Annotated in this window: 53 protein-coding genes and 1 tRNA gene (1 of these 54 cut by a window edge); 33 read left to right on the forward strand and 21 right to left on the reverse strand. The window is 61.9% G+C overall.

The annotated features are described in order from the left end of the window. Together I6E73_RS05655 and I6E73_RS05660 are read left to right on the forward strand one after the other, a co-directional pair. Window positions 1-116: the final stretch of a MarR family winged helix-turn-helix transcriptional regulator gene (locus I6E73_RS05655; RefSeq protein ID WP_197123756.1), read on the forward strand. Its footprint begins 361 nt before the window's first position; only the last 116 of its 477 coding nucleotides appear in the window; its start codon lies off the left edge, out of view; the stop codon is at window positions 114-116. Then, on the forward strand, window positions 113-1,417 hold the full coding sequence (locus tag I6E73_RS05660; RefSeq protein ID WP_231600569.1) for an MFS transporter: 1,305 nt from the start codon (window positions 113-115) through the stop codon (window positions 1,415-1,417). Before I6E73_RS05655 ends, I6E73_RS05660 begins: the two co-directional genes overlap by 4 nt. 143 nt (window positions 1,418-1,560) lie before the next feature. Here the strand turns inward: I6E73_RS05660 and I6E73_RS05665 are convergent, their stop codons facing one another. The 3 genes from I6E73_RS05665 to I6E73_RS05675 are packed head-to-tail and all read right to left on the reverse strand — an operon-like array spanning window position 1,561 to window position 4,652. After that, window positions 1,561-3,069 (reverse strand): tripartite tricarboxylate transporter permease, encoded by a 1,509-nt coding sequence (locus I6E73_RS05665; RefSeq protein ID WP_197123758.1) that lies wholly within the window; start codon window positions 3,067-3,069, stop codon window positions 1,561-1,563. A gap of 3 nt (window positions 3,070-3,072) precedes the next feature. After that, window positions 3,073-3,582 carry a tripartite tricarboxylate transporter TctB family protein gene (locus I6E73_RS05670; RefSeq protein WP_197106125.1) on the reverse strand — a complete coding sequence of 170 codons (510 nt, stop codon included), beginning with the start codon at window positions 3,580-3,582 and terminating at the stop codon, window positions 3,073-3,075. After that, window positions 3,579-4,652, reverse strand: coding sequence for a tripartite tricarboxylate transporter substrate binding protein (locus I6E73_RS05675; protein WP_197123760.1), 1,074 nt, complete (start codon window positions 4,650-4,652; stop codon window positions 3,579-3,581). The genes I6E73_RS05670 and I6E73_RS05675 overlap by 4 nt, the downstream gene beginning before the upstream one ends. A 147-nt stretch (window positions 4,653-4,799) precedes the next feature. Here I6E73_RS05675 and I6E73_RS05680 point away from each other — a divergent pair, with 147 nt between their 5' ends. Together I6E73_RS05680 and I6E73_RS05685 are read left to right on the forward strand one after the other, a co-directional pair. Continuing rightward, entirely contained in the window at window positions 4,800-5,612 is an 813-nt protein-coding gene (locus I6E73_RS05680) for an IclR family transcriptional regulator (protein WP_197123762.1), read from the forward strand. A gap of 89 nt (window positions 5,613-5,701) precedes the next feature. Continuing rightward, window positions 5,702-6,463, forward strand: a complete 762-nt coding sequence (locus tag I6E73_RS05685) for a ribonuclease activity regulator RraA (RefSeq protein ID WP_197106122.1) — start codon at window positions 5,702-5,704, stop codon at window positions 6,461-6,463. A gap of 11 nt (window positions 6,464-6,474) precedes the next feature. Here I6E73_RS05685 and I6E73_RS05690 read toward each other — a convergent pair whose 3' ends face one another. After that, window positions 6,475-7,161: a GntR family transcriptional regulator gene (locus tag I6E73_RS05690; RefSeq protein WP_197123764.1), complete on the reverse strand. Its 687-nt coding sequence runs from the start codon at window positions 7,159-7,161 to the stop codon at window positions 6,475-6,477. Between the two features lie 98 nt (window positions 7,162-7,259). Between I6E73_RS05690 and I6E73_RS05695 the strand changes: the two genes are divergently transcribed. Further along, a complete protein-coding gene (locus tag I6E73_RS05695) occupies window positions 7,260-8,795 on the forward strand; it encodes an aldehyde dehydrogenase (NADP(+)) (RefSeq protein WP_197123766.1) in 1,536 nt (511 codons plus the stop codon). Between the two features lie 81 nt (window positions 8,796-8,876). Beyond that, window positions 8,877-9,641, forward strand: coding sequence for an SDR family NAD(P)-dependent oxidoreductase (locus I6E73_RS05700; protein ID WP_197123769.1), 765 nt, complete (start codon window positions 8,877-8,879; stop codon window positions 9,639-9,641). Between the two features lie 30 nt (window positions 9,642-9,671). Here the strand turns inward: I6E73_RS05700 and I6E73_RS05705 are convergent, their stop codons facing one another. The 3 genes from I6E73_RS05705 to I6E73_RS05715 form a co-directional block, all read right to left on the reverse strand. After that, on the reverse strand, window positions 9,672-11,333 hold the full coding sequence (locus I6E73_RS05705) for a DUF5671 domain-containing protein (protein WP_197123771.1): 1,662 nt from the start codon (window positions 11,331-11,333) through the stop codon (window positions 9,672-9,674). Next, complete coding sequence (locus I6E73_RS05710; protein WP_231600570.1) at window positions 11,330-11,806, reverse strand: hypothetical protein; 477 nt, start codon at window positions 11,804-11,806, stop codon at window positions 11,330-11,332. The genes I6E73_RS05705 and I6E73_RS05710 overlap by 4 nt, the downstream gene beginning before the upstream one ends. Window positions 11,807-11,896: 90 nt before the next feature. Then, a complete protein-coding gene (locus I6E73_RS05715; protein ID WP_197123773.1) occupies window positions 11,897-13,591 on the reverse strand; it encodes a sodium:proton antiporter in 1,695 nt (564 codons plus the stop codon). Between the two features lie 150 nt (window positions 13,592-13,741). Between I6E73_RS05715 and I6E73_RS05720 the strand changes: the two genes are divergently transcribed. The 4 genes from I6E73_RS05720 to I6E73_RS05735 all read left to right on the forward strand — a co-directional run bounded on the left by I6E73_RS05720 (window position 13,742) and on the right by I6E73_RS05735 (window position 18,396). Beyond that, window positions 13,742-14,917, forward strand: coding sequence for an ABC transporter substrate-binding protein (locus tag I6E73_RS05720; protein ID WP_197123775.1), 1,176 nt, complete (start codon window positions 13,742-13,744; stop codon window positions 14,915-14,917). An 82-nt stretch (window positions 14,918-14,999) separates the two neighbouring features. Further along, window positions 15,000-15,875 carry a branched-chain amino acid ABC transporter permease gene (locus tag I6E73_RS05725; protein ID WP_197106114.1) on the forward strand — a complete coding sequence of 292 codons (876 nt, stop codon included), beginning with the start codon at window positions 15,000-15,002 and terminating at the stop codon, window positions 15,873-15,875. Between the two features lie 2 nt (window positions 15,876-15,877). Then, on the forward strand, window positions 15,878-17,683 hold the full coding sequence (locus I6E73_RS05730; protein WP_307784234.1) for a branched-chain amino acid ABC transporter ATP-binding protein/permease: 1,806 nt from the start codon (window positions 15,878-15,880) through the stop codon (window positions 17,681-17,683). Continuing rightward, window positions 17,680-18,396, forward strand: coding sequence for an ABC transporter ATP-binding protein (locus tag I6E73_RS05735; RefSeq protein ID WP_197123777.1), 717 nt, complete (start codon window positions 17,680-17,682; stop codon window positions 18,394-18,396). Before I6E73_RS05730 ends, I6E73_RS05735 begins: the two co-directional genes overlap by 4 nt. A 104-nt stretch (window positions 18,397-18,500) precedes the next feature. On the opposite strand, the gene I6E73_RS05740 is transcribed toward I6E73_RS05735, so the two are convergent. The 3 genes from I6E73_RS05740 to I6E73_RS05750 form a co-directional block, all read right to left on the reverse strand. Continuing rightward, window positions 18,501-20,195 carry an MDR family MFS transporter gene (locus I6E73_RS05740; RefSeq protein WP_197123779.1) on the reverse strand — a complete coding sequence of 565 codons (1,695 nt, stop codon included), beginning with the start codon at window positions 20,193-20,195 and terminating at the stop codon, window positions 18,501-18,503. Beyond that, window positions 20,192-20,818 carry a TetR/AcrR family transcriptional regulator gene (locus tag I6E73_RS05745; protein WP_197123781.1) on the reverse strand — a complete coding sequence of 209 codons (627 nt, stop codon included), beginning with the start codon at window positions 20,816-20,818 and terminating at the stop codon, window positions 20,192-20,194. The genes I6E73_RS05740 and I6E73_RS05745 overlap by 4 nt, the downstream gene beginning before the upstream one ends. Before the next feature lie 74 nt (window positions 20,819-20,892). Continuing rightward, window positions 20,893-21,528 carry an MBL fold metallo-hydrolase gene (locus I6E73_RS05750; RefSeq protein ID WP_197123783.1) on the reverse strand — a complete coding sequence of 212 codons (636 nt, stop codon included), beginning with the start codon at window positions 21,526-21,528 and terminating at the stop codon, window positions 20,893-20,895. A gap of 56 nt (window positions 21,529-21,584) precedes the next feature. Between I6E73_RS05750 and I6E73_RS05755 the strand changes: the two genes are divergently transcribed. Beyond that, window positions 21,585-22,517, forward strand: a complete 933-nt coding sequence (locus I6E73_RS05755) for a diacylglycerol kinase family protein (RefSeq protein ID WP_197106109.1) — start codon at window positions 21,585-21,587, stop codon at window positions 22,515-22,517. A 21-nt stretch (window positions 22,518-22,538) separates the two neighbouring features. Here I6E73_RS05755 and I6E73_RS05760 read toward each other — a convergent pair whose 3' ends face one another. Next, a complete protein-coding gene (locus tag I6E73_RS05760) occupies window positions 22,539-23,006 on the reverse strand; it encodes a hypothetical protein (RefSeq protein WP_197106108.1) in 468 nt (155 codons plus the stop codon). Window positions 23,007-23,085: 79 nt separating this feature from the next. Here I6E73_RS05760 and I6E73_RS05765 point away from each other — a divergent pair. Then, a tRNA-Glu gene (locus I6E73_RS05765) sits at window positions 23,086-23,158 on the forward strand. A gap of 466 nt (window positions 23,159-23,624) precedes the next feature. Here I6E73_RS05765 and I6E73_RS05770 read toward each other — a convergent pair. Continuing rightward, on the reverse strand, window positions 23,625-24,446 hold the full coding sequence (locus I6E73_RS05770) for an alpha/beta fold hydrolase (RefSeq protein ID WP_197123784.1): 822 nt from the start codon (window positions 24,444-24,446) through the stop codon (window positions 23,625-23,627). A gap of 150 nt (window positions 24,447-24,596) precedes the next feature. Between I6E73_RS05770 and I6E73_RS05775 the strand changes: the two genes are divergently transcribed. Then, on the forward strand, window positions 24,597-25,457 hold the full coding sequence (locus I6E73_RS05775; RefSeq protein ID WP_197123786.1) for a helix-turn-helix domain-containing protein: 861 nt from the start codon (window positions 24,597-24,599) through the stop codon (window positions 25,455-25,457). 65 nt (window positions 25,458-25,522) lie between these two features. Continuing rightward, on the forward strand, window positions 25,523-26,086 hold the full coding sequence (locus I6E73_RS05780; RefSeq protein ID WP_197123789.1) for a hypothetical protein: 564 nt from the start codon (window positions 25,523-25,525) through the stop codon (window positions 26,084-26,086). A gap of 22 nt (window positions 26,087-26,108) precedes the next feature. Here I6E73_RS05780 and I6E73_RS05785 read toward each other — a convergent pair whose 3' ends face one another. Beyond that, a complete protein-coding gene (locus tag I6E73_RS05785) occupies window positions 26,109-26,978 on the reverse strand; it encodes a helix-turn-helix transcriptional regulator (protein ID WP_197123791.1) in 870 nt (289 codons plus the stop codon). 160 nt (window positions 26,979-27,138) lie between these two features. On the opposite strand from I6E73_RS05785, the gene I6E73_RS05790 reads away from it, so the two are divergent. Then, window positions 27,139-28,383, forward strand: a complete 1,245-nt coding sequence (locus I6E73_RS05790) for an acyl-CoA dehydrogenase family protein (protein ID WP_231600571.1) — start codon at window positions 27,139-27,141, stop codon at window positions 28,381-28,383. Between the two features lie 23 nt (window positions 28,384-28,406). Here I6E73_RS05790 and I6E73_RS05795 read toward each other — a convergent pair whose 3' ends face one another. Genes I6E73_RS05795 through I6E73_RS05805 form a run of 3 tightly spaced genes read right to left on the reverse strand, consistent with a single transcriptional unit; the run spans window position 28,407 to window position 31,491 of the window. Then, window positions 28,407-29,072 carry a thioredoxin domain-containing protein gene (locus I6E73_RS05795; RefSeq protein ID WP_197123793.1) on the reverse strand — a complete coding sequence of 222 codons (666 nt, stop codon included), beginning with the start codon at window positions 29,070-29,072 and terminating at the stop codon, window positions 28,407-28,409. Next, window positions 29,069-31,105: a cation-translocating P-type ATPase gene (locus I6E73_RS05800; RefSeq protein WP_197125167.1), complete on the reverse strand. Its 2,037-nt coding sequence runs from the start codon at window positions 31,103-31,105 to the stop codon at window positions 29,069-29,071. The genes I6E73_RS05795 and I6E73_RS05800 overlap by 4 nt, the downstream gene beginning before the upstream one ends. Continuing rightward, window positions 31,102-31,491 (reverse strand): helix-turn-helix transcriptional regulator, encoded by a 390-nt coding sequence (locus I6E73_RS05805; protein WP_197123795.1) that lies wholly within the window; start codon window positions 31,489-31,491, stop codon window positions 31,102-31,104. Before I6E73_RS05805 ends, I6E73_RS05800 begins: the two co-directional genes overlap by 4 nt. A 237-nt stretch (window positions 31,492-31,728) precedes the next feature. On the opposite strand from I6E73_RS05805, the gene I6E73_RS05810 reads away from it, so the two are divergent. Next, on the forward strand, window positions 31,729-32,730 hold the full coding sequence (locus tag I6E73_RS05810; protein ID WP_255528447.1) for a TerC family protein: 1,002 nt from the start codon (window positions 31,729-31,731) through the stop codon (window positions 32,728-32,730). A 91-nt stretch (window positions 32,731-32,821) separates the two neighbouring features. Here the strand turns inward: I6E73_RS05810 and I6E73_RS05815 are convergent, their stop codons facing one another. Then, on the reverse strand, window positions 32,822-33,910 hold the full coding sequence (locus tag I6E73_RS05815) for a Glu/Leu/Phe/Val dehydrogenase family protein (RefSeq protein ID WP_197123797.1): 1,089 nt from the start codon (window positions 33,908-33,910) through the stop codon (window positions 32,822-32,824). Between the two features lie 210 nt (window positions 33,911-34,120). Here I6E73_RS05815 and I6E73_RS05820 point away from each other — a divergent pair, with 210 nt between their 5' ends. From I6E73_RS05820 to I6E73_RS05850, 7 genes are all read left to right on the forward strand, one after another. Further along, on the forward strand, window positions 34,121-34,549 hold the full coding sequence (locus I6E73_RS05820) for a DUF3592 domain-containing protein (protein ID WP_197123799.1): 429 nt from the start codon (window positions 34,121-34,123) through the stop codon (window positions 34,547-34,549). A gap of 101 nt (window positions 34,550-34,650) precedes the next feature. Beyond that, entirely contained in the window at window positions 34,651-36,111 is a 1,461-nt protein-coding gene (leuC, locus tag I6E73_RS05825) for a 3-isopropylmalate dehydratase large subunit (protein ID WP_197123801.1), read from the forward strand. Continuing rightward, window positions 36,111-36,707, forward strand: a complete 597-nt coding sequence (leuD, locus tag I6E73_RS05830) for a 3-isopropylmalate dehydratase small subunit (protein ID WP_197123803.1) — start codon at window positions 36,111-36,113, stop codon at window positions 36,705-36,707. Before leuC ends, leuD begins: the two co-directional genes overlap by 1 nt. An 8-nt stretch (window positions 36,708-36,715) precedes the next feature. After that, a complete protein-coding gene (murA, locus tag I6E73_RS05835) occupies window positions 36,716-38,083 on the forward strand; it encodes a UDP-N-acetylglucosamine 1-carboxyvinyltransferase (protein WP_197125171.1) in 1,368 nt (455 codons plus the stop codon). A 7-nt stretch (window positions 38,084-38,090) separates the two neighbouring features. Further along, a complete protein-coding gene (locus I6E73_RS05840) occupies window positions 38,091-38,861 on the forward strand; it encodes a lysophospholipid acyltransferase family protein (protein WP_307784235.1) in 771 nt (256 codons plus the stop codon). Window position 38,862: 1 nt separating this feature from the next. After that, window positions 38,863-39,894, forward strand: a complete 1,032-nt coding sequence (locus tag I6E73_RS05845; protein WP_197123807.1) for an NAD(P)H-dependent glycerol-3-phosphate dehydrogenase — start codon at window positions 38,863-38,865, stop codon at window positions 39,892-39,894. A 3-nt stretch (window positions 39,895-39,897) separates the two neighbouring features. Next, window positions 39,898-40,998 carry a D-alanine--D-alanine ligase family protein gene (locus I6E73_RS05850; RefSeq protein ID WP_197123809.1) on the forward strand — a complete coding sequence of 367 codons (1,101 nt, stop codon included), beginning with the start codon at window positions 39,898-39,900 and terminating at the stop codon, window positions 40,996-40,998. A 6-nt stretch (window positions 40,999-41,004) separates the two neighbouring features. On the opposite strand, the gene I6E73_RS05855 is transcribed toward I6E73_RS05850, so the two are convergent. After that, window positions 41,005-41,556 carry a DUF3515 family protein gene (locus tag I6E73_RS05855; protein ID WP_197106092.1) on the reverse strand — a complete coding sequence of 184 codons (552 nt, stop codon included), beginning with the start codon at window positions 41,554-41,556 and terminating at the stop codon, window positions 41,005-41,007. A 23-nt stretch (window positions 41,557-41,579) separates the two neighbouring features. Here I6E73_RS05855 and thiL point away from each other — a divergent pair, with 23 nt between their 5' ends. Beyond that, window positions 41,580-42,572: a thiamine-phosphate kinase gene (gene thiL, locus I6E73_RS05860; RefSeq protein ID WP_197123811.1), complete on the forward strand. Its 993-nt coding sequence runs from the start codon at window positions 41,580-41,582 to the stop codon at window positions 42,570-42,572. Window positions 42,573-42,591: 19 nt separating this feature from the next. Here thiL and rsmD read toward each other — a convergent pair whose 3' ends face one another. Beyond that, window positions 42,592-43,164, reverse strand: a complete 573-nt coding sequence (rsmD, locus tag I6E73_RS05865) for a 16S rRNA (guanine(966)-N(2))-methyltransferase RsmD (RefSeq protein ID WP_197123813.1) — start codon at window positions 43,162-43,164, stop codon at window positions 42,592-42,594. 172 nt (window positions 43,165-43,336) lie between these two features. Between rsmD and I6E73_RS05870 the strand changes: the two genes are divergently transcribed. The 3 genes from I6E73_RS05870 to fgd all read left to right on the forward strand — a co-directional run bounded on the left by I6E73_RS05870 (window position 43,337) and on the right by fgd (window position 47,124). Continuing rightward, window positions 43,337-45,451: an ATP-dependent DNA helicase RecG gene (locus tag I6E73_RS05870; protein WP_231600812.1), complete on the forward strand. Its 2,115-nt coding sequence runs from the start codon at window positions 43,337-43,339 to the stop codon at window positions 45,449-45,451. A gap of 149 nt (window positions 45,452-45,600) precedes the next feature. Beyond that, entirely contained in the window at window positions 45,601-46,089 is a 489-nt protein-coding gene (coaD, locus tag I6E73_RS05875; protein WP_197123817.1) for a pantetheine-phosphate adenylyltransferase, read from the forward strand. Between the two features lie 18 nt (window positions 46,090-46,107). Continuing rightward, complete coding sequence (gene fgd, locus I6E73_RS05880) at window positions 46,108-47,124, forward strand: glucose-6-phosphate dehydrogenase (coenzyme-F420) (RefSeq protein WP_197123819.1); 1,017 nt, start codon at window positions 46,108-46,110, stop codon at window positions 47,122-47,124. 79 nt (window positions 47,125-47,203) lie between these two features. Here fgd and I6E73_RS05885 read toward each other — a convergent pair whose 3' ends face one another. Together I6E73_RS05885 and I6E73_RS05890 are read right to left on the reverse strand one after the other, a co-directional pair. Next, window positions 47,204-47,482: a hypothetical protein gene (locus I6E73_RS05885; RefSeq protein ID WP_197109673.1), complete on the reverse strand. Its 279-nt coding sequence runs from the start codon at window positions 47,480-47,482 to the stop codon at window positions 47,204-47,206. Between the two features lie 385 nt (window positions 47,483-47,867). Then, a complete protein-coding gene (locus tag I6E73_RS05890; RefSeq protein ID WP_231600572.1) occupies window positions 47,868-48,656 on the reverse strand; it encodes an alpha/beta fold hydrolase in 789 nt (262 codons plus the stop codon). Window positions 48,657-48,765: 109 nt separating this feature from the next. On the opposite strand from I6E73_RS05890, the gene I6E73_RS05895 reads away from it, so the two are divergent. Genes I6E73_RS05895 through I6E73_RS05920 form a run of 6 tightly spaced genes read left to right on the forward strand, consistent with a single transcriptional unit; the run spans window position 48,766 to window position 55,654 of the window. Then, window positions 48,766-49,779, forward strand: coding sequence for a TIGR03557 family F420-dependent LLM class oxidoreductase (locus I6E73_RS05895; RefSeq protein ID WP_197123821.1), 1,014 nt, complete (start codon window positions 48,766-48,768; stop codon window positions 49,777-49,779). Between the two features lie 38 nt (window positions 49,780-49,817). Next, window positions 49,818-50,606 (forward strand): coenzyme F420-0:L-glutamate ligase, encoded by a 789-nt coding sequence (gene cofE, locus I6E73_RS05900; RefSeq protein WP_197123823.1) that lies wholly within the window; start codon window positions 49,818-49,820, stop codon window positions 50,604-50,606. 38 nt (window positions 50,607-50,644) lie between these two features. After that, window positions 50,645-51,004 carry a PLD nuclease N-terminal domain-containing protein gene (locus I6E73_RS05905; protein ID WP_197123825.1) on the forward strand — a complete coding sequence of 120 codons (360 nt, stop codon included), beginning with the start codon at window positions 50,645-50,647 and terminating at the stop codon, window positions 51,002-51,004. Between the two features lie 26 nt (window positions 51,005-51,030). Next, window positions 51,031-52,026 carry a MoxR family ATPase gene (locus I6E73_RS05910; RefSeq protein WP_197123827.1) on the forward strand — a complete coding sequence of 332 codons (996 nt, stop codon included), beginning with the start codon at window positions 51,031-51,033 and terminating at the stop codon, window positions 52,024-52,026. Between the two features lie 9 nt (window positions 52,027-52,035). Further along, window positions 52,036-53,406 (forward strand): DUF58 domain-containing protein, encoded by a 1,371-nt coding sequence (locus I6E73_RS05915; RefSeq protein ID WP_197123829.1) that lies wholly within the window; start codon window positions 52,036-52,038, stop codon window positions 53,404-53,406. After that, complete coding sequence (locus I6E73_RS05920) at window positions 53,393-55,654, forward strand: DUF3488 and transglutaminase-like domain-containing protein (protein WP_197123831.1); 2,262 nt, start codon at window positions 53,393-53,395, stop codon at window positions 55,652-55,654. Before I6E73_RS05915 ends, I6E73_RS05920 begins: the two co-directional genes overlap by 14 nt. The last annotated feature ends 8 nt before the right edge of the window (window positions 55,655-55,662 follow it).

The raw sequence follows: 55,662 nt of genomic DNA on the forward strand, positions 1-55,662 counted from the left end.
CCGACGACGTAGCCGTGCTGCGCCGCGCCGTCGAGATCATTGGCCAACGTGCGGATGCCGCAGCCGACCTCGCGCCGGGCGCCCCCGTCACCGCACCACCAGAAGGACAATCATGACCCGCACGACCGCATCAACCACTGGCACTGCAGCGCGCGAAACCGTGAACCCCACGAACTCCAACCCCAACGCGAGCACCACCAGCAGCATCCTGCACCAACCGCGTGCAGTGTGGGCCGTCGCGTTCGCCTCCGTGATCGCCTTCATGGGCATCGGCCTCGTTGACCCGATCCTGCCCGCCATCGCCCAAGACCTGCAGGCAACAGCCACCGAAACCGAGATGCTCTTCACGAGCTACCTGCTCATCACGGGTCTCGCCATGTTCTTCACCAGCTGGATCTCGAGCCGCATCGGCGCCAAACGCACCCTCCTCATCGGCCTCGCCCTCGTCGTGCTCTTCGCCTTAGCCGCAGGCCTGTCGGGCAACGTCGAATGGGTCATCGGCTTCCGCGCCGGCTGGGGGCTCGGCAACGCCCTCTTTATTTCGACGGCTCTCGCCACCATCGTTGGTGCGGCATCCGGAGGCACGAGCTCGGCGATCATCCTCTACGAAGCAGCGCTCGGCCTCGGCATCGCGATCGGGCCACTTCTCGGCGGCCTACTCGGCGGCATCAGCTGGCGCGGCCCGTTCTTCGGCACCGCAACCCTCATGGCCATCGGTTTCATCGGCATTGTGACCGTCATGAAAACGGATGCTGTGCGCCCCACCCCAACGCCGCTCTCAGCGCCCTTCCGCGCTCTGGCCAACCCGGCCCTCGGAGTTCTCGCCGCCGCCGCGCTGTTCTACAACATCGCGTTCTTCGTGCTGCTCGCCTACACGCCGTTCGCCCTGGTTCCGCTCGGTTTTGGCAGCGCCATGACGCTCGGCTTCATCTTCTTCGGCTGGGGACTCTCGCTCGCCGTCACCTCCGTGTGGGTCGCGCCGCTGCTCACGCACCGCCTGCCGCGCACCTTCGTGCTGCGACTCGTGCTGCCCCTGCTCGCGCTCGACCTCGTGGCGGCCGCGCTCTTCATCGGCTCCGGCCCCGGCCTCATCGTGTGTGTCGTCGTCGGCGGAATGCTGCTCGGCGTTCTCAACACCGTGCTCACCGAATGCGTCATGGAAGCCACCGACCTGCCACGCTCGGTAGCGTCATCCGCCTACTCGGGAGTGCGCTTCCTTGGGGGAGCCATCGCCCCACCCGCCGCCACCATTCTCGCCGCCGCCATCTCACCGGCAACCCCGTTCTACGCGGCAGCGGGCTCGGTGCTCGTCGCCACCCTCATCGTGATCCTCGGTCGCAAACGCCTACGGAAAGCGGATGGCGCAGAGATCAGCATCACCGAAGAAGCCGAAGTCATCGCGGCGGGCGACCGCTAACGGTGCCAGCCGTTTCGCGCGTGGTCTCCTGAGCGCAACGAAAAGCCGCCCACGCCCAGTAACCAGCTGGAGGGTGGGCGGCTTCTTTTCGCTCGCGAGTGTGTCGGCGACTGTTCGGGTCTAGCGTCGCGGACTACTCGGGTCTAGAGGGGCTTGCGGTATCGCAGCAGCTTGCCGATGAGCTTCTGCAGCACGGGGTAGAGCAACACGATGATCGTGAGAATCATCAGCGCGGCGCTCATTGGGCGGGTCAAGAACTGCGTAAGGTCCCACTCTGTCTTGATCACACTCTGCATGAAGTTCTTTTCCACAATCGGCCCAAGAACCAACCCGAGCACGACCGGGGCGAGCGGGAACTTCGCCTGTTCCAGCAGGTAGCCGAGGATGCCGAAGATGAGCATGATGCCCACTTCGAGCAGGCCGTTATTGATTGAGAACGAACCCACAACACAGAACGCCACGATGATGGGCATGAGCACCGAGTTCGGCACCCGCAGCAACATGCCGCTGCCGCGGATGGCGAGGTAGCCGAGCGGGATCATCAAGATATTCGCCGCAATGAAGACGATGAAGATCGAGTACAGCAACGGAGCTTGGCTGTCGAACAGCGACGGCCCCGGCTGAACTCCCTTGACGAGAAGCACTCCAAGCAGAATCGCGGTGATCGTATCGCCGGGGATGCCGAATACGAGTGTCGGAATATAGGCCGAGCCGACCCCGGCATTGTTGGCGGAACTTGCACCCACAATGGGTTGGATGTGCCCCTTGCCGCTGCCGAAGTTCTTGCCCTCTTTCGAGCCGTTCTTGGTAACCGCGTAGGCCACCCACGCAGCGATGTCTCCGCCAGCACCGGGCAAGGTGCCGATAGCGCTACCAATGACGTTGCCGCCGACTGCTGTCTTCTTGTAGTTCCAGAGAGTGCTTGCGGCATTGCGCAGCAGACCCTTCGACTCGATCCGAATCGGTAGCGCTGCTGGGGGAGGGCTGATGACGTTGCGCAGCACCTGCGACAAGCCGAACAGACCGATCATTGCCGGGATGAAGTTGATGCCACCCAGCAAGTCGCTGCTGCCGAACGTGAAGCGGGGGAAGCCCACCGAGATGTCCAGACCAATGGTCGACACGAAGAGCCCGATGAGCAGCGCGATGGTGCCCTTGACTTGAGAACCGCGAGAAATAATAACCGCGGCGGTCAGGCCAAGAATTGCGACCCAGAAGTACTCGTATGACGTGAAGAGCAGCGCCACCTTGGCTAGTTGTGGTGCAGCGAAGATCAGCACCAACCCACCGAAGATTCCGCCGGTCGCTGATGCCAGCAGGCCGACTCCGAGCGCGAGAGCGCCCCGGCCGTTCTGGGTCAAGCGGTAGGAATCTTCGACGTAGGCCGCACTGGCCGGTGTGCCCGGCATCCGCACCAAAGCCGACGGGATGTCACCCGCGAAGATCGCCATCACCGACATCGTGATGATCGACGCAATGGCGGGAAGCGGGTCGAGGAAGAATGCGAAGGGCACGAGAAGCGCGGCGGCCAGCGTGGCGGTGAGGCCAGGAATGGAACCAATGAAGATGCCGTAAACGCCTGCGGCGAGCACGACAAGCAGCAGTTCCCAACTCGCCACCATGCTGAGCGCTTGGGAGAGATTGTCGACCATGTTCTAACCCCAGAATCCAAGAGGAAGCGGCACGAGAAGCACCTTGTTGAAGATCAACCAGACCACGAGCGTGGTGAGCACGCCGGCTGTGATGGCGACCCACCACTTCGTGCCGAGTCGGAAGATCAGACCGACCGTCATCACACTGACGGTCGTGAGAAAGCCGAGGAAGTCGACGGCGAGAAGATAGAAGATGACCGCACCGATGATGAGCCCGGCATTGATCCACCTGCTCCAGACGACAGCTTCGCCCTTTTCTTTCGCCGGTCGAACCGTCTTGCGATCTTTGAACCATCGCCCCAGAAGCAGGACACCCATGAGAATCATGAGCCCGCCAATAATGCCGGGGAAGAGCGAGGGGCCGAGCTCTCCGCTGGGCAGTGTGGGGTAATCGCGGACGGCGAGAAGGATGGCCGAGCCGAAAACAACTACGACCACGCCACTGGCGAGGTCGTAGCTGTTTTCGGGCTTGCCCACCGACTCCTCTACCTCCGGAGCGGTGTCGAAAGTCATCCGGTCAGTCCTGCTGCTTCCATGATGGTTCCCTTTGCCTTGTCTTCGTTGACGATGAACTCAGTAAACGCGGCTGTGTCCTTGCCGTCAACGCCGAATCCGGCAGTCGTCATGAATTCGACGTACTCGTCGCTCGTCACAATGTCAGCAACCTGGCATTCGAGTTCAGCAACGATGTCTTCGTCCATTCCAGCGGGGCCAGAAACGCCGCGCCAGGAACCCATCGAGAAGTCGATTCCGACCTCCTTGAGGGTCGGAACGTCGGGGTAGTTCGGGTCGCGCTCTTCGCCCATAATGGCGAGCGGGCGAGCTTCGCCGGCACCGATCATCGTGGCGTTCTCAGCGAGGCTGGCGAACGTGACATCAATACCGCCAGCAGCGAGCTCTTGAAGGGCGGGGGCAGAACCAGCGCTCGGTACCCAACGGATGTCGTTGACATCCATGCCGGCCTCGAGCAACATTCCGGCGCGAGCCAGGTCCCAAATTCCACCAATTGCTGTGCCAGAACCGACGATGTCGCCGGGGTTAGCGCGGGCATCATCCAGAAGGTCTTCGATCGTGTCCCACGGGGCGTCAGCGGCAACCGTGATGCCCGAGGGGTCAGAGTTGACCTGAGCGATCGGGGTGATGTCTTCATAGCTGAGGTCGGTGAGACCCTGCCAGTGCATCATGGTGATTTCCACCGTGGTCATACCGATAACGGAGCCGTCGGCGTTGCCGTTAGCGATGGCCGTGTGACCGATAACGCCACCACCGCCGTCACGGTTGACGACGTTGACCGGAACTCCCAAACGGTCAGACAACTGAATTCCGACGAAGCGAGAGACGCTGTCGGTGCCTCCGCCGGCAGCCCACGGCACGATGAATTCGATCGCACCGCTCGGGTACGTCGACGAAATGTCACACGCATCACCCGAACTGCCCGCAGCAGAATCAGTAGAAGTTTCGCCGGACTGCGCGCAGCCACTGACGAGAAGTCCCGCGGAGACGGCTATGGCGAGTCCCGAAACCCTGACGCGACGCGAAGGCTTGTGCAAGAGCCCGCTAGAGGCGATTTTTGACATCGACATTGATATCCAACCAATCATTGTTGTTAATTCACGTTCATGCTTGTGAACGCCGAAGATACCACAGTTGGCGGGGTGCTGTCTTTAGTGCTGCAAAAACTCATCGTCAGAGAAGTGCCACAACGAGTTCACATCTGTAAACTCCGGACTATGCAACACCAGACAGCGGCGTCACCAGCCCATTCCGTCAAGTCGGCCGATCGCGCTTTGGCGATCGTCGACTTGGTCGCAGCCAAGGGGTATGTGAGCTTCACCGAGATCGTTACCGCGCTCGCGCTGCCGCGATCCAGTGCCCACGGGTTGCTCAATACGCTGCACTCTGCGGGCTGGCTTGAGCACGACACCTCAACCCGGCAGTATTCGTTGGGGCTGCGTGCCTGGCATGTCGGCCAGATGTACACCGGTCACAACCAGATCGCTAACGCAGCACGGCCGGTGCTCGATGACCTAGCATCCGATCTCGGCGAGACCGTTCAGCTGCTTCGCCTCGATGGTGCAGAGAGCGCATATTTCGCTATCAGCCAGCATTCCAATGAGGGAATGCGGTTCGGGTCGTCGGTCGGGATGAAGCTCCCCGCCCATGCAACAGCGCCCGGCAGGGCGCTGTTGAGCAGTCTCGATCCCACAGAAGTGAAGCGCCGACTTGTTGCCGCTCCTGCGCCGTTGTTGGTCAACAAGGTGGCGGTCGAGGCGCCCGTTCTTCTTGCCCGCATTGCCGAAGTGAAGGCGCGGGGCTACGCCCTAGACGATGAGACTTACCTCGCAGGCTCCCGCAGTGTTGCTGTGCCGCTCACGAGCGCGACCGGCGGAATCACTACAGCGATCTCCATCACGATGTCGGCGACGCGCACGAGCGATCTCTGGCCGACGGATGTGCTGCGGGCTCTGGTGGCGGCAGCGCACGAAGTGCGGGTGCGGCTCGGCGCTCGCGAGCCCGAGATTGTGGTTCCAGCGCTGGGGTAGTCCCGGCGCTCTCGCCCCACGGCCGAACTTGAGATCTTGGTATACCAGTATACTAAATCCGGATGTCGGCCTAATGGAGGGTTTTGAGAATGCACACCAATTCAGCGAATCGCAGTGAGATCGATGAGCAAGCGGCGGCGCACCTCGCCCCGTTGAGCCCCGAAGCGACCCTCGCTCTCAGTCGAGTGAGCACCGCAACGATCACCACTCAGCTGATGTCTCGTGGGCTGCGCAACACCTACCTCGAGGGGCTCGAATTCTCGAACCCCGAGCGCCAGCGTCTGCTCGGAGAAGCCTTCACAATGCGGTGCATCCCCGCCAGAGAAGACATCGATGTGCCGTCGATCTTTCAGGACTACGACCATCCGCAACGGATCGGTGTCGAGTCGGTCGAACCGGGGCAAGTGCTCGTCATTGATGCTCGCGGCAAGAAGCGGGCGGCATCCATTGGGCACATTCTCGCGACACGCTTGAAGATGCGGGGAGCAAGCGGAATCGTCAGCGACGGCTCGTTCCGCGACATGGTCGGTTTCGAAGAACTAGACCTGCCGACGTTCTCTGCCGGAGCATCGCCGACAACCAACCTGGCGCAGCACCACGTTGTGGACTTTCAGATCCCGATCGCGTGCGCTGAAGTCGCTATTTACCCGGGCGACATCATGGTGGGCGATCGCGATGGAGTGGTCTGCATCCCGCGTCACCTCGCCGAGTCTGTGGCGCATGACGCTCTCGAACAGGAAGAGCTCGAAGAATTCATCCTGTCGAAAGTTGAAGCGGGAAGCCCGCTGCGCGGAACATATCCACCCAACGAAGAACTGCTGAAGAGCTACAGCGAACTGCTGCCCAACTAATCGTGAGTCCGCTACAGTCCGAGCTCACGCTTGGTTACACGCTCGATGGAGGCACCAATGTGTTCTTTCATCAGACGCGCTGCCGTCGTGGCATCCCCGCTGCTCGCTGCAGCGTAGATGGCTTCGTGCTCGCTCGCTTCGATCTCGCGTCGCGGCCAGTTCTCCCAGAGCACTCCAGCAACGGCCAACGCCGTGAGATCCTGCAAACGGTCGAGCGAATCGACGATGAACTCGTTCTCGCTATTGGCATACATTCCGCGATGAAAGCGACGGTTGGCGAGCGCGGTCGCCGCGTTGTCGTTGGCGGCGGCGAAGATGCGAGCGTCAGCCAGCGCCTGACCAGCGACAGTGAACTCACGACCGCTTCGCGCAGCATCCATAATGGCCCACGGTTCGAGCAAGACACGCTCTTCATAAATGTGGCGGATGTCGGTGAACCCCAGCCGGCGAACCGAAATGCGGCGGGCCTGAACATCCAGCAGTCCCGATCGCTCGAGCACAATCAGCGCTTCACGCACGGGAGTTTTCGAGACCCCCAACTGCTCGGCAATCTTTCGCTCGACAAGAACCTGACCAGGTTCCAAGGCTCCAGAAACGATCGCCGACCGCAGTGCATCGATGATCTGATCCGTGCGCGTGGGAGTGTCCGCCTGCGGCGGCAGCGGGGACGGAAAAGTGGCGTCGAGCGACTGGGTCATGGAGGTCAGCCTAAACGACCACACGCTCTGCCTCGCAAATGCGACACCAGAACGGCCGCGCACCTCACACCCCACCGCCCCTCATCCTTGGGAGAATCATGCTGACAACGACCAACCCCGCAACCGGGATTACGAACGAAACCGACATTGAACAGACGTCACCGGCAGAGACCGCCGCGCGGGCCGCATCCGCGCAGCTAGCGTTTGACACGGTGCGGGGGAGCACTCGTGACTGGCGGGCCGGGCTGTTGGAGGCACTCGCCGACGGTTTAGAACGTCACCGCCCAGCGCTTGTCGCCACAGCCAATGACGAAACCGGTCTCGGCGAGGCGCGGTTGAATGGCGAACTCAGTCGCTCGCAATTTCAATTTCGACTGTTTGCTGAAGCTCTTCGTGAAGGCAGCTACCTCGAGGCCACAATCGACCACGCCGGGGAAACCCCGCTAGGGGCTGCGCCTGAGCTGCGCCGGATGCTGCTGCCCATTGGGCCAGTAGCGGTCTTCGGATCGAGCAACTTTCCGTTCGCGTTCTCTGTTGTGGGCGGTGACACCGCATCGGCGCTCGCGGCGGGCAACAGCGTCGTCATCAAGGCGCACAGTTCGCATCCGCTCACCTCGCAGTTGTCGTTCAGCGCGCTCGTTGACGCGGCTTCGGCCTACGGTGCTCCGGAGGGCATCCTTGGCATTGTGTATGGCACCGAGTCGGGGCGTGTTCTCGTGGCCGACCCGCACATCGCTGCCGTCGGATTCACCGGATCGCTCGGAGCAGGCGAAGCGCTGCTGGCAATCATCAGCACGCGCCCCAACCCGATTCCGTTCTACGGAGAACTCAGCAGCCTGAACCCGCTAATTGTGACGCCGGCGGCAGCAGCCGAGCGCACGACGCAGATCGCTGAAGGGCTGTTCGGATCCTTCACCCTGGGGGCCGGTCAGTTCTGCACCAAGCCGGGCGTCGCCTTCGTGCCGCGGGGGGCGAGCGGAGACGCGATCCTCGAAGATCTGCGAGCGCGCACCGCCGCGGCTGGTGGAATGGTGCTGCTCAACGAACGCATTTCGCATTCGCTGACCGACATCCTCGGAAGAATCACGAATGATGGTGGCGCGAACGTACTCGCGGTCGGCTCGTTGGCTGGCGCGGGCATCCTTGCGGCGCCCACGCTGCTGGAGATCGATGCTGCAGACTTCACTGAAGCAACCGCCGAGGAAGCTTTCGGGCCCGTGCTCGTTGTCGCTCGCTTCGACTCGCTTGAGCAGATCTTCCACGCCGTCGATGCCATGCCCGGTTCGCTCACCGCCACTATTCACCACGGCGATGATGAACCGGATGTCGTACGCCAACTTTCTGAGCGGATTGCGCCGACAGTCGGTCGACTCGTTTTCAACGGCTTTCCTACCGGAGTGCGAGTGTCGTGGGCGCAACACCACGGCGGAAACTGGCCGTCCACAAACTCCCAACACAGCTCGGTCGGTGTCAGCGCCATCCGTCGTTTTCTCCGCCCGATCGCTTTTCAGGATGCGCCAGCAGCAGTGCTCCCCGAAGAGTTGCGGGAGGAGTTCTCCTCAATCCCGCGTCGTATTGACGGTGTGCTCGTTCTTCCAGCCCGTGCCGCGACCAGCAAAAAGGTGATCGTGTAGCCTCGACTCGTTGGTATACCAAGCCTGACCATCCCCGATTTTTAGTACCTGTTTTCCATCGCTCAACCAGAAAGAGGCACCATGCAGCTCAACCTCACCGGCCGCAAAGCCCTAGTCACCGGCGCAGGACAAGGAATTGGCGCGGCAATCGCGCTCGGTCTCGCCCAAGCCGGCGCAGATGTCGTCGTCCACTACGCCAAGAGCAAGGATGCCGCTGCCGACGTCGTGGCCCAGATCGTGGCACTCGGCCGCACTTCGGTCGCGGTGCAGGGTGACCTCACCGACTCTGCCCAGGCAACATCCGTCGTGGATGCCGCTGCGCAAGCGCTTGGTGGTCTCGACATCATCGTCAACAACGCGGGAAACCTCGTGGGGCGTCACACGATCGCCGAGATGAGCGATGAGCACTGGCACCAGGTGATGGATGTCAACGCCACGAGCGGGTTCTTCGTCTCTCGCGCGGCGATCCCGTACCTGACGCAGTCGAGCGCCGGCCGCGTCATCATGATGTCGTCGCTCGCCTCCGAAAATGGTGGTGGCGCCGGTGCTGTTGCCTACGCGACGGCAAAGTCCGCCATCGTCGGCTTCACGCGAGGTCTCGCCAAGGAACTTGCTCCGTCGAACATCACCGTCAATGCTCTCGCGCCCGGGTTCATCGGTGACACCCCGTTCCACAACAACTTCACGCCCAGCAGTGCGCAGCCGGGAATCATTGCCGGGGTGCCGTTGGGCCGCGCGGGAACAGTGGAAGACGTCGCCGGCGTCACTGCCTTCTTGGCCTCTGACCTGTCGTCGTACGTGACGGGGCAGGTTCTCGACATTAACGGCGGGTTGAACTTCCGCTAGCCAGCAATTCCGCGTCCGCTCACGAGAGCGCTATCCCTTCAGGGGGATGACCGCGATCTTGCCCTTAGTGCCCGCCACCACGAGAACGTTGCTGGCCTCGATACCGTCGAGGGCGGCAACGATTTCGGCGATGCCCGGTTCAAGCGGCGAAGCGGTCGCGCGCTGTAGAACCGTCACGCGGGCTCCGGTTGCAGCGCGCACGGCATCCACGAGTTCGGCGTTGTCGTGGGAGGCCACGAGTGTGACGTGACCGATGCGACGAACGACTTCTTCAGTGACGTTGGAGGCGCGGTCTCGTTGCCAAATCGCGAAATGGTAGGCGGCAACGAGGAGGGTGGCCGTGAGCAGCCCGAGAGCTTGACGTGAACGCTCCACGAAGCTTTCACCACTGCCACCATCGAGCAAGAACGAGAACAGCTGAAAGCCGATCACAAGCAACGTGATGAGTGCCACGAGTGCGCTGAGGCCGAAAATGATCACGAGATAGATGCGCCGACCGGGAGTCGCCACGCGCTCAGGAGCTGACGCGTGCAGCGGGCGCCAGGCTCTCCACCAGAAGACTCCACCCACGAGCAGGCCACTGAGACCACCCAATAGCAGGCTGCGGATGTTGCCCTCAATAATCGAATTGCTGGATGTTGCGAGCAACGCATTTACCGTCACGCCGACGCCAGTCGCGGCCACCGCAAGGGACACACCAGAGCTAGCGAACCCGACCGCGGAGCGGACTCCCCGAGAGCGTGCCCCGAAAATGCGAGCGTGATAAGTGAAGACAACGATGCCAACCGCGGCAGCCGAAAATGCGCTTCCGAGAGGACTCAGAGTGACTGAGAGCGGTTCCGGCAGGCGTGCGAGCAGCGAGAGAATTACCCACAGCACAACGGCGGTGCCCACAACGTAGGCCGCAATCGAGGCGATGCCCGAAATGAACACGAGCAAGACGTTGGCGAAGCCGTGCGATTGCGAACGCACGCCGGCGCGGAACCAATGCCACCACCACACCAGCGCGCCGCCGGCCGCCCACACGAGCGCTTGCAACACGAGCTGCCACAGCGGGTCTGTCACGAAAACGCTTGCCACGAACGCATCAATCGCGGCGTCAATGATGCGCGCGACAGCCACCGCTAGTCCGCCAGCAAGATAGATGAGGCCCAACAGCGATGCGATTGCCGGTGCAGCACCGGCTAGGCGGGTGGGTGCTTTGAGCGGATGCCGCCACATCCAGTAGTGCCAGGCCCACACCAAACTCCACACGATCCCCACCGCAAGGCCGGAGGGGCGCCAGCCGTTGACGATCGCATCGGACGCCCAGGAGAACAACGAAATGGTGGCGACCAGGAGCGCCACCGTTGACATCACGACGAGATATACCGGCCAGAGAATGGATGCTCGATCTCGCGCCATTGCTGAATCGCGCCACGTCAACCACCAGAGCCCCGCCGCGAGAGGTCCAGCGACGAGGGCGGAGGCGAGTGATGTCGCCAAGCCGTAGTTATCGAAGCTCACCTCGACACGGCCAGCACTGAACAGTCGATCGAGCAGGCCGCTGAGTCCGCTCGCCGCAATAATGACGGTCGCCGCTAGCAACCCGTAGGTGATGACTCGGCGCACAGTTTGCACGCCACCGACCGCTGGCGTCGCTGGCGTCGCTGCCACTGAGGGTGGGGGAGTTGTTGTGCGTGAGGTGGTCATTCGCCGAGTCCTTGGTTGTAGCAGAGGGTGAGGTCCCACGGGGCTGACTCAATCCGCCATGAGCGGTCTTCGAGAACGAGGGTGAACACTTCTTCTGACACATAGCCGGAGCCACCGAAATCGCCACTGCCGCGTTCCATCGACACCCGCACCACGGCGGTGTCGTCGTTGATGGTTGACGAGATGACGGTCATCCTCAGGCCTTGAAAGGTGCTCGGATCGGCCGGGTCGCAATTCTCACGCAGCTCGGCGGACAACAGGTCGCGCGCCGTCGCGAAGTCGCTATCCACAATCGCGAGCGAATAAGACTGCACAACGCCTTCGGGCGTTGCCGGATCGAGTACGGCTGGGCCGCCGCGGGTGAACACCACCACGAGCGCAATCACCACGATGGCGGCGATGACGGAAAGGATCGCGATGAGCGTGCGATCGGGGCGTGCGGCGGTTGGTTCCATGACGCCATCTTCGTCCATCTCGGCCTGCAAGGCTAGCCATCACTTCACCAGCGCTCGCGGGGGACTCTCGGCATCCCTCGCTGCTGCGTGTGGATGCCGGTACCCCTGTCAGGCCGGCTTGCCGCGCATCTCGAGCGCGATCTGAGACGCATCGAGATTCGCCAAGGCATTCTCCAGCAGGTCGGCATCGAAAATGCCGTTATCGCGCGCGTCGAGCAGAGCTGTTCGCTGAGCATCGATGACCGCCAGTCGGTGGCGTTTCTCATCGTCGAAATCGGCTTCCAACGGTGCGAAGGCGTCGTCGCTATCCGCAACCGCACCGTTAATATCCAACCGCGCCGGGACGGTGCGCGCGCTTGCCTTCAGGACGGCAAAGAGGCGGGTTCGTTCTTCCCGTTCTCGCTCCGCGACCGCGACCTTATCGACCTTCGGTGAGATCCGTCGTACGACGGTGCCGATCGTTCCACCCTGGACGAGCAGTGACATCGCCGCTACCGCAAACGCAATCAAAATGAGGGTCGAACGCTGAGGAGTGTCCGAGGGCAACGTCTGAGCTGCAGCCACCGTGATCGCGCCTCGCATGCCAGCCCACACCACAGTGGTGCCCTCGCGCCAACCCAAAGGCTCACGCCGAAAGTACTCGATATCGGCCAACGACCGAGTGACCAGACCGGTCACGCGTTGAAGATAGCGCTCAGATCGTGCCGGATTGTGTTTACTGCCGCGCTCCGCCGCATCCTGAATGTCCTTCGGTGCATTCAGCCGCTCTTGCACCACCTGCATTCGCGACTTCATGGACTCATGCCGCTTCGAACGGCGGGCCAAGAACGCGAGAAGGGGAGCGACATACGCTGCACGCACCACGACTGTGATCACGAGAGCCCCGGCCGCGATCAGCACCGCATTTCTTATTCCTGCATCATCGTTTTCGACATCCGTCAGAATGGCCGAAATCTGAAGGCCCATCATCAAGAAAATCGCGCCCTCAAGAACGAGCTCGATCATGCGCCAGTTCTGGGTGTCCGAAAGTCGATTCTGGGGCGAGAACAATCGTGGTGCCCGGATGCCGGTCACAATTCCTGCAACAACAGCGGCGACCAGCCCCGAGGCACCCAATAACTCGGCAGGAACCGACGCGATAAAGGGGACCGTGAACGAGATCGCCGTGTTGACGGTGGGATCGGTGATGCGTTTGCGAACAACAAGGTTCAGCCAACCAACCGCACCACCAATGACGAGGGCGATCAGGACCGAATAGGAGAAGGAGCCAACCGCACCCCAAAACGAGAACGTTGCTGCTGTCGCCACAATCGCGGCCCGCAGCAGCGCGAGGGCGGTCGCATCGTTCAGCAAGCTTTCGCCATCGAGCATGGCAACAACCCGTTTTGAAACACGAGTCTTTTTAATAATGGATGCTGCAACGGCATCCGTGGGGCTCACGATGGCGCCCAAAGCGACCCCCCACGCGAACCCGAGCCCCGGAATCACGAGCATGAAGAACACGCCGAGGATGAGCGCAGTGCCCACAACTAGCACCACCGATAGTCCGCCGATGGCCCCAAACTCACGCCGGAAGTTCATGGTCGGCAAGGACACCGCCGCCGAATACAGCAGCGGCGGAAGGATGCCTTGAAGAATTAGCTCAGGGTCGATCTGCACCGAGTCGAATGCCGGCACGAGACTTGCTGCAACGCCAATGGCAACGAGAACGAGGGGTGACGCGACTCCGAAACGAGGGCCAAGCAGCGTCGCGGAGGCAATCACAATGAGCGCGACCACGATCACGATAAGCAGTTCGGTCATTTGCTGAGCCTTTCAGAGAAATTTATCGAAAAGCTGATAGCCCGAGAGGACTGATGCTGTCTCAGCGCGAGGGCGAGAATGGATAGACTCGCACCGACGAGTTTGCCTAGGCGTTAGGTGGCTCTTGCACCTTGGCCAAGGAGGTCCACTATGAGAAGAAAACTACTCTCCGCCGCTGTTTGCGGTTCCACCCTATTGCTTGCACTCACCGCCTGCAGCGCTCCTGCAGATTCGGGATCGACCGCCGGTGGCGAGTTGACCGGAACCGGTACTGGCGCAGAATGCGTCATCGATTCTGCAATTCCCATTGGTGCTTCCTTTAGCCTCACCGGTGCTGCTGCACAGTACGGTGCTGGGCAGAAGAATGCACTCGAACTTGCGGTCACGACTCTCAACGAGGTTGGCGGCGTCACGTACGACCTCACTGTCGAGGACGACGCGACCGACCCCAAGGAAGCCATCCAGGTCTTCGATAGCTTCATTAGCGCTGGCGCTAGTGTCATCATCGGCCCGACGCTGTCGAACACGGCAAAGCAAACAGACCCGATCGCGCAGGACGCTGGCGTTCCCGTGCTCGGTGTGTCCAACACTGCAGCGGGCATCACCGAAATCGGTGACTACATTTTCCGCGACTCCCTCACTGAGGATGCCGTCATCCCGCAGACCGTCAAGGCTGCTGTTGACAGTCTCGGTGTGCAAAAGGTCGTTGTCATGTACGCCAATGATGATGCGTTCACCGAATCTGGCTACCAAGCGTTTGCTGCCGCTCTCGAGGACCAAAACGTTGAGGTCGCTGAAACTCTCACCTTCTCCAAGGCTGACACTGACTTCCGCGCTCTGCTCAACAAGGCGAAGCAGTCTGACGCCGACGCGATCATCGTTTCTGGTCTCATCGACGCCGCAGTGCCGCTCGTGACCCAGGCCCGTGAAATCGGCATCGACACCCCGATCATTGGTGGAAACGGCTTCAACTCGCCCGCACTCATCGAAGGTGCTGGCGATGCTGCAGAAGGCGTCATCGTGGGAGCCGCGTGGAACTCTGCGTCAGACAACGAGCAGAACGTGAAGTTCATTGATGACTACACCGCCGCCTACAGCTCAGCTCCCGACCAGTTCGCCGCTCAGGCGTACGCCGGAATGCAGATCATCGACCAGGCAGTCCGTTCAGAATGCTCGGGCGAGCGTGACGGTATCAAGGCTGGCCTTGGCACAATCACGGATGTTCCTACCGTTCTCGGTAATGTGACTCTGAACGCGAACCGCGACGCTGAACATGACGCTCTCGTGCAGATCGTTCAGGACGGCCAGTTCGTCATCCTGAACTAGCGTCACCGCACCGCACCGCCAATACATGCAGACTGCGTGCCGCCTTCGGGCGGCACGCAGTCACAGAGCAGGGACACCACCAATGCAACTCTTTCTGGACGGGATATTTCTCGGCTCGATCTACGCGTTATTCGCGATCGGGTTCACCCTGGTATTTGGCATTCTTGACCGGCTGAACCTTGCCCATGCGGCGGTGTTCACCGCCGGCGCCTTGGTCGGTATCGAGATCGTCACGGTCTTCGGGGTCCCGATCTGGCTGCTCATCCCCATCGTGCTGGTGGTTGGCGCGATCCTGGGTATTGCGATCGAGCGCATCGCTTTCAGGCCGCTCGCCGGTCGCCACGACGCGCACTTCGCGGGGCTTATCTCTTCGATCGCGTTCGGCGCGATCATCCTCTCTCTATTACAGGCGCTGTACGGGGCCGATACCCGTCGTTTTCCCGCGGATGCCTTTCCCACTACGCGCGTGGAAATCTTCGGCGCGACAGTGTCCCTGCTTCAAGTCGTCATCCTCATCATCAGCGTCTCGCTCATGGTCGTCTTGACCTGGCTTGTGGCCAAATCCAAGCTGGGTCGAGGAATGCGCACGATCGCCGAGAACCCGCACGCCGCCGCCGTGCTTGGCCTCAACGTGGGCCGCATCAGCAGCACAACCTTCGCGCTCTCGTCTGCACTCGGTGCGGTTGCCGGTGTGCTGTTCACCCTGAACGTGAATGCTGCATCGCTCGGCATCGGCCATGCCGTTGAACTCAAGGCCCTCGCAGTGATCATTGTCGGCGGAATGGGATCCCTACCGGGAGCACTCGTTGGTGGTCTGATCCTCGGTCTGGCCGAAGTGCTCGCCGTCAACTACATCGGCAGCTCGTGGCGAGACATGGTGGCGTTCGGTCTTCTGTTCCTCATCCTCATACTTCGACCGCAGGGCCTCTTCGGTGCTCGCAAGACGCGGGAGGTCTAATCGTGATCGCGGAATACTCGTCCCTCATCACCCTGATCGCCCTCACGGCGATTCTCGCCTATAGCTTCTACGCCGTGCTCATCGCCGGCCAGTTGAGTTTGGCGCAGGTAGGGCTCGCCTCGTTGGCGGCCTTCACCTCGGCGCTTGTCGTACCCTCCGAGCCACTATTCGGCTTCATCCCGCCGCTCGTCATTGGCATCGTCTTCGGCATGATTGTCGGCGCCTTCGCCGCGTTTATCTTGGGACTGCCCGTCATTCGCCTTCGTGGCGTGTTTCTGGCCATCGCCACTCTCGCCTTCGGCGAAATGGTGCGGATCTTTCTGATCAACCAGACATGGACGAACGGTGCGCAAGGGTTGAGCTTCGCCAAGCTTGTTGGCCCCGGCGTCGCCTGGATCGCGTTGATCGTCGTGGCGTACTGGTTCTGGCGCCTGTCTGGTTCCCGCCTCGGGCGAGCGTTCGCCGCAATTCGCGAAGATGAACTGGCCGCGACCACCATGGGCATCGACGTTCCTCGGTACCGCATGGCGTCGTTCGTGATCGCCGGAGCAGTTGCGGGCCTCTATGGCGTGCTTCTCGCGCACTTCTCCCGGTTCGCGGATCCGAACGAGTTCTCCTTCACCGCTGCAGTCGACGGACTTGTCACCGCAGTCGTCGGCGGTGTCACGCTCTTCATCGGCCCCGTTCTTGGCTCCGCTTTCCTCAGTTTGCTTCCTGAAGTGCAGCGCGCGATTGGAATCGATGCCGGGTGGATTCGCCCCACGATTTCGGGTGTGCTTCTTCTTGTCGTGATTCTCTTTCTTCCCGGTGGCCTCTCGGGGCTTATCCCGGTGCGAAAATCGGCCAAGCGTCTGAACGTTGACCCGTCATTCCAGCCCACGCTGCCTGCCCTGCCCGCTGTTGGTTCCGAGCTTGTCAACCTCAGTGGCCTTGGCAAGTCGTACGGCGGAGTTCACGCCGTGCAATCTGTTGACCTCACGGTGAATGCTGGAGAGGTGCTCGGTCTGATCGGGCCGAACGGCGCGGGAAAGACCACCCTCGTGAACATGGTGACCGGCTTGACGCCGCCAACGACGGGAACCGGCAGCGTTCTCGGCGTTCCTCTCACCGCCAGCACGAAAGCTCACCGTCTGGCGCAAGCCGGAGTGGCGCGCACCTTCCAGCAGATCAAGCTCTTCAACCGCCTCTCGGCGCTCGAAAACGTGCTCGTCGGCGGCTACCGCATCACGCAGGACACACTGTTGCGTCGGCTGTTCTTCTTGCCCTCAGCTCGGCGTCTCGAGCGTGAAGCCGTCGCGATGGCTTCCGCCCAGCTGGTCCGCGTGGGCCTCGGCGAGAAAGCCGCGAACGCCGCCGGTGACCTCTCCTACGGCGACCAACGTCGACTGGAGATCGCCCGCGCGCTCGCCTCTCATCCCTCTCTCCTCGTGCTCGACGAGCCCGCAGCGGGAATGAACCATGTCGAAGCAGCAAGCCTGTCGGAGCTCATTCGCTCGCTGGCCGCCGACGGCATCGCTGTGCTCGTCATTGAGCACAATGTGCGGATGATGCTGGCCACGTGTGACCGCATTATGGTGCTGAATTTCGGTGAGATCATCGCCTTCGGAGAGCCGAGCGAGATCGCTCGGGACCCGCGCGTGCTCGAGGCCTACCTCGGATCAGCGGGCTCCGATGAGGATGTCGAGGCGGCATCCGTGCTCGCCTCCGAAACCCTCGCCCACGTTGTCGATGACCGTGCAGCCGAGCACCCCGAGCATGACGGTGCTGCTGCGGCCGACGACGCGACTACCCCGGAGGAGAACCGATGAGCGACCCGATTCTGAGTGTCACGGGCCTGCAGGTCAACTACGGGCGCGTGGAGGCCGTGCGCGACGTGTCCTTCGAGGTGCCGGTCGGCTCGCTTGTCACGCTCGTCGGCGCCAACGGTGCAGGCAAGACTTCGGTGCTCAACGCCGTATCGGGGCTCTTGCGCCCGCGCCAAGGTGTCATCACTTTCGAGGGCACAGACGTCACCAAGTGGCCGGCGCACCGCCTAGTGAAGGCGGGGCTCGTGCAGGTGCCGGAAGGTCGCGAGATCTTGGGCACCCTCACGGTTGCCGAGAACCTCACTCTGGGTGGCTGGCACCGCAGCAACAGTGCGATGCACGCAAAAGTGGCTGAAGTCTACGAACGATTCCCCGTGTTGTTTGAGCGTCGCAAACTGCATGCTGGCGCGCTATCGGGTGGAGAGCAGCAGATGCTGGCTATTGCTCGCGCTCTGATCGCTGAGCCGAAGATTCTCCTGCTCGACGAACCGTCGATGGGGCTGGCTCCGAAGATCGTCGACGAAGTGTTTAGGGTGATCGAAGAGATCCGGCAGACCGGCACCACGGTCGTTCTTGTCGAACAGAACGCCCGCCGTGCCCTCGCCGCCGCCGACTACGGTTACGTCTTAGAGACTGGTGAAGTGTCGCACTCTGGCCCCGCCCATGAACTGCTCGCTGACGAGAAGGTCATCGAGGCCTACCTCGGCCTCGACTAGGGCAGACAGCGAAAAGACCCGCAACACCCCTGTCCGTTGTGCGACGAGGATGCTGCGGGTCTAGCCACGCAGTGGGGCGACCTGTGCGGTCGCCGCCACCGCAACTACGGCTGACTGCGGATGATCGAAATAGGCCCCGACTGATCGCTCGCTGTCGTCAGTTGGTGCGAAGCGGCATCTGTTGCCTTCGCTTCGGCATCGTCGCTGTCATCGTCGTCCCCGAGCACGTTGAGCGATTCCGTGGCTTCTCCGCGGTCGATGCTGGTGGCCAACGGAACCTCTTTGAGGAACATCAGCAGCACGGCCGAGAGCAGAACCAGCGGCACCATGTAGAGGAACACCGGTGCCAGCGAATCGTTGTAGGAGCTGACGATGATCTCGCGCAGTGCATCCGGAAGATCGCGCACAGCAGCTGGCGTCAATGAGTTGGTGTCGCCGGTGGCGCCAGCGGCAGTCGCCGGAAGGCGGGTGCTCAGCAGATCGGTGAGACGAGCAACGAACAGGCTGCCGACGACTGCGGTGCCAATTGAGGCACCAATCTGGCGGAAGTAGTTGTTGGATGCCGTAGCGGTGCCGACCTGCGAGTTGGGGAACGTGTTCTGCACGATAAGCACCAGAATTTGCATGCTCATGCCGATACCGAGGCCCATCACGGCGAGGTACGAGCAGAGAATCCAGAGGGGGAGGTCGGGCGTCATAGTGGAGAGCAACGCCAAACCGGTAGCGAGAACAAAGGCGCCCGTGATCGGTAGCCACTTGTAGCGGCCGGTGCGACTAACCAGTTGGCCCGCCGTTACCGAACTCAGAAGAAGCGCACCCATCATCGGAATCATCAAGAATCCGGCCTGGGTCGCATTCACACCCGTCACCATCTGCAAGTACGTCGGCATGTAGGCGAGGGCACCGAACATGGCGATACCGGTAATCAGGCCGGATGCCGTCGTGAGAACAAAGTTGCGTTCCTTGAACATTCCCATGGGCATGATCGGCTCGGCGGCGGAGCGTTCCACCATCACGAAGGAGAAGGCGGCGACAACGGCGATGATGATTAGCGAGATGATGAGCAGCGAATCCCAGTCGTACTGTGTGCCACCCCAGGTTGTCGTGAGAACAACCGCTGCCGAAGCAATGGCGAGCAACACCATGCCGGCGACATCGATGGTCGGCTTGCGCTTGTTGTGTTTCGGGAGCTTGAGCAGGGTGACAGCAGCGAGGATCGCTAGGGCACCGAGCGGGAGGTTCATCCAGAACGCCCAACGCCATCCGATCGACTCAGTGAACCAGCCACCGAGTAGTGGCCCGGCGACGCTCGCGAGAGCAAATACGCCACCGATCGCGCCCATGTAACGGCCACGCTCGCGCGCGGGAATCACATCGGCAATGATCGCCTGCGACAAAATCATGAGGCCACCGCCGCCGAGTCCCTGAACGGCGCGGCCGACGATCAGCCAGGTCATGTCGGGGGCGAGCCCGCCGACAACAGAGCCAATCATGAAGATAGAAATTGCTCCGATGAACAGACCCTTGCGACCAATGAGGTCACCGAGTTTTCCGTAGACGGGCATCATGATGGTCGCAGCCAGAATGTAGGCCGTCGTGACCCACAGCATGTGGTTCACGCCATCGAGCTCTCCCACAATGGTGGGGAGTGCGGTGCTGAAGATGGTTTGGTCGAGAGCTGAGAGCAGCATCGTCACCATGAGACCCACGAACAGCAAAAGGATGCTGCGCTTCGTAGCGGGATCGTTGAAGGATTCGGGAGTGACGTCGGCGACAGGTGGTTCGTTGGTGGTTGTCATTGAAGTGTGTTCAGTGTTTCTCGTGTAAGTCCGATCGCGCGAAGGTACATGGAGTCGATGTCGGCGGTAGCGCCGGCAGCAATCCATTCCTTGACTGCGATTCGAACGGATGCGACGCAAGTGGCTACGGCAATTTCGGCGACGTGTTCGGGGTCGCGGGGGAGCGTAGTTTCTCGCTTATTGAGGAATTGGACGACGGCAGCAGCCATCGTGCTGTTCAGTTGCGTGAATTGGTGAATCTGTCGGCTCAACAAACGCGGGTGTTCTTGAACAAGAGCCATCCGCTGAGTTTTGAGCTGGGTACGAGCGGCCATCGGGCCAAAGATGTGAAACATGGTGGAGACGATCGCAACGACCAAGTCATCGGTTTCTGCGCCGGCGACTCCAGCATCAATCGCGCGCTGAACTTCTCCCATGTCCTGAGTTCCGAGGATGGCATCCTCTTTGCTCTCGAAATAGTTGAAGAAGGTGCGCGGCGAGATGTCTGCACGGTCGCTGATCATGTCGACCGTGGCGCCATCAAGCCCTTCAGCCGTGACGATTTCAACCGCGGCAGTTTCGATGCGCAGTCGCGTTTCGATTCGTTTGCGGTCGCGGAGACCGAGGGCAGGAGTATCAGGCACTCAGCAATAATTGCAGAGACTGCAAAAATGCACAACTGCAAAAAGCTGGGAGAGTGCTTAGAGCTCCGCGCCGGCTAGAGCGTGATGGATTCGCCCGGTTGCAGAATCGTCAGTTCGCCACCATGGCCAGCCATGGCATCCGTAATTCTGGCGGCCGAGAGGGCAAGTCCCTTGTCGGAGAGCACGGCATCGTGGGTTTGAATCGCGCGCTTCGGGGCCAGCTCGGTCACGTAATCCATGACCTCACTGATCTTGAGCCACGGAGCGCCGGCGGGGATCGCGGAGGCCGCCACGGGCTTCGGCGGCACCGTGAAGGAGTCGCCGCCGTACCAAAACTCGCCATTCACGAGCACGCCGAGGTTGTCGATCATCGGGATCGAGGGATGGATGACGGCATGCTCGCCGCCAAAGAATTCCAGTGTCCAGGCCCCCACGGTTTCGCTCGCGCCATCAACGACTGTGGTGATGTTCCAGTTAGTGGCAGCGGCCGTGACACCGGCAGGGCCGAAGATGGGCGCGTCGGGATTGTTGTCGCGAATGCGCTGTAGTTGCTCGTCGGTCCAGTGGTCGGGGTGTTGGTGGGTAATCACGATGGCGGTCACATTGTCGAGCGCGGGAAGCGGCGCGGTGAACCCGCCGGGGTCAATGACGAGGCGCTCACTCTGGTGTTCGAGAACGAGGCAGGCATGCTCATACTTGGTGACCTTCATGGTTCGAGCCTAAGCCTGTGGTGCGCTGGATGCGAGACAGTGCGACATACTGAAGTGTGGAGTCGATCAAACCCCTGCGTCTCGTTGTCGCGATCAATCCCACAGCATCGTTTGGCCGCGGCAAGAACGTGGGCCCTCGTGCTGTTGAGGCCTTGCGCGCACTCGGGCATGACGTGACCGCGCTTGAGCAACCAAATTTCGCTTTGCTGTTGAAGCGGGGACGAAAAGCGGTCGCGAAGAAGCCGGATGCCCTACTTGTTGTTGGCGGCGACGGCATGGTCAATTTGGGCACCAATCTGGTGGCGAAAACCAAGGTTCCTTTGGGCATCATTCCGTCGGGCACTGGCAATGACATGGCTCGGGGTCTTGGCATCCCCCTGTCTGATGTGGATGCCGCTGTTGCGAGCGTTGTTCGCGGCCTTGCGAGGCCGCCGCGGGCTATTGACGCCGGAAGTGTTACCTATGTCGACGACGCCACTGGTTCGGCCGCGACCCGCTGGTTTGCGTGTGTGCTCTCCGCCGGTTTCGATGCGATCGTCAACGAGCGTGCCAACCTCATGTCGTGGCCGCGCGGTGCCAGCCGCTACACGGTCGCGCTTCTGATCGAACTGTTGCGTTTGCGCCCGATCCACTACAAGCTCACCCTCGACGACGTGGTGATTGAAACCACGGCGGCGCTTGTCAGCGTGGGCAATAATGTGTCGCTCGGTGGCGGCATGAAGGTAACGCCCGATGCGATTCTGGATGACGGCCTCGCCGATGTTCTCGTCGTCGAAGCCCTGTCGCGGTTGGCTTTCTTGCGCGTCTTCCCGCGCGTCTTCAGCGGCAGGCATCTCAGCGACCCTCGCGTGACGGTCTATCGGGCTAAGCGAATCCGTATCGAGTCCGAGGACATCATGGCGTACGCCGACGGGGAGCGCTTTGCGGCGCTGCCGATCGATATCAAGATGGTCGCCGGCGTGCTGAACGTTCTGGATCAGCGGCCGTAGCCAGCGCCTGCTGGTGTCCCGCTAGGCGGCGGGGGAGGCGGCATCGGTAGCGATGCACGCGTAATCAGTCATGAGCGTGCCATCGTCGGTGGAGTGCTCGGAGATGATGAATTCCTGATCGGGGCGTGCTGCGCCATCCGCCACTGTCTCTTTGAACGCGCTGAAGGTGTCAGAGCACGCTGAGGAGACCGCGTTCTGCAAGCCGCCGGCGTCAGTGATGGCACTCTTCTCGAGTTCGCCCTTGCCGATCACAATGTGGCTGTGATCTGTGGTGCACGGGGTCACTTCTGCTTCGCTGAGGTTGCTGCCGTCAACGAAGGTAAAGCAGTCATCGACGAGTAATTCGGTGGAGCCGATGATGGTCGGCTCGAGCACTTGGCCGCTGTCATCGCGCGGAATTTCAGGGGAGAGGAGTGAGCACCCCGTGAGTGCGGCGACAGCCGCAACGGCAATAAAAGTGGCAGTGGTGGCGCGCGTGAAGGCAGTCAAAAATGATCCTGTGATTATAAATTGGCAGAAGTGGGAAAAGTAGTGCAAAAGGTGTGGCATACTTTTCTAGTTGTTGTGAGGCCCCATCGTATAGAGGCCTAGTACGCCGCCCTCTCACGGCGGTAACGCGGGTTCGAATCCCGCTGGGGTCACAGTAGCAAAATCCCGGTCTCGTTCGTGTGAACAAGACCGGGATTTTATCGTTAACGGGACACCCAGTTCAGGGGGTCAATTCCACCTTCATTGCGCGGTGCCCGCGGTAGTGCGGACGTCAGCGTAGAGCTGGCTTCGGAGAACCGTCCGGCCGCCGCGGCCCTTGCTTCGTGATGAATTCTCGTTACGGTGGAGGGGTGCCTAACTCCAACGCAGTCGGGATGTGATGCAGATGTTTATGGGTGGAAACGGCCAGTGGGTTCGCGCCCGCAATGAAGCCGGAGCCAAACTTTTTCTTCAAGAGAAACAGCTGGAGGCCGAACGTCATGCGGCCTCTCGGGCTCGCTCCCGCGCATTCTGGAAGCGAACCCGTCGACGGGTGCGTGAATCGTGGCAACGCTGGCGAGCTAAGCGCCAATCGCGCTGAGCGCCAATCACGCAGAGCGCCAATCACACTGAGCGTGCTTACTCCGCGATGAACTCGAGAATGTCGCGGCCGAGTTGCTCCTGGTAGTCGCCGTAGATGCCGTGGGGCGCTCCCGCGTACACCTTGAGCGTTCCGTGCTTCACGAGCGCTGCGGCCTTGTGAGCGGCATCGTCGATGGGCACAATTTGATCGTCATCGCCGTGCGCGAGCAGGATGGGAACATCCAGAGCCTTCAGGTCTTCGGTGAAGTCGGTTTCGGAGAATGCCTTCACGCAGTCGTAGGCAGCGGCCAGATTGACGCTCATGCCCTGGCGCCAAAACTCGCGTTTAGCACCCTCTGACACGGTGGAGCCGTCGCGGTTGGCACCGAAGAATGCTTCGGTCAGGTCAATGTAGAACTGCGACGCATCCTTCAATACACCCGCACGGATGCCATCAAAGGCTTCCATGGGCAAGCCATCGGGGTTGGTGTCGCTGACCACCATCTGCGGCGGAACAGCGCCGGCAGTGATGACCTTCGCGACGCGGCCGTTGGCGTGCTGAGCGGCATAACGCACCACTTCACCGCCACCCGTTGAGTGGCCAATGACGACAAGGTTGCTGAGGTCGAGGTGCTCGACGAGCTCAGCAAGGTCGCGGGCATAGGTATCCATGTCATTGCCGGTGTAAGTCTTGGACGAGCGACCGTGTCCGCGGCGATCGTGCGCGATAGCGCGGTAGCCGTTGTCGGCGAGCAGTTTGATTTCGACTTGCCAGGCATCCGAGGAGAGAGGCCAGCCGTGGCTCAGTAGTACCGGCTGACCGGCACCCTGATCGGTGTAGTAAATCTCGGTTCCGTCGGAGGTGGTGAAGTAGGGCATTGCGGGTTCCTTTCAAGTGGTGGGGAGAACTCTGTCTCAGACTAGAAAGACAATCGCTGTTGCGCGTGCCCCCACGAGTCCTAGGCAGGTACCCGCAGAGGCCCGCACCGGACTAGATTTACTAGTGCGGGAATTGGGAAAGGACCCCTCGTGGCCGATCAACAGGGTGCGCTCGGTGAGTACTTGTGCGCTCGCCGCGGGGTGCTCACGCCCGAGCAAGTAGGGTTGCCGGCCGATCCTCAGCGTCGTGTGGCCGGGCTGCGTCGTGACGAAGTCGCCGCGCTCGCGGGCATCAGCCGCGAATACTACGTTCGGCTCGAACAGGGCCGAGATAATCGCCCGTCGATGCAAGTGATCAGTGCGCTCGCGCGAGCGCTTCAACTCGACGAATTTGCTGTCCGCTACCTCGTTCGGTTGGCAACGCCTCAAGCGCCTCGACCGCAAGCAGCGGGGCCGTTGCCGGATGCCATCACCGGCCGTCTACTCGAGCAGTGGCCAGATAGCCCCGCCCTCGTTCTCGACCCTAACCGCGACATCGTCGCCAGCAATTCGCTGGCCCGGGCTCTTGTTCCCGAAAGTTTTCAGGTCGGCATGAACCTCATGCTCAACACCTTCTTGCCTGGCGCTCGCACGCGGCATCCTGATTGGCGCGGTCTCGTTTCTGATCATGTTGCAGCGCTTCGCTTCTACAGCGATCCGACGGATCCGCGTCGGCAAGAGATCGTCGCTCAGCTGCTGCGTGAGCAGCCCGAGTTTGCTCGTTGTTGGGCGCGCCATGATGCTCGCCCGTTTAGCGAGCGGATGTTTCGTGTGCCGATTGCGGGGGTCGGGGAAGTGGAGCTCAACATCCAACTCTTCTCATTGCCGGTGCATTTGGGCTACGAGCTGATGGTGGTGTTTCCCACTCCAGGATCGCCCGCCGCCGCCGCTCTCGCGTACCTCGCCGCTCGCGGTGCTGGGCCCGACGTGACCCCCACACGCTTCAGCGAGCCAGACGCACCGACGCGCTAAATCGCGGTGGTGGGTGGCCCCACCGGGGCTAGGCTGCCGCGACGATCGCGCCCTACGGTGAGCACATGAACGAAGATGTCGATCCCGTCGTTGCGCGCCAACGTGCTCTGGCGAGCGCGCACCTCAGGAACTGGCGTGAAGTGCCCGCTGTGCTGCTGGATCGGCATCTTGAGGTGCTCGCCTCGAACCCGCTCGCTCGAGCACTCTCCGCCAGTTTCGAGAGGGGCGTGAACCTCGCTCGTTTCACCTTTCTCGAGCCCACTGTCGAGCGCAGTGGGGCATCGTTTACTGCGGCGGCAACCCAGATCGCCGGGATGCTCAACGACTCGCTCGCGCTTCATGAGGGCGATAGCGAATTTCGGGAGATAGTGGGTGAGCTCTCGGCCAAGAGCCACACATTTTCCGAAGTGTGGGCGAAAGAGTCGATCGGAGCGCAGGTGACCGGCAACGTGGGCTTTACCGATACCCGCGTTGGCACGCTCAGTCTGGGCTATAGCCTCGTGAGAATTCCCGAAGACCCCGACGACTATCTACTCGTGTTCTGCACCACCGCTGATGGCGCGCAGTCGCAACTCGATGCACTGATAGCGCTCATTGCAGACGATCCTCTGTCTCTCACTGAGGGCTGACGGGGCTCCGCGCGAGGAGAGGTTAGGCGTCGGGTGATGGCTGGTCGGAACGGAAATCGGATGCCCCGGGTCGGCGAATCGATAACAGGTACGCGATGGCGGCTGCAGCGTGAGTGTCGGGCTCGACAAGGTAGGTCACGAGATATTGGCCGGGAGCGTTCGACACTTCGAGGGCCTGCCACCGAAATTCGACCCAGCCGATGGGGTCAACGTTCACGTGGAGTGTGCCGCCCGTATGGGGTCGCGCCTCGTGCCGTGCCCACAGCGGTCGAAAGCTTCGGTAGGTCGTCGACAAATAGCCGACAACCTCGTGCAGCCGCGGATCATTGGGGTCGCTCGAGAAACGAAGAGCGGCGAGCATTTGGTTGAGAATGGACTCCCAACCCTCCAGCACTGCAGCGGGCTGTTCCTCCTCGACGGCTCGCGCATACCCGGCAAAAGCATCAATGAGCTGATTGTGCCCCGGTTGCACTTCGGGACTGAGGGCGCGCATCAACTGATTGGCGGCGAGCACATCATGGTTGCGATCAAACAGGTACGCGGGGGTGTGCGACCAGTAGTCGAGCAATCTCAGCACCGACTCCGACAGCGGATGCGAACGCATCGTTTGCGACCCCGGCCGCGCTAGTCGAAAGAAATAGTCGCGCGCATCGTCATCCAAGCGCAGCGCTCGCGCCAGCGCACTGAGCACCTGGTCGGAGGGATGCTGATCGCGACCCTGCTCAATACGCACGTAGTAATCGGCGCTGATGCCCGCGAGTTCGGCGACCTCTTCGCGCCGAAGCCCCGACACTCGTCGGCCCGCGGTGGCGGGCAGCCCAACGTCGGCGGGCTGCAGCGAATCCCGACGCGTCCGTAGATACGTGGCGAGCGGATTCGGCTCGTGGGCCATCGGGTCTCCTCGTGCTCTCGGCAGCGTGCTCAGTGCTGAATCTAGTACACGATTCGTAACAGAAAGTAGCGAGAAGACACATGCTCGACGTGTGCCCTGATGAGGCTCAAGATAGGGCTCACACCCCATCCGGAACCCTGACTCACCAAGGAAAGCGACCATGCCACATCTCACTGCCACACCCACTGCGATCGAGAATCGATGGGAAGATAGCGCCCGCCCCACCACACCAGAGGGCTGGCTTCAGCGCGCTCAAGAAGTGTCTGACATCCTGGCGGCAGATGCGGTTGAGCGGGATGTCGCCAACCAACCGCCGCACGCCGAAGTGGCGCTTCTCAAGAACTCCGGGCTCGTCACGCTGCTCGGGCCGGCCGAGCATGGCGGCGGTGGGCAGGCGTGGGAGACCACTTACAAGGTCATCCGCACGATTGCGCGGGGTGACGGCTCGATCGGGCAACTGCTCGGCTACCACTACCTCTGGGCGTGGGCGGCGCGCCTCGTCGCCACCGACGAGCAGATTGTCGCCGTGGAGAAGCACTACACCGAGAACAACTTTCTCTTCGGCGGGGCCGTGAACCCCCGCGACTCTGATCTGGTGGTCACGGATGAGGGCGACGAGATCGTCTTCACCGGCAACAAGTCGTTCTCCACGGGCGGTGTCGTTTCGGATCTCACGGTGCTCGAGGGCATCCTCGAAGGAACCGACACTCATGTTTTCGCCATCGTGCCGACAGGCCAGCCAGCAATCGTGTTCAACGGCGACTGGGACAATCTGGGCCAACGACTGACCGAATCCGGCTCCGTACAGATCAATGGCGTGCGCACCGGCTGGTCGTCAGCGTTGGGATTCGTGAACAAAGAGTTCCAGCCGCTCACCTACGGCACTCTCAATGTGCCCGCGATCCAATTAGTCTTCGCAAATTTCTATCTCGGCATAGCGCAGGGAGCGATCGAAGCCGCGTCGTCGTACACGCGCACTAAGAGCCGCGCCTGGCCCTATGGCGGTGACAACAAAGCGCACGCGAGCGAGGAGTGGTACATCCTCGAAGGCTATGGAGAACTGCAATCGAAGCTGTGGGCGGATGAGGCCCTGCTCGATGCTGTCGGCACCGAAATAAGTGCGGTGCTTCACGCGCCCCGCACCGAACTCACCGAACGCCGTCGCGGCGAAATAGCGGTTCGGATTGCGGCGGGAAAACTGCGCATTAGCGACGACGGCTTGGAAGTCGCAACGAAGGTGTTTGAGCTGACGGGAGCTAGGGCATCCGCCAACTCAGTCGGCCTCGATATTTTCTGGCGCAACCTGCGCACCCACAGCCTGCACGACCCGGCGCCCTACAAGAAGCGCGAAGTCGGACAGTTCGTGCTGCTCAACGAAGTGCCAGAACCGAGTTGGTACACCTAAGCAGCGTTGGGCGCTGAGAGAAGCTAGCCCTTGACTGCGGCGTCAACAGCCTCCGGGAGATTCTCGAGACGACTCGTCTCGATGTATTCGTCATTCACGAAGAAGGTGGGAGTGCTGTTGACGCCCAGCTCAACGCCGGCATCGAAGTCTGCCTCGACGCGAGCCTGAGTTGCGGGGTCGGCGACGGCGCCATCGTAGGCATCCATGTCGAGACCGATTTCTTCAGCCAGTGCACGGAAGACATCAGTCTGCGGGGGAGTTCCGCCGGCCCAGTCACCCTGAGTCTCGAAGAGGCGCTGATACATGGCCTCGAATTCTCCCTGCTGGGCAGCAGCCTCGGCCGCGAGGGCGGCATCCATTGAATTGAGGTGGCTGGGCAGCGGGAAGTAGCGAACGACGTAGTTGATATCGCCGTCGTACACTTCGCGCAGGGCCTCAACATAGGGATAGAACTGGCCGCAGGCACCACATTCGAAGTCGAGGAATTCGACGACGGTGACCGCAGCGGGTCCGACGTTGTCGACATAATTCGAGTCGCTGGCTACAGCAGAGGCGAGTTCGGAGGAGTCCGAGCTGGTGCTTGCTGTCTCGGTATCGGCGTTCTTCGCCGTCACGTACACAAAGACGAAGGCGGCGACGAGAGCGAGGATCCCCAGCGCAGCAAAGGTGGGCAGGAGGGCTTTCTTCACACGAGACTCCGAACAGGCTGGGATTGACGGCCAGCGCCCATTGCTGAGCGCGAATCAAGGCTATGCGAAAGTCGAGCCGCGCGGAGGCCGTTCACGATGACCACCAGTTCGGCGAGCTCATGCACGAGCACCACTCCGGCCAGGCCGAGAACGCCCGTGAGTGCCAGCGGGAAAAGACCCACGATGATCGCGAGCGACAGCACGATGTTTCCGGTCATGATGCGACGCCCGCGCCGCGCATGGAGCAGCGCCACCGGAATGAGTCTCAGGTCGCTGCTGGTGAAGGCGACATCCGCCGACTCGACCGCTGCTGCCGAGCCTCTCGCACCCATCGCAATGCCCACGTCGGCGGTGGCGAGTGCTGGCGCATCATTGATGCCGTCGCCAATCATTGCCGTGGGAGATTCGCGCGTGAGCGCTGCGATGGCGCTGGCCTTGTCGGCGGGCAATAGTTCGGCGCGCACATCGCTGATCCCGGCTTCGGCCGCAATCGTTGCCGCCGTTCTGGAGTTGTCGCCGGTGAGCATGAGGGTGCGGATGCCCGCGCTCGCCAATTGCGAGACAGCCTCCGCGGCGTCGGGCCGCAGTTCGTCGCGGATGCCGAGTAGCCCGATTACGATGCCGGAGCGTTCGATGGCCATCACGGTCATGCCCTCGTCGGCGAGGCGCAGCGCTGCGGGAGAGAGCGCTGCTGGGTCCATCCACCGGGTGCTGCCGGCGCGCACGGGAACGCCGTTCAGGATGCCGGATATTCCGCGGCCGGCATCTTCCCGCACTTCGAGTGCCTCGGTGTGGTCGGGACATGCGGCCAGGACCGCGTGAGCGAGGGGGTGCGTGCTGTGCGTTTCGAGCGCAGCGGCGATGCTGAGCACCTCGTCGCGCGTCACCCCATCGACGGTTTCGACGGCAACAACGGTTGGCTGGTTTCGCGTGAGCGTGCCGGTTTTGTCGAAAGCAACGGTGCGGATGCTGCCCATGCGTTCGAAGGCGGCGCCCGATTTCACGATGATTCCGAGCTTGCTCGCGGAGCCGATCGCCGAGATGACCGTCACAGGAACTGCGATCGCGAGGGCGCACGGCGATGCGGCCACAAGCACGACGAGCGCTCGTTCGGTCCAGAGTTCGGGGTCGCCGACGAGGAAGCCGAAACCAACAACGGCGGCGGCGACTCCCAACACGATCGGCACCAGGGGGCGCGCGATTCGATCGGCCAGTCGGGCGCGGTCGCCCTTGCGAGCATTCGCTTGCTCCACTAGGTGCACGATTGTGGTCAGGGAGTTGTCGGTGCCGTTCGCCGTGGTGCGGATGCGCAGCACACCTTCGCCATTGATGGATCCAGCCAGCACGACGTCGCCAGTGTCGACCGCTGCGGGAAGCGACTCGCCGGTCACCGCTGACGTATCGACGCTGCCTCGACCACTCGCGACAACGCCATCCGTTGCCACGCGTTCGCCCGCGCGCACGATGAGGAGATCGCCAACGACGAGGTCGCGAGCCGCAAGAGTGAGAATGCTTCCCTCCCGTTCGACGAGAGCCGTGTCGGGAATGAGCGCGAGCAGGGCGCGCAGACCATGGCGGGCACGGTCCATCGCGCGATCCTCGAGTGCCTCGGCAATGGAAAAGAGAAAGGCGAGCGCGGCCGCTTCGCCGACGTGATCAAGCAGTACAGCCCCGATTGCGGCAATGGTCATGAGCAAGCCAACGCCGAGCGAACCGCGCAGGAGGCGACGCACGGCACCCGGAACGAAGGTTGCGGCCCCCGCGAGCAGGCTGAGGCCGAACATCGTGCTCATCGGCCATCCGGTGACGCCTGCCCAGCCGGCGATGACAGCTGCAACGAGCAGAATGCCGGAGATCGCGGGCAAGGCGAGCCCGCGGTCCTTCCACCAGGGCGCGAGCGCGTCGTCGGCTCCGTGCGGTGCTGGGGTGCCCACCGAAGAGTCGGCGGCGGCGGAAGCGGGGTTGGCGGCGGCTAGCGAATCAGCAGCGCGCGACTTCGGCGGAGCATCCGCTCCACAGCATTCTTCGCTCACGAGGTAACCGCTGTCGGAGTCGGGGTCGCGCTCGCCGCTGCACCGTCGCAGCACAGCGGCACATCGCAGTTCTCATCGGCGCAGGGCACCCCGTCATCGACGGCCAGCACGACGTTCACGATGGCAGTGAGCGCACGCGTGAGGTGGGCATCCGCAATCTCGTAGCGGGTCGATCGTCCCTCGGGGATTACGGCCACTAGCCCGCATCCGCGCAGGCAGGTGAGGTGGTTGGAGACGTTGCTGCGCGTGAGCTCGAGATCGTGCGCCAGCTGCGCGGGATATCCGGGCTTTTCGAGTAGAGAGAGAAGAATGCGGGCGCGAGTAGGGTCGGTCATGGCGCGGCCTAGGCGGTTCATGACATCGACACGAGAAGCAATGGTCAGCATCCACTGACCATACAGTGATCGCTGACGTTAATTCCACACGCGAAACTGTGAGTTACCGGGCCTCGCTCGGGCCAGCGTCGGCTATCATGGGGCACGCGAAGGGGAGTATCCCACCTCGTTGTACTCGTCAGTACGAACCGCTCAGTAGCGGTTCCGGGGCAACGGCATCCACGTCTCTTGTGGGTGCGGGAGAGACTTTCGAGTCTTGCTACGCCTCGAAACCCTGAACGGATTCTTTTGACTACTCTGCCTATTTGGTTTGAAGTGACGTCGATGTCAGTGCTGCTGATCATTTTGACGGCCGACCTGATCATGGCTTACAAGCGCCCCCACATTCCGAGCACTAGGGAATCGGCACTGTGGGTTGGCTTCTACGTAACGCTCGCCCTCATCTTCGCCCTCCTGATGTTCCTCCTGGGCGATGTCGAACAGGCCGGCCAGTTCATCGCCGGTTGGGTCACGGAATACAGCCTTTCGATCGACAACCTCTTTGTCTTCGTGATCATCATGGGCCGCTTCTCGGTGCCACGAAAGTATCAACAAGAGGTGTTGATGGTCGGCATCCTGATCGCCCTCGTTCTGCGCGGAATTTTCATTCTGCTCGGAGCGCAACTGATCGAAAACTTCAGCTTCATCTTCTACATCTTCGGTGCGTTCTTGCTCTACACGGCCATTCGCCAGGTCTTCGAGGACCATGACGATATGGAGCAAACCGAGAGCGGAATCATCCGCTACTTGCGCAAGCACATCAACATCTCGCCGACCTTCGACGGTGGCAAGGTGCGCACCGTTATCGACGGCAAGAAGGTCTTCACGCCGATCCTCGTGGTGTTTGTAGCGCTCGGTATCACTGACCTTGTGTTCGCGATCGATTCAATTCCGGCCATCTTTGGAATCACGACAGACCCGTTCATCGTGTTCACCGCCAACATCTTTGCTCTGATGGGGCTTCGACAGTTGTACTTCCTGCTCGGCGACCTCATCGACAAGCTCGAGTACCTCCACTACGGCATCGCTTTCGTGCTCGCGTTTATTGGTGTGAAGCTGTTCCTGCACGCCATGCACGTCAACGAGCTGCCGTTCATCAACGGGGGAGAGCCGCTGCTCTGGGCACCCGAGATCGGCACCTGGACCTCGCTCATCGTGATCCTTGCCGCGATGGCCGTTGCCGTGGTCGCGAGCCTTGCCAAGATGCGCCGCGACAAGAAGCGCGAGCTTGCAGAACTCTCGGTCGACTAAGCGGCCGTCCGCAACTGACAACGCGCGGTGGCGTCCCGTGAGCTCGTGCTCGAAGGGGCGCCACCGCGCGTTTCGTTTTTAGAGCGGTGCGTTAGCCGGCAGTAACGAGGCGCGACTGCGCGAGACGTTCTGCGGCGTCCAAGGTGGTGATGCTCTGGGCAGCGGCATCGCGGAAGATCGTGGTTACGGTGTCACCGATGGCTTCGACCCGCTTCGTAATGGCGTCGGCATCCGCATCCGGCTCCGAAGCCATGTCGAGATAGATCACACCGCCACCGTTCACTACGAAGTCCGGCGCCCACAAAATGCCGCGTTCGGACAGGGCCTCGGCGCCATCATGCTGGGCAAGCTGGTTGTTTGCAGCCCCGACAACCCCGCTGACATTGAGTTCGCGGATGACGCGGGGGCTGAGCGCGCCGCCCATGCCGCACGGGATGTAGAGGTCGGCAACCACGCTGTGCGCTTCGTCAGCGTCAACCCAGTTGGCGTCGAGTTCTGCTGCGAGCAGTTTGCGGTCGAGGTTGACGTCGGTGACGGTGAGCACAGCGCCGGCTGCGGTGAGAGAGCGGGCCAAACGGCCGCCAACCTGGCCGAGGCCAGAAATGACGAGATGACGCCCGGCAAGATCGCGGGTGCCGAAAAGGGCTTCGCACGTGGCGAGGATGCTCGCGTGCACGCCTGCGGCGGTGGCGTCCGCCGGTTCCCCAGCGCCGCCCTGATCGGCAGGGAGACCACACACATGTTCGGTGCGCTCGGCAACGATCGACATGAGTTCGGCACTCGTGCCGACATCTTCGGCCGTCATATACGCGCCGTTGAGGCTCTCGATGGCGTCGCCGAGATCCAGCATGGCCTCACGCTTCTGATCCGCCGTGAGGGTGACGCCCATAGGAATATGGATGACCGACTTGCCGCCACCACGGTTGAGGCCGGCGGCAGAGTTCTTGAGCGTCATTGCAGCGGAGAGGCGCAGAGCGTCAGCGACAGCATCGGTCCAGTGCGGATAGTTCCACATTCGCGCACCGCCGAGGGCTTGGCCGAGAACGGTGGAGTGGACGGCGACGGTGATGACAAGCCCGGATCGTTTTCCGGTAGAGATAAGAACGTTCTCGTGCGTGAAATCCGCATTTTCGAGAGCGGATACGGGGGCTTCTAGCGTCGTTGATGCGTGCGAAATCATGAACTTCTCCTGCGTGTGGGCCTTGTGGGCAAAACAACAAAATGGCAAGTGGTGGTAGCGCGAGGGTGGTGCGCTCTGGTCAGCATACCGCCGGGGTTCGGCGGTGTCGCCTATTCGTTGCTACCTTATGATCTGGCACATGCGTGAGCGATCGGAAACGGTCGCCACGGGCCGAGAACGTGCGCCCCGCAGCGACAGAGAGACCAGTTCATGAGCGACATTTCGTCAACGCCTCAGCCGAACGAACCAACACCTCAGTCGAGCAGACGCAGGCCCATCTGGAACCTCGTCAAATTCTTTGTCATCCCGCTCGCGATCATCGCGATAATCGGTGTGCTGACGACGCAAAAGCATGATGGTCGGGCCGAGATCATCGAGAACGGTCTTGTGACGCAGGCCGTGCCGACCGGCAACACTGTTGATGAGTCGAGCCGCTCTGGCCGCCACACGGTGCAACTCGTCAGGCTGGAGTTCAGCTACGAGGTCGATGGCACAACCTATACCGCTCTGGGCGACCTCAGCTACGAAGAAGAATCCTTCGATAAGGATGCCGCGCTCGCCGCAAATCCCACGGCCGAGGTTCACTACGTCGAGGCCGACCCCGCCACGGCGATCGTGCTCGACACCGACTACCGCTAGGTGACCGCTAGTTCGCAGAATGCGGTTTGTCGCTCGGCGTAGACTAGAGAGATTGAGCCGCGTATTTTGCGGTGCGATCGTCGATTCGAAAGAGGTGCGCTATGGGCAAGACCCTGGCTGAAAAAGTGTGGGATGACCATCTGGTCGTCAAGGGTGCCGATGGCACTCCCGACCTCATTTACATCGACCTTCACCTTGTGCACGAAGTCACGAGCCCTCAAGCTTTTGATGGACTTCGGATGGCCGGCCGCCCCGTTCGCCGCCCCGATCTCACGATCGCAACCGAAGACCACAACACCCCGACTCTCGCGATCCATAAGCCGATCGCCGACCTCACGAGTCGCACCCAAATTCAGACGCTGCGCAACAATGCCAAAGAGTTCGGCGTTCGACTGCACTCGCTCGGCGACATCGAGCAGGGCATCGTTCACGTGGTTGGCCCGCAGCTCGGCCTCACCATGCCCGGCATCACAGTGGTCTGTGGTGACTCTCACACGAGCACCCACGGCGCCTTCGGTGCGATGGCATTCGGTATCGGCACGAGTGAAGTCGAGCACGTGCTCGCGACTCAGACCTTGCCGCTCAAAGCTTTCAAGACGATGGCGATCACCGTGGAGGGCGAACTGCGCCCCGGCGTAACCGCGAAAGACATCATCCTTGCCGTCATCGCGCAGATCGGAACCGGCGGAGGCCAAGGCTACGTTCTCGAGTTCCGCGGCAGCGCCATCCGTTCCCTCTCCATGGAGGGTCGCATGACGATTTGCAACATGTCGATTGAGGCTGGCGCTCGCGCCGGCATGATCGCGCCAGACCAGATCACCTACGACTACCTCAAGGGCCGCCCGCACGCTCCTGAAGGTGCCGACTGGGATGCCGCCGTTGAGTACTGGAACACGCTCGCCACCGATGACGACGCCGTCTTCGATGCCGAAGTCTTCCTCGACGCCAACACGCTCGAGCCCTTTGTCACCTGGGGAACCAACCCCGGTCAGGGTGTCTCGCTCAGCGACAACGTTCCTGTGCCCGCTGACATCGCCGACCCCAACGAGCGTGCCTCCGCTGAGCGTGCCATCGAATACATGGCAATTGACGCCGGTATGGCGATGAAAGACATTGCCGTGGATGCCGTCTTCATGGGCTCCTGCACCAACAGCCGTATCGAAGATCTGCGCGCATTCGCGTCGATCATCAAGGGTCGCAAGAAGTCTGATCACGTGCGCGTCATGGTCGTTCCCGGGTCTGCCCGCGTCCGCATCGAAGCCGAAGCCGAAGGCATCGACAAGATCGTGGAAGAGTTCGGCGGCGAATGGCGCTTTGCGGGATGCTCAATGTGTCTCGGCATGAACCCCGACCAGTTGGCTCCGGGAGAGCGTTGCGCTTCCACCAGTAATCGAAACTTCGAAGGCCGCCAAGGCAAGGGAGGGCGCACTCACCTCGTGTCGCCCCTCGTCGCCGCTGCCACCGCCATCCGTGGCACGCTCTCGAGCCCGTGGGATCTAGAGAACAGCCCGCTGCCCGAACAACTCGTGTCAGCCAGCACCACCGCAGAGGAGTCGCGCTAATGGACAAGATCACGACCATCCGCGGCAACGCTGTTCCGCTCAAGCGCAGCAACGTCGACACCGACCAGATCATCCCCGCTGAGTTTCTCAAGCGAGTCACCAAAACTGGCTTCGACGACGCACTCTTTTTTGGCTGGCGCCAGGACCCTGAATTCATTCTTAACCGCGAGCCATACAGCCACGGCAAGATTCTCATCGCAGGCTCAGACTTCGGCACCGGCTCTAGCCGGGAGCACGCCGTGTGGGCGCTTCGCGACTTTGGCTTCCAAGCCGTTCTCAGCTCGCGCTTTGGTGACATTTTCCGCGGAAACTCAGGCAAGCAGGGGCTTCTCGCCGCACAGCTCGCCGAAGAAGATATCGAGACCTTGTGGGCGCTCGTTGAAGCCGACCCCGAACTCGAAATCACCGTCGATCTTGAGACCCGTTCGGTGACAGCCGGTTCAGCACAGTTCTCTTTCGAGATTGATGATTACACTAGGTGGCGTTTGCTCGAAGGGCTCGATGACATCGGTCTCACTCTGAGAAACGAATCAGATATCACGGAGTTCGAAGGGCACCGAGAAGCATGGCGCCCGACAACCTTGCCAGCGAAGTAGAGGTAACGATGAATCCATTGGCTCAAGACGCAACAGCGGCAGCCAAGCGATCCGGACTGCATTCCAACCAAATCGTCATTAATGGTGGAAAGCCTCTTCGTGGACGCATTAATGTTCGCGGCGCGAAGAATCTCGCGACGAAAGCCATGGTGGCAGCCCTTCTCGCTGACACCCCGAGTGTGCTCAAGGATGTCCCGGCCATTAGCGACGTTGGCGTTGTTACCGGAATGCTCGAGGCCTACGGCGTCACTGTCACGGAGACGGGCGACGGCGAGCTGACCCTCGACCCCAAGAACGTGCTCAAGGCACACTTCGCCAAGATTGATGCGCTCGCGGGCTCTAGCCGCATCCCGATCCTCTTCTGTGGACCGCTGCTGCACCGCCTCGGCGAAGCATTGATTCCCGACCTCGGTGGTTGCCGCATCGGTGACCGCCCTATCGACTTCCACTTGGATGCGCTGCGTGCCTTTGGTGCCGTCGTCGACAAGAGCTATGAAGGCATCCGTCTCACCGCTCCCGATGGCCTCCACGGCGCTGACATCGATCTGCCCTACCCGAGCGTGGGCGCAACCGAACAAGTGTTGCTTACCGCCGTCCTCGCCAAGGGTGTCACCGAGCTCAAGGGCGCGGCAATCGAGCCCGAGATCATGGATCTCATCGCTATCTTGCAAAAGATGGGCGCCATCATCAACGTTGAGCCCAACCGCGTCATATTCATTGAGGGCGTCGAGAAGCTCAGCGGCTACAACCACCGCGCACTCTTCGACCGCAACGAGGCCGCAAGCTGGGCATCCGCTGCTCTGGCCACCGGCGGAGACATCTTCGTTGAGGGCGCGATGCAGCAAGAGCTCATGACCTTCTTGAACATCTTCCGCAAGGTGGGTGGCGCGTTCGATATTGCTGAAGACGGCATCCGCTTCTGGCATCCCGGTGGTGCGCTCAAGCCCGTTGTCATCGAAACTGATGTGCACCCTGGCTTTATGACGGACTGGCAGCAGCCCCTTATCGTTGCGCTCACTCAGGCGGAGGGCCGTTCCGTGGTTCACGAGACGGTGTACGAGAACCGTTTGGGCTTCACCGAGGCGCTCGTTGAGATGGGCGCGAATATCGAAGTTTTCGAAGCGGGAATTGAGTCGGTCAGCCGTCGCGTTCCTCGCCGCCCCCTGGAGCAAGCTGCCGTCATCATTGGCCCGACAGCACTGCACGGTGCGGATGTTGAGATCCCTGACCTTCGCGGTGGTTTCAGCCATCTCATTGCAGCGTTGACCGCTGATGGTCAGTCGACAGTCAGCAACATCGGGATTATTGCGCGCGGCTATGAGCACTTCATCGACAAGCTTGAATCACTCGGTGCCGACTTCGTCTACGAAGGATAAGTCGCCGGTGTCATCTGGCTCTAATGGCCCCCGACGCGTTAAGTCAGAGAAGACTGCCGCGTTCCGCGTGCTCGCATTCTTGTTGCTTCCCACGATGACCGTCTTGGCGAAATTTAAGTTGCATGACTCGCACAATGTGCCCGCCGAAGGTGCCTTTGTGATCTCACCCAATCACTACAGCAACATCGATCCTGTCGTGATCGGTGTTGCCATGTGGAAGGTGGGGCGGATGCCGCGCTACATGGCAAAAGCATCGCTGTTCAAAGTTCCCGTTGCTGGTTGGCTGTTGAGAAAGTCGGGCCAAGTGCCCGTCGAACGCTCCCCGCGCGGGCGCCAGAGTGGTGATCCGCTTAAGGCTGCCCGTCAGATTGCCGATCAGGGGCTTGCTGTTGTGGTGTATCCGGAAGGGTCGCTTACACGCGAGCCCGATATGTGGCCCATGCGCGGAAAGTATGGCGCTGTTCGCACGGCGCTCGAGGCCGGCATCCCGTTGATTCCGGCGGCGAGCTGGGGCGCCCAAGAAATTCTGCCGCGCTACTCGAAACGTATTAGTGTTTTTCCTCGAAAGACAGTTCACATTCGTTTCGGTGAACCTCTGGATTTGTCTGAGTATGAAGGCAGACATTTGGATTCGCGTTTGCTCGCTGAAGTAACGGAGAAACTCATGACCGCCATCACGTCGCTGCTCGAAGAAATTCGGGGAGAAACTGCCCCTGCGGTGCGGTACAACCCGGCAGAGCACGGTCAGAGTGAGACCGGCCGATTCGAGAGCAAGTAACGTGCTGAGCGGAAGCGCTGGAGCGCCAGAAACTCCTCGTCGCGTCGCCGTCCTCGGCGCGGGCTCTTGGGGAACCACCTTTTCGAAGATCTTGGCCGATGGTGGCAACGATGTTGCGCTCTGGGCTCGACGGCCTGAACTGGCACGCGAAATCTCGCAGTCCAAGCGCAACAGCGATTATCTGCCCGGCATCAACCTCCCGCGCTCGTTGTGGGCCAGCGACAAACTCCCTGAAGTTTTGGATGGCGCTGAGCAGGTCTATCTCTCGGTTCCGGCACAGTCGTTGCGCGAGAACCTGCGCATCGTTCGCGAACTGATCCCGGAGAACGCCATCATTGTCTCGCTCATGAAGGGTGTCGAAAAGGGCACCGGAGCGCGGATGAGCGAAGTGATTCTGCAAGAACTCGGCGTCGATCCGAATCGTGTTGCCGTGGCATCCGGCCCCAATCTGGCGCTGGAAATTGCCAAAGAGCAGCCGACTGCAGCGGTTATGAGCAGCGCAAGTCTCGAGACCGCTACTGCCGTTGCGGTTACGGCGCGCAACCGTTATTTCCGTTCGTTCGTGAACACCGATGTCATCGGTACCGAGTTCGGCGGAGTGCTCAAGAACCTCATCGCTGTTGCGATCGGAATCGTGGACGGTGTCGGTTATGGCGAGAACACCAAGGCGTCGATCATCACTCGGGGACTTGCCGAAATGACTGACTTCTCGGTCGCCTTCGGTGCCCGACCAGAAACCCTCGCCGGGCTTGCCGGTCTCGGCGACCTCATCGCCACGTGTGAGTCCTCGCTGTCGCGCAACAACACTGCCGGCCGTCTTCTTGGTCAGGGTTACAGCTTCTCTGAAGTAATCAAGCAGATGAACCAGACCGCTGAAGGCCTGTCGTCTGTTGCCCCCATCCTTGAACTTGCGCTCTCCAAGGGCGTGGATATGCCTATCGCAAGCCAGGTAGCTGAAGTGTTGGCGGGAACCCTCGCCCCGCGCGATATCGCCCCACATTTGACCACAGACGATCTTCCTCAGGGGGAGTAAACGATGACGGCCCAGCCCACAACAACCGTGGTTTTGCTGTTCGGCGGTCGTTCTTCGGAACACAGCATCAGCTGCGCGACTGCCGGCGGCGTTCTTTCGGCGATCGACCGCGACAAGTACACGGTCATCCCGGTCGGCATTACGCACGAGGGTGCGTTCACGCTCCAGCCTGACGATGCAGACGCCTTCCGGCTCAACGCTGAGGCAATGCCCGAGGTGCTCGACAACGGCACGCGCGTGCACTGGCCCGAATCTGCAGCCTCTCGGGAGATGACAGTCACGGATGCCGACGGCACCACTCGTAGCCTCGGTGACGTTGATGTGGTGTTCCCTATCCTTCACGGCCCGTTCGGCGAAGACGGAACGGTGCAGGGGCTCATCGAGCTCACTGGTCTGCCGTATGTGGGGAACGGCGTGCTTGCGTCGGCAATGGGCATGAATAAGCACTTCACGAAGCTCGCACTCGAGGCGGCCGGCGTCGCTGTTGCCCCGTGGGTGACGGTGTCGGCGCAGCAGTGGCAACGCACTCCGGATGTCTGGCGCAAGCGCGCATCCAGTCTTGGGTTTCCTGTCTTTGTGAAGCCTGCCCGCGCAGGGTCCTCGGTCGGAGTGACCAAGGTCTCGAGCACCGAAGAGTTGGATGCTGCTTTCGCGACAGCGTTTGCCGAAGACTCGACAGCGCTTGTTGAACAGGCGATGACGGGCCGCGAGATTGAATGCGGCGTGCTGTCGGGCCGCGACGGTGGCGAAACTCGCGTGAGTGTCGCCGGTGAGATCGTGGTCACCGGTCGCGACTTCTACGACTTCGATGCCAAGTATCTCGACGTTTCTGCCGCCGAACTGATTTGCCCAGCACCTCTGCGGGATGGCGAACTGTGGCAAATGCAGCGCACCGCTGCGCGCGCGTTCGAGTCCATCGGGGGAGCAGGCCTTGCCAGGGTCGACTTCTTCTTTGACGGCACCGAATTTGTGGTCAACGAAATCAATACCCTGCCGGGCTTCACGCCGATCTCGATGTTCCCCAAGTGCTGGGCTGCAAGCGGCATGAGTTACCCCGAGCTGATCGACGAACTCATCGAACTCGGGCTAGAAACCGTTCGCTAGGGCGAGCTATTCGGATTCGTCGTCGCCGGAATCGGCGGTGTCGTCGGGAGCGGGAGTGTCAGACAGGCCGACGCAGAAGCGGTCGGCGGGCACCTGACTTACGGCGCCGGCGAGCTGACTGAGGGCGTCGAAGCCAGAGACCTCGTCGCCATCGATATCGGGGTCACCGTCGCTATCGATGATGACCTGCACAGCAGGATCGCGACCGTACGACGTGAATACATAGTTGGGGGCGTCGCTGTCGTCTCGCAGCCAGTCAATTCCATCTTCTGGCGCAGTGACACACGCGAGTTCCGCAGTCGGATCAGGCACAGCCACGCCACAACGCAGCAGAATGTTTGCCGGTGTGCCCCACGCTCCCGTGCCCTGAGCATTGGTTTCGCGCTTGTCGAGACCCGCGACAGTGTCGGGGAGGCGCACAATCACGTCGGCACAGGTGGGGTTAGCGGCGTCATCCGCCGGTTCGAGTGGAACGATTGCCGCGCATCCGCCCAGCGTTGCTAGCAAAGGAATCATCGCAAGCATGGCGATTATGGGGGTGCGGGTCGTCGTTCTCATCGCCTTCAGGCTACCGTGAGAATATGACGATTGACCGCGCGAGCGAGACCCTTGACACTCTCGGCGGCGTGGGCGAGCTTGCCGCGCTCAAGCGCATCTTTCCGCGACTGCCTTCTGCTGAGGCGGAGCTTCTCGGCCCGGGCGATGACTCTGCCGTGTTGGCAACGCCAGACAAGCGTGTCGTGATCACGACGGACATGATGATTCATGGCCCAGACTTTCGGCTTGCGTGGTCGTCTCCGTACGATCTCGGCTGGAAAGCTGCGGCCACAAATTTGTCGGATGTCGCAGCGATGGGGGCGGTTCCCACCGGCCTCGTCGTCGCGATTGCGGCACCCAACGACACCCCCGTCTCGGCGCTCGAAGCAATCGCTGATGGTCTGCGCGAAGGCTGCGAAACGCTCGCTCCTGGTAGCGGAGTGATCGGCGGCGACCTTTCGGTCTCGACAGTGCTCACGATTGTCATCACAGCGTTTGGCGATCTCGAAGGGCGCGCCCCGGTTCTGCGTTCCGGTGCCCAAGCTGGCGACGTGATCGCCGTCTCAGGCACGCTCGGTCTCGCCGCTGAGGGCCTCCGCCTCCTCTTCACCGCGGGCGTCGTTGATGGCGAACCGGATGCCGCAGCGGCCGCCGCGCTCGCGACAACGCATCCCGACGCCATCGCCGCCCAACTCAGGCCAGCGCCCCCGATCGCGGACGGCAAAGCCGCCGCTCTCGGCGGAGCCACGGCCATGCTCGACCTGAGCGACGGGCTCGCGATTGATGCCCGCCGCGTTGCCACCGCCAGTGGCGTTGGGCTTGATCTGTCATCCGAAGCGGTGGGTGGTCGCGCGCAGCTCGATGGTGGCGAAGACCATTCGTTGCTCGCGACTTTTCCCGAGTCAGCGACCTTGCCAGCAGGATTCCGCGCGATTGGTCGCGTCGTAGAGGGCGAGGGCGTGCTTGTTGATGGCGTCGCGTACACCGAACGTGGTGGCTGGGACCCCTATGCGGGCTGGGACGGTGCCGTCGGCTGATCGCCGAAGTGCCGGCAGGCTATGCCTCGGTCGGCTGTACCCAGTAGAGCGAGGTGTCGCCGTAGTCTTTGCGACGGTCGAGTTCGAGCCCAGCAGGCCATTCCGGTTCGGGGTCGCGCGAGCTGCGTTCTACGACGACCAGTGCGTCGGGACTGAGCTGCGTGGCGAGCAGTTCGAGCGCTACGAGCAGTTCACCGTTGCCGAGTTCGTACGGCGGGTCAATAAACACAAGATCCCACTGATCGCCGGATGTCTCCAAGAAGGTGTGAACGGCGCGAGCGGCGGTAAGAATGATCGGCTTTGAGCCGCGCGGTGCCTTTGCCGCGATGAGGGTCGCGTTCTTGCGGCAGGTGGCAGCGGCTCGCGCATTGTTCTCTACGAGGGTGACGTGGGGTGCACCGCGCGAGGCTGATTCGAGCCCGAGCGCTCCGGTGCCGGCGTAGAGGTCGAGCACGCGGGCGCCTTCGATGGCGTCTCGGGCTTCGAGCGCGGAGAAGATAGCTTCGCGCAGGCGGTCGCTTGTGGGGCGAGTGCCCGCGCTCGGTACGGCGATGGTGAGGGAGCCGGCATACCCGGCGATTATGCGTGTCATAGCGTGTCGAGCCTAGCCGGGGTGAGCGGGCGGGCGCACGGGGCTCGCGTGGTGGCGGGTGGACGAGCCCGCGGGCGGGGTAAACGCCAGTGGTCCCCGGTACTCTTCTAGGGTGACCTCGCCCCTTGATCAGAAGCTCAGCGCCGTCTTGGGCGGGCGCACCGCTACCTCGATGCAGCGCGGTCTTGGCCTGCTCACGGTCGGCGATCTGATGACCCACTATCCGCGGCGGTACGCGCGGCGAGGCGAGCTGACTGCGCTGGCTCAATTGCCGTTGGATGAGGCGGTGACGATCGTCGCCGAAGTGCGCGAGGTGCGCAATCGTCCGATGCGCAACAAGCGCGGCTCAATTCTTGAGGTGTCGATCAGCGACGGCACGGGCATCCTGACCCTCACGTTCTTCAATCAGGCCTGGCGTGCCAATGAGTTGACGCCGGGGGTGCGCGGAATCTTCGCGGGCAAGGTTGGCCAATATCGCGGCACGCGCCAGCTCGCTCACCCCGACTACGAACTCTTCGACAGGGATGCTCTGGAGCTCAAGAAGCCCGAGCAGGCCAAGTCGTGGGCCGAGCAGCCGATCCCCATTTATCCCGCGACGTCCACGGTCGCGAGTTGGCAAATTCAGAAAGCCGTCGAGGTCGTCCTCGACACTCTTGGTCCGCTCGATGACCCGGTGCCGGATGCCGTGCGTCGCGAACGCGAATTGCTTCCGTTTGCGAAAGCCCTTGAGCAGGTGCACCGTCCGAAGGTCGATTCAGACTGGCGGGCAGCTCGTGACACCCTGCGTTTTCAGGAAGCATTCGTTCTGCAGTCGGCGCTTCTGCAACAGCGTCAGAAGCAGCGTGAGTCAGAAGCCATCGCACGCACGGCCGGCCCACTGCTCGAAGGCTTCGACGCAGCGTTGCCGTTTACGCTCACGGGTGACCAGCAGACCGTGGGGGAGGAAATCTTCCACGACATGGCGCAGCCGGTGCCGATGAATCGTCTCGTGCAGGGTGAGGTGGGTTCCGGAAAAACTCTGGTCGCGCTGCGGGCGATGCTCGCGGTCGCGCAATCGGGTGGGCAATCAGCGTTGCTGGCTCCCACCGAGGTTCTGGCGCATCAGCACTTCCGTTCGATCATCCGCACGTTAGGCCCCGATCTCGCGGCCGAACTGCGCCCGACCCTCATCACTGGTCAGCTGCCGACAGCAGAGCGCAAGAAGGCACTACTGGCGACCGTCTCGGGGGCTTCTCGCATCGTGATTGGCACGCACGCCCTGCTCGGCGACGCGGTCACGTTTGTCGATCTCGGTCTCGTCGTCGTTGATGAGCAACATCGTTTCGGCGTCGACCAGCGGGAAGCGCTGCGGCTCAAGGGCGCGAAGCCTCCTCACGTTCTCGTGCTCACGGCGACGCCCATCCCGCGCACGGTTGCGATGACAGTGTTCGGCGACCTCGATATCTCCTCGATTGCTGAGTTGCCGGCTGGCCGTCAGCCCATCAGCAGCCACGTGGTGCCCCTCGCCGAGAAACCCGGCTGGGTGTCGCGCGTCTGGCAGCGACTGGCAGAAGAACTCGCCATCGGTCGTCAAGGCTTCGTTGTATGCCCCGCCATCGACGCCAAAACTGAAGAGGCCGGCAGCGAACCAGCGCCGAAAGCCTCTGACGATCCGGATGCCGGACCGCCACGTCCGATCGCAAACGTGACCGAGGTGCTGGCGTCGCTCCGCAGCAACGACGTTCTCGCGGGCAAGCGGATTGAGGCGCTCCACGGCAAGCTCTCGAGCGAGGAGAAAGACGAGCTCATGCGCGCCTTCGCTGCGGGCGACATCGATGTGCTCGTCGCGACGACGGTCATCGAAGTGGGTGTCGACGTGCCCAACGCCTCGGTGATGGTGGTGCTCGACGCTGATCGTTTCGGCGTCTCCCAGTTGCACCAGCTGCGCGGCCGTGTTGGTCGTGGTGGGGTTCCGGGGTTGTGCCTGTTTGTCACGGCGGCCGAGGTGGAGTCGTTGGCACGCGAACGCGTTGAGGCTGTGGCATCCACTCTCGATGGTTTCGAACTCGCCAACAAAGACCTTGAACTGCGCCGCGAAGGCGATGTGCTTGGCGGCGTGCAGTCGGGTGGGCGTTCGAGCCTCAAGCTGCTGCGAGTCGCCAACGACGGTCAACTCATTACCGAAGCGCGCGAGGCCGCTCAGGGGCTGTTGGTCGCAGACCCGACCTTGGCCGAGCATCCGGCGCTCGCCGAAGCACTCAAGCGTCGTCTTGACGAAAGTGCCGAAGCGTTCCTCGGCAAAAACTAGCGCCTCCGCACGCACGCAGGCACGCACGCGCTCGAACTCCGGCCCGCGCAGGCAGCGCTCCCACCCACGCGCTTTGCTGTGTTGCGCCAGATTTCCCCGCACAGCGAACTCCCACGCGCCAATGAGCGCCGAGCGGCTATCGTGGGAGCATGAGTCGGATCGCTGTTGTTCCTGGGTCGTTTGACCCTGTCACCCTTGGCCACCTCGATGTGATTGAGCGGGCAGCGAAAACCTTTGACGAAGTGCACGTTCTGGTCGTGCACAACCCGGGCAAGACCGCGCTTTTGCCGATTGCGCAACGCGTCTCGCTCATCGAACAAGCCGTTACCGACGCTCATCTTCAGGGCAACATCGTTGTAACTAGCTGGAGTATGGGCCTTCTCGTTGACTACTGCACCGATGTGGGGGCGAGTGTCATCATCAAGGGCATCCGTTCTCAAGTGGATGTCGCGTACGAAACGCCTATGGCGATCGTCAACCGCGACCTCGCCGGCGTAGAGACGATTTTCATGCTGCCGAATCCCGCTCATGCGCACGTGTCCAGTTCGCTGGTGCGCCAGGTTGCCGCGCTCGGCGGAGACGTCGCGCCCTATGTTCCGCGTTCGGTTTCTGAGTTTTTGCAAGCGCCGCGCGACTAACACCGGCACAATGGGTTTATGACACTCACCCTCGGATACAAAGCGTCAGCAGAACAATTTGCCCCGCGTGAACTCGTAGAGATCGCGGTGGCAGCAGAAGCACACGGCATGGAGAGCGTTGCGGTTAGCGACCACTTCCAGCCGTGGCGTCACGAAGGCGGGCATGCTCCGTTCTCGCTGAGCTGGATGGCAGCGGTCGGTGAGCGCACGAGCACGATTCGTATCGGCACGAGCGTGATGACGCCGACCTTCCGTTACAACCCCGCTGTGCTCGCTCAGGCCTTCGCCACGATGGGCTGCCTCTACCCGGGGCGCATCATGCTGGGTGTGGGAACGGGCGAAGCCCTCAACGAGGTTGCCACCGGATTCCGCGGTGCTGGCGAGCAGGACTGGCCCGAATTCAAGGAGCGCTTCGCTCGCTTGCGTGAATCCGTTCGCCTCATGCGCGAACTGTGGACCTCAGACCGCGTGTCGTTCGAGGGGGAGTTCTACTCCACTCACGGCGCGAGCATTTATGACCGCCCCGACCAGCCCATCCCGATCTACATCGCCGCCGGTGGGCCGATGGTCGCCCGCTATGCGGGTCGTGCCGGAGATGGCTTTATCTGCACATCGGGCAAGGGCATGGAGCTCTACAACGATGCGCTGATCCCCGGGGTCAAGGAGGGTGCGGCCAAGGCTGACCGCAAATTCGAAGACATCGATCGGATGATCGAAATCAAGCTCTCGTACGACACCGATGCTGACGTTGCTCTCGAGAACACGCGTTTCTGGGCGCCACTTGCTCTCTCGAAGGAGCAGAAGCACGACATCACTGACCCCATCGAGATGGAACGCGCCGCCGATGCTCTGCCCATTGAGCAGATCGCTTCGCGCTGGATCGTCGGCAACGATCCCGACAAGATTGTTGAAGAGATTCGTCCCTATGTGGATGCCGGCCTCAACCACCTCGTCTTCCACGCGCCCGGCAACGACCAGCGCCGTTTCCTTGAGCTCTTCGAGCGCGACATTGCACCGCGATTGCGGGCGCTGTAACTCTGATTGTGCTTAACCGCGACCGCTGAGGTTCGCCATGATGCGGCCGTCACCTCCGAGGTGACGGCCGCATCATGCTTTAGCGGATGATGAACCGCGGATAGTTCTGCTCGGCGCGAGCTCTGGCGTGAGCCAGGCGCTCACGACGGAGCTGGTGTGCGGCCAGCAACTCGGCCGACGCGATCAGTCGCGCACGATGGGGCCGGCGGCTCCACGTGATGAGCGCGACGCCGAGATGCAGCGCAAGCCGGTCGATTACCCCCACGCGACGCACGGCAGCCTGTCGCGGCTGGTCATGGTGATGAGGTTCGGACGGATGGGCGTGGCGGTCTTTCGAGGCCGCCAGTAGTTCGTTCATGATGGAAAACTTTCGTGACAGAGAGAGGTTGCGGATGGCGCGCCAGAGCGCGCTGTTTCAGGTGGCGACCCAACAGCATCCTTCGGCAATCGCGAGTTGCCAGAGAAGGGGAGATCATCGAGAGACGAACGCATCCGCGAATGCGGGCGCCGACTCGTCAGTCGAATGCAGTCTCGTGATGATCGAGTTGGGTCGTGTGCTCCGTGAGCGCCGCCACCGTCAGAACCGGTGAGCGGAGAACGCTAACCGGTTAGGCGGTGAGGGTACCGACGGAGCCGGCGGTACTGGGGTTCTTCGTAATAGTGAACGTAAACACGCGAGGCTCCTTTCAATAGTTGGCGTTTGCTCAGTGTAGGACGGGTGCTCGTTGAGGGCAAGACCCTATTTAGCTGCGGTGCACAGCCGTCATGATTGCGTCGGCAAGCTCGGCGGGCTTCGTGAACTGCGGCCAGTGCCCGGTGGGCAGGTCAACGAGTTCGAGATCGTCGAGGCGGGCAGCTTCGGAGGCGAAGGGCTCATCGTCGCGCATCCATGCCCGCAATTGTTCGCTCGAAAATTCACAACAGATCACCGTCGCCGGCACGCTGAACCGCGCTGGTGTCGACAGATTCTGGGGATCGCTGGCGACTCGAGCGGGCTGCGGAATGGCAATGCGGCGAAACGTGCTTCGCAGCTCATCTGTGAGATCAACGAGATCTTCGTCATCGAACACCGACCAGTCGGGCAAGGGGATTTCGCCATCGATCGTGGGTAGATCAGTGTTAATCGGCATCCCGTGGGGCAGCGGCACAGTGTCGACGTGCACGATCCGGGCGAGGCACGTGGGGCGAGCATCCGCAACGGCATGGGCGACGGGTCCGCCGCCGCTGTGCGCCACGAGAACGATGCGAGGCGCCGCTTGGTCGTGTGCCGCGTCGTCCTCGCAGTCATAGTCGCGAGTGAGGCTGTCGACCACGTCAACTACCGCAGCGACGTGATCGGCGAGTGTGACGTCGCCGCGATCAGTGTCGTCGCGGTGGAGACCGGGAAGGGTCAGAGGATGAACCGTGTGGCCAGCCTCGCGAAGCGACCGCGTAATGGGTGCCCACGAGGCTTCATCGAGCCAGAAACCTGGAATGAGAATGACGTGCATCAGCGGACTAGCGGTGCTGATGGAAAACGCGCCCTGATTCATGCCGACTCCTCAGTGAGTAGGGCGCCTATTATCCGCTCGTCGCGACCGCAATTCAATGCTCGGAAAGGTGCTGCAGCACGACAAGGGCAATGCACGCCACAATAGACGGATGCCCGTGACAGTTTCTGCACCTCATATCGGCTACGCCGCTATGCTCGAACGGTTCGCTCCACGTGACGTCATGGAGAGTGCGCAGTACGCCGAATCGCAAGGATTTCGTGGGGTGATGGCCGCCGACCACTACCAGCCGTGGGTTCCCCAGCAGGGGCAGGCGTCCTTCGTGTGGAACGTGCTGAGCGCTCTGGGCGAAACCACTACCGGCGATCTCGGCACGGGAGTCACCGCGCCCACGTTTCGTTGGCATCCGGCAATGGTCGCCCAAGCATCCGCGACGCTGGCCGCGATGAATCCGGGGCGGCACTGGCTCGGCCTCGGCAGCGGCGAAGCTATCAACGAACACATCGTCGGCCAGTACTGGCCAGAAGCCCCTGAACGCATCAACCGCATGTTCGAAGCCGTCGAGATCATCAAGAAACTGTTTGCTTCGGGGCTCGGCAACAAGGACGTGCGACACGAAGGCCAGTTTTATCGCCTCGAATCGACCCGACTGTGGACGATGCCCGAGGTTGCCCCCGAAATCCTAGTCGCGACCGCAGGACCGGTCGCCGCTAAACGTGCCGGCAAAACTGTCGACGGGCTCATCACCGAAGCGGCACCCCTCGACAAAGTCGACATGCTGCTCAAACGATTCGCCGAAGGCGCACGAGAAGCCGGCCGCGCATCCGAGAGCCAGAGCCGCGTGCTGCGGCTGCACTTGAGCTGGGCCGAAACAGACGAACAGGCCATGCGCAACGCGCTCACCGAATGGCCAAACGGTGGTCTGCGGTTCGCGAAGAACGACATCCGCTCGCCCTTCGAGCTTGAGCAACTGGCGCGCATGGTGCGCCCAGAAGACTTCGAGGGGCGGATGCCCGTCAGCGCCGACCCTGACGTGCATCGCGCCTACATCCAGAGCTACCTCGATCTCGGATTTGACCGCATCTACCTCCACAATGTCGGACGCAATCAGCGCGAGTTTCTCACGGTCTTCGGGCGTGACGTGCTTCCGGCACTGCGCAAGTAGTGACTGCGCCACGAATGCCGCAGACTAGACGCGTGAGAATGAGCGCATGGGCCGTGCCCGGTATCCCCGAAATTCAGTCCGGCGACAGCCTTCTTGAGGCGATTACGACGGCCCTCGTTGCAGACTCCGATGACGTGAACTCGGGAGGCCTCGCCGACGGCGACATCCTCACCGTCACCTCCAAGATCGTGAGCAAGGCCGAAGGTCGTTCTGTCGAGGCTGCCGATCGCGAACAAGCCATCACCGACGAAACCGTGCGGATTGTGGCCTCGCGCGAGCACCCCAACGGTGTCACTCGCATTGTCGAAAACCGTTTGGGGCTCGTGATGGCGGCGGCGGGCGTTGACTCGAGCAACACTCCTGACGGCATCGTTCTCCTGCTCCCGCTCGACCCCGATGCGACCGCCCGCGAGCTCTGCGCTGGGCTCCGGGAGCGCTTTGGCGTGACCGTGGGCATGGTGATTACGGATACCGTGGGCAGGCCCTGGCGCAAGGGACAAGCCGACATCGCGATTGGTGCGGCCGGCATCCATGTTCTCGATGATTTGCGCGGAACCGCGGATGCTTCAGGTCGCCCGCTTGCGGTCAGTGTCACGGCGCTCGCCGATGAAGTTGCTGCCGCTACAGATTTGGTCAAAGGGAAGGCCGGGGGATTGCCCGTTGCGGTCGTTCGTGGGCTAGGTCAGCACGTCGCTGATCTCGACGCTCCCGGTGCGCGATCCCTCGTGCGGTCAGGCCCCGAGGACATGTTTAGTCTGGGCACAAAAGAGGCGTGGATGGCGGGCTTCGATGAGGCCTACAACACCGTCGAAACTAAAGAAGACTAATACTCGACTGTCGGGGAGTTTGCCTCTACGATGAGCGGATGGGGAGTCTCATTTCGCTCGCGTACTTCGCGTTGCTCATCTCAGTGTTGATCGACATCATCCTGATTGATGAATCGCGCATCAAGCATCTCGGCAAGGTCACCTGGATCTTTCTCGTGATCTTCATGCCCTTCATCGGCAGCATTCTCTGGTTTGCGATCGGCCGTGAGCATCAGTCCACCGCGCCTAACTCTCTGCCCTTTGGCGCCCCCGAGCGCCGCGCGAGCCTCCCCTCAATGGAGACAAGCACAACCGAAGCCGAGATCGCGAAACTCGACGCTGAGATTGAATACTTTCAGCGCCAAGAAAAAATCCGTGCCCTTGAAGATGAACTGCGCAAGCGTAAGCAATTGCCGTAGTGGAAGACCGGTGTAAGACTCGACCCATGGATGCCCCTACCTCCGGGTCACTACCCGACGACGTGTTCCACGATCGCTGTGACGCCATTGTGCGCAGTATTTCGACCGTGATTGATGGCAAGACAGAGGCTGTGCGCTTGGCGCTTACGGTGCTTTTGGCGGAGGGTCATCTGCTCATCGAAGACGTTCCCGGGGTCGGCAAGACTATGCTCGCGCGGGCTCTCGCGCGAACCGTAGACAGCACGGTGTCGCGCGTGCAATTTACGCCAGACTTGCTGCCGGCCGACATCACGGGCGTCTCGGTCTATAACCAAAACACGCGTGAATTCGAGTTCAAAAAGGGGCCGGTATTCGCGAACATTCTCATCGGTGATGAGATCAACCGTGCCAGCCCGAAGACGCAGTCTGCGCTCCTTGAGTGCATGGCAGAGTCGAGTGTCACGGTCGACGGGACTACGTACGAACTGCAAAGCCCGTTCATTGTGGTGGCGACGCAAAATCCCATCGAAATGGAGGGCACCTATCCGCTGCCTGAAGCTCAGCGTGACCGGTTTATGGCCCGCATTTCGATGGGCTATCCGGATGCCGCAGCCGAGCTAGAGATGTTGCGCTCACGGGAGCTAAGCAGCCCTCTTGACGCGCTCACGGCCGTGGTCTCCGTTGAGCAGTTGCGCGAGCTCATCGCGACGGTGCGACGAGTATTTGTGAGCACCGCGGTCGAAGAGTATGCGGTTGCGATTGCTCAGGCGACGCGTCGTGACCCCGAGGTGCGGTTGGGTGCTAGCCCGCGGGCTACGCTCCATCTGGTGCGGGCGGCGAAGGCTCGGGCGGCGATTGATGGTCGTGACTTCGTGTTGCCCGATGACATCGATGCGCTTGCCGTGACAGTGCTGGCGCACCGCATGATTCCGGCGCGCCATGCGGCTCAGTCCTCCACGGTTCTGACGGGTCATTCGATCGCTGCTGTGATTGAGCGCATCGTTGCGGAGACGCCGGTTCCGGTCAATTCGGTCGCGTCCTAGCGGACTCTCATGTCTCGCCTTCGCCCTCTTCGAGCACTCTCTGTCGCGTTGCGTGTCGTGAGGCTCACCAACCGCGGGAGTACCTTTCTCGTGCTGGGCGGGGCCGCACTTGTGGCGGGTTATGCGGCTGGTATGCCGATTCTGTTATATTCCGGATGCTTCGCTCTCGCGTTACCCCTCATGGCTGCTGTGCTGGTGCGCTCGCGGGAATCCGCGCTGTCGGTGAGCCGACAGTGTGCGTTTCCCGTTGTGGAGGCGGGAACCACGAGCCTTGTCACGGTGCGAGTCGATAATCACGCGCGCACGGGACTTCGCGGAGCGCACTGGGCCGATGGCCTGCCGTGGTCTCCGTGGGCTACAGCCAGTGGCTGGATGCCGCCGCTCTCGGCGCGAGTCGGTGGCCTCAACCAGCGCAGTGCAGCCCAGCTCTCCTATTCGCTTACGCCGCGCGATCGTGGAATTTTTGAGATTGGTCCACTCTTGCTGCAGAGCAGCGACCCGCTCTCGCTGGCGCTCGGCTCGTGGAGTGTCGGCGCTGTCACCGAGTTGACGGTCACGCCGCGGGTTGTCACGCTGGCGCAGTCCGCGTTGCTCGCCCAGTCGGGCGATGGGGAGGCTCGTGTGCTCCAACGTCGGTCGGCCGGTGACGATGACGATGCGATGACCAGGGAGTATCGCCGTGGCGATGCGATGCGACGGGTGCACTGGCGAGCATCCGCCCGGCACGGCAGCCTGATGGTGCGCCAAGAGGAGCAGCACAGTTATCCCGAAGCTCGCATCATTGTGGATACGAGAATTGCAGGGTATCCGGATGCCAGCCGCAACGATTCGGTGCGACTCTCGAGCGGAGCCGTTGCGGCAGCCGCGCGCAGCCCTCGCTTCGAGTGGGTCGTCAGCATGCTTGCCTCTGCCGCCGTGCAACTGAAGCGCGAAGGCTTTCTGGTGGAGATCATTGAGACTGGTCCCTCGCAGCTGGCGGATGCCTCAATCGTGCATCGACGGGCCGCCGACGAACACGAATTTCTGACCCGTCTCGCAACCTTCGGCCCCGTCGATAGTGCGCCGGGCTGGTGGGGTGAGCCAGTGCCCAGCACGAGCGCGGGCGGGCCGGTATTGGCTCTGGTCGCGCATCCTGAGCCGGAGACGGTGTCGTATTTGCGGCGGCAAGCCCTTCCGGGAGTTCTCGCCGTTGCGTTCGTGGTGGAATCCTCGTCGAGTTTTGGAGATTTCACGCGGTCGGGCGACCGTGCTCGCCAGCCCGCCGGTGACGAGCTGCGCGATGCCGGGTGGAAAGTAATTTCGGTGCAATCCTTCGATGACGTTGGCGATGCCTGGACCTCGTTTGTGGCGGAATCGAGGGCACACCGTGACAACAACTGAAGAGAGTCGGGCGCGCAGTGTGCGCGACCACGAACAACGCGTGCGTACGTGGTCGCTCAGCGGCGCTCTGGCTCTGGCACTGGGGGTCGCGGCGAGCAGCCTCGGCGAGGTGCTTACGGAGGGCGCGTGGTGGTTCCCGTACGTTGGAATTGTGCTTGTCGTTCTTGCGGCGGCCGCCGTGGGCCACACGCTGATTTCACGCGCCTGGATCGGGTCGCTCATCGGCGCCGCGGTCGGCTTGGCGACACTCACCTTGTTCTTCGCAGCCACCACAGCCTTGGTGGGCATCGTGCCAACGTTCACCACTTTCGCGCGATTCGCGACCCTCATAGCGCAGGGGCAATCGTCCATGGAAGCTCAGCGCTTTCCCGCGGATGCCGATATGAGCATCGTGTTTCTGATCTGCCTCGGCGCGCTCGCACTCTCGATCGCAATGGACGTCATCGCGTTCGTGCTGCGTAAGCCGGCGTTTACGGCGCTCCCGCTGCTCATCCTGTTGGCGGTTCCGGCTTTTGTGCGAAGCGAACTGCACGATGCTCTCAGCTTTGCGGTGACCGCTCTCGCCTATGTGGGCATCCTTCTCGTCGCGGGGGAGCGCACGACGATGCGTGCCGCCTGGCCTGTTGTGGCAAGCGCGCTCGTGTTGGCTCTCGTCGTGCCCGTGGTGCTCCCGAGTGTTGAGCCGGCGGAGCCATCTCCTGGCACTCCGGGGATCATCGCTACCGGGGTGAACCCGATCCTCAATCTGAGTAACGATCTTCGACGCGATTCTCCGCTGTTGGCGCTGACGTACACCTCGGAACGGGGAGATGAATACCTGCGGGTCGCTGCTCTGGATGAGTTCACGGACGAAACGTGGAGTCCGTCGGAGCGCGAGATTGACGACTCCAACACCGTTGAAGAGTTTGCGCCTTCGCCGGGGCTGTCGGCGGAGGTGCCTCGCACCGAGAGCGTCATGCAGATTCAGATTCAACGCTTGCGGGGAAAGCTGCTGCCCGTTCCTTACGCGACCACGAGCATTGCGGATGTCGGGCGCGGTTGGGCCTGGGAACCTGAGGGCTTAACGGTGTCGACATCGTTCGCAAACTCCAAGGGTCAAAGCTACGAAGCCTCGTACATCACCGCTGCCCCCACGATCGAACAGTTGGAGGCAGCGCCGACGGAGTTGCCCGCTGGTTTTGAGAAGTACGTGGCGCTGCCGGAGTCGCTGCCGGCTGTGGTGGCTGAGACAGCGCAGCAAGTGGCCGGTGACGAAGCGACCAGGTTCGATCAGGCGCTGGCGCTTCAATCGTTCTTTCGTAATGGCGACTTTGTTTACTCCGAGGAGTCTCCGGTTGCCGACGACTATGACGGTTCGGGCGCCGAGGTACTCGCCGCATTTCTCTCTGCCAAGAGCGGCTATTGCGTGCATTTTGCGTCAGCGATGGCAGCGATGGCGCGCACCCTCGACATCCCTTCTCGCGTGGTCGTCGGCTTCACGCCCGGCCAGCGGAAGGTGGATTCCGAGACCGACGAGGTGAGTTTCGCGGTCACGACAGACAACTTGCATTCGTGGCCTGAGCTCTACTTTCCGACCGTCGGTTGGGTTCGTTTCGAACCAACGACATCCGTGGGCAGCACGCCCCGCTTTGCGCAGAGTGTGAACGATGACCCGAGCACTCCTGACGTTGACGAGTCGAAGCCTGAGCCCACGGCCAGCCCCAGCTCGAGCGCGACGCCGGGTGCGCGTCCCGACCTGCCGCGTGACGACGTGCCGGAGACGCCCGTTCCCGGTTACGGCGAGGTTTCGCCGTGGTGGTGGCTCTTGCTCGCCATTCCGTTCCTGGTGGCGATCCCGGCGCTTGTGCGCGTCATTCGTCGAGCACTGCGACTGGCCGCCGTTGCGCGAGGCGATGTTGCGCTTTCTTGGCGAGAGATTTGCGACAGCGCCGCCGACTTGGGGATAGCCGTTTCCCGCACCGGGACGCCACGTCAACAGTATGAGCAGCTTGCGGCTCAACTCGGCGTCGCGCCCGTCGCGGCGAACTCCGCTAGGCCCCCGTCGGCACCGAGTCCGGAGTCATCGACCGGACTGTCGTCGACCTTGGCGCTCGTGCTCGCGGCAGTTGAAGCGTCGGCGTTCAGTCCGCGCCCGCAACCGGTACGCCGGGCGGCGGTGTCGAGTGTGATCACCTCGCTGCGGTCATCCGTGGGCTGGCGGGCTCGCATGATGGCGGCACTTGCTCCGCGCACGGCCTTCGACCGCTAGCCAGCCGT

Origin of the sequence: Salinibacterium sp. SWN248 (assembly GCF_015864575.1) — a bacterium.
GTDB lineage: Bacteria > Actinomycetota > Actinomycetes > Actinomycetales > Microbacteriaceae > Rhodoglobus.

Excerpts from the sequence above, each read along its gene's own strand:
- I6E73_RS05780 (WP_197123789.1), top strand. The coding sequence starts at position 25,523 with ATGAACGAAGATGTCGATCCCGTCGTTGCGCGCCAACGTGCTCTGGCG.
- I6E73_RS05670 (WP_197106125.1), bottom strand. The coding sequence starts at position 3,582 with ATGACTTTCGACACCGCTCCGGAGGTAGAGGAGTCGGTGGGCAAGCCC.
- I6E73_RS05735 (WP_197123777.1), top strand. The coding sequence starts at position 17,680 with ATGAGCGACCCGATTCTGAGTGTCACGGGCCTGCAGGTCAACTACGGG.
- I6E73_RS05685 (WP_197106122.1), top strand. The coding sequence starts at position 5,702 with ATGCACACCAATTCAGCGAATCGCAGTGAGATCGATGAGCAAGCGGCG.
- leuD (WP_197123803.1), top strand. The coding sequence starts at position 36,111 with ATGGACAAGATCACGACCATCCGCGGCAACGCTGTTCCGCTCAAGCGC.
- I6E73_RS05895 (WP_197123821.1), top strand. The coding sequence starts at position 48,766 with ATGCCCGTGACAGTTTCTGCACCTCATATCGGCTACGCCGCTATGCTC.
- I6E73_RS05890 (WP_231600572.1), bottom strand. The coding sequence starts at position 48,656 with ATGAATCAGGGCGCGTTTTCCATCAGCACCGCTAGTCCGCTGATGCAC.
- I6E73_RS05715 (WP_197123773.1), bottom strand. The coding sequence starts at position 13,591 with ATGACCGAACTGCTTATCGTGATCGTGGTCGCGCTCATTGTGATTGCC.
- I6E73_RS05815 (WP_197123797.1), bottom strand. The coding sequence starts at position 33,910 with ATGATTTCGCACGCATCAACGACGCTAGAAGCCCCCGTATCCGCTCTC.
- I6E73_RS05725 (WP_197106114.1), top strand. The coding sequence starts at position 15,000 with ATGCAACTCTTTCTGGACGGGATATTTCTCGGCTCGATCTACGCGTTA.
- I6E73_RS05750 (WP_197123783.1), bottom strand. The coding sequence starts at position 21,528 with ATGAAGGTCACCAAGTATGAGCATGCCTGCCTCGTTCTCGAACACCAG.
- I6E73_RS05660 (WP_231600569.1), top strand. The coding sequence starts at position 113 with ATGACCCGCACGACCGCATCAACCACTGGCACTGCAGCGCGCGAAACC.
- rsmD (WP_197123813.1), bottom strand. The coding sequence starts at position 43,164 with ATGACACGCATAATCGCCGGGTATGCCGGCTCCCTCACCATCGCCGTA.
- I6E73_RS05910 (WP_197123827.1), top strand. The coding sequence starts at position 51,031 with ATGGATGCCCCTACCTCCGGGTCACTACCCGACGACGTGTTCCACGAT.
- I6E73_RS05905 (WP_197123825.1), top strand. The coding sequence starts at position 50,645 with ATGGGGAGTCTCATTTCGCTCGCGTACTTCGCGTTGCTCATCTCAGTG.
- I6E73_RS05690 (WP_197123764.1), bottom strand. The coding sequence starts at position 7,161 with ATGACCCAGTCGCTCGACGCCACTTTTCCGTCCCCGCTGCCGCCGCAG.
- I6E73_RS05790 (WP_231600571.1), top strand. The coding sequence starts at position 27,139 with ATGCCACATCTCACTGCCACACCCACTGCGATCGAGAATCGATGGGAA.
- I6E73_RS05915 (WP_197123829.1), top strand. The coding sequence starts at position 52,036 with ATGTCTCGCCTTCGCCCTCTTCGAGCACTCTCTGTCGCGTTGCGTGTC.
- I6E73_RS05720 (WP_197123775.1), top strand. The coding sequence starts at position 13,742 with ATGAGAAGAAAACTACTCTCCGCCGCTGTTTGCGGTTCCACCCTATTG.
- murA (WP_197125171.1), top strand. The coding sequence starts at position 36,716 with ATGAATCCATTGGCTCAAGACGCAACAGCGGCAGCCAAGCGATCCGGA.
- I6E73_RS05885 (WP_197109673.1), bottom strand. The coding sequence starts at position 47,482 with ATGAACGAACTACTGGCGGCCTCGAAAGACCGCCACGCCCATCCGTCC.
- fgd (WP_197123819.1), top strand. The coding sequence starts at position 46,108 with ATGACACTCACCCTCGGATACAAAGCGTCAGCAGAACAATTTGCCCCG.
- I6E73_RS05675 (WP_197123760.1), bottom strand. The coding sequence starts at position 4,652 with ATGTCGATGTCAAAAATCGCCTCTAGCGGGCTCTTGCACAAGCCTTCG.
- I6E73_RS05850 (WP_197123809.1), top strand. The coding sequence starts at position 39,898 with ATGACGGCCCAGCCCACAACAACCGTGGTTTTGCTGTTCGGCGGTCGT.
- I6E73_RS05700 (WP_197123769.1), top strand. The coding sequence starts at position 8,877 with ATGCAGCTCAACCTCACCGGCCGCAAAGCCCTAGTCACCGGCGCAGGA.
- I6E73_RS05695 (WP_197123766.1), top strand. The coding sequence starts at position 7,260 with ATGCTGACAACGACCAACCCCGCAACCGGGATTACGAACGAAACCGAC.
- I6E73_RS05785 (WP_197123791.1), bottom strand. The coding sequence starts at position 26,978 with ATGGCCCACGAGCCGAATCCGCTCGCCACGTATCTACGGACGCGTCGG.
- I6E73_RS05855 (WP_197106092.1), bottom strand. The coding sequence starts at position 41,556 with ATGAGAACGACGACCCGCACCCCCATAATCGCCATGCTTGCGATGATT.
- I6E73_RS05705 (WP_197123771.1), bottom strand. The coding sequence starts at position 11,333 with ATGACCACCTCACGCACAACAACTCCCCCACCCTCAGTGGCAGCGACG.
- coaD (WP_197123817.1), top strand. The coding sequence starts at position 45,601 with ATGAGTCGGATCGCTGTTGTTCCTGGGTCGTTTGACCCTGTCACCCTT.
- I6E73_RS05770 (WP_197123784.1), bottom strand. The coding sequence starts at position 24,446 with ATGCCCTACTTCACCACCTCCGACGGAACCGAGATTTACTACACCGAT.
- I6E73_RS05820 (WP_197123799.1), top strand. The coding sequence starts at position 34,121 with ATGAGCGACATTTCGTCAACGCCTCAGCCGAACGAACCAACACCTCAG.
- I6E73_RS05805 (WP_197123795.1), bottom strand. The coding sequence starts at position 31,491 with ATGCTGACCATTGCTTCTCGTGTCGATGTCATGAACCGCCTAGGCCGC.
- I6E73_RS05665 (WP_197123758.1), bottom strand. The coding sequence starts at position 3,069 with ATGGTCGACAATCTCTCCCAAGCGCTCAGCATGGTGGCGAGTTGGGAA.
- I6E73_RS05710 (WP_231600570.1), bottom strand. The coding sequence starts at position 11,806 with ATGGACGAAGATGGCGTCATGGAACCAACCGCCGCACGCCCCGATCGC.
- thiL (WP_197123811.1), top strand. The coding sequence starts at position 41,580 with ATGACGATTGACCGCGCGAGCGAGACCCTTGACACTCTCGGCGGCGTG.
- leuC (WP_197123801.1), top strand. The coding sequence starts at position 34,651 with ATGGGCAAGACCCTGGCTGAAAAAGTGTGGGATGACCATCTGGTCGTC.
- I6E73_RS05740 (WP_197123779.1), bottom strand. The coding sequence starts at position 20,195 with ATGACAACCACCAACGAACCACCTGTCGCCGACGTCACTCCCGAATCC.
- I6E73_RS05680 (WP_197123762.1), top strand. The coding sequence starts at position 4,800 with ATGCAACACCAGACAGCGGCGTCACCAGCCCATTCCGTCAAGTCGGCC.
- cofE (WP_197123823.1), top strand. The coding sequence starts at position 49,818 with ATGAGCGCATGGGCCGTGCCCGGTATCCCCGAAATTCAGTCCGGCGAC.
- I6E73_RS05870 (WP_231600812.1), top strand. The coding sequence starts at position 43,337 with ATGCAGCGCGGTCTTGGCCTGCTCACGGTCGGCGATCTGATGACCCAC.